Source organism: Paenibacillus sp. EKM212P (genome assembly GCF_011066115.1).
Lineage (GTDB): Bacteria > Bacillota > Bacilli > Paenibacillales > Paenibacillaceae > Paenibacillus > Paenibacillus polymyxa_B.
The window spans coordinates 1-57,671 of record NZ_JAAMNR010000011.1; the positions used below are offsets into that span (position 1 = coordinate 1).

Annotated in this window: 61 protein-coding genes and 1 riboswitch (1 of these 62 running past the window's edge); of the genes, 58 read left to right on the forward strand and 3 right to left on the reverse strand. The window is 47.4% G+C overall.

Annotated elements, in window-relative coordinates; all coding sequences use genetic code 11:
• Positions 1-301: 301 nt before the first annotated feature.
• A complete protein-coding gene (locus G9G54_RS22855; protein WP_013308104.1) occupies positions 302-721 on the forward strand; it encodes a hypothetical protein in 420 nt (139 codons plus the stop codon).
• A gap of 373 nt (positions 722-1,094) precedes the next feature.
• On the opposite strand, the gene G9G54_RS22860 is transcribed toward G9G54_RS22855, so the two are convergent.
• Complete coding sequence (locus tag G9G54_RS22860) at positions 1,095-1,622, reverse strand: hypothetical protein (protein ID WP_061831832.1); 528 nt, start codon at positions 1,620-1,622, stop codon at positions 1,095-1,097.
• 400 nt (positions 1,623-2,022) lie between these two features.
• On the opposite strand from G9G54_RS22860, the gene G9G54_RS22865 reads away from it, so the two are divergent.
• The 10 genes from G9G54_RS22865 to rsmI all read left to right on the forward strand — a co-directional run bounded on the left by G9G54_RS22865 (position 2,023) and on the right by rsmI (position 9,954).
• Positions 2,023-2,208: a sigma factor G inhibitor Gin gene (locus G9G54_RS22865; protein ID WP_023986422.1), complete on the forward strand. Its 186-nt coding sequence runs from the start codon at positions 2,023-2,025 to the stop codon at positions 2,206-2,208.
• 144 nt (positions 2,209-2,352) lie between these two features.
• Positions 2,353-3,936, forward strand: coding sequence for an aminotransferase class I/II-fold pyridoxal phosphate-dependent enzyme (locus G9G54_RS22870; protein WP_165179744.1), 1,584 nt, complete (start codon positions 2,353-2,355; stop codon positions 3,934-3,936).
• 103 nt (positions 3,937-4,039) lie between these two features.
• Positions 4,040-4,687 carry a dTMP kinase gene (tmk, locus tag G9G54_RS22875; RefSeq protein WP_165179745.1) on the forward strand — a complete coding sequence of 216 codons (648 nt, stop codon included), beginning with the start codon at positions 4,040-4,042 and terminating at the stop codon, positions 4,685-4,687.
• 74 nt (positions 4,688-4,761) lie between these two features.
• Positions 4,762-5,091 (forward strand): cyclic-di-AMP receptor, encoded by a 330-nt coding sequence (locus G9G54_RS22880; RefSeq protein ID WP_007427998.1) that lies wholly within the window; start codon positions 4,762-4,764, stop codon positions 5,089-5,091.
• Between the two features lie 197 nt (positions 5,092-5,288).
• Positions 5,289-5,732: a YaaR family protein gene (locus G9G54_RS22885; RefSeq protein WP_165179746.1), complete on the forward strand. Its 444-nt coding sequence runs from the start codon at positions 5,289-5,291 to the stop codon at positions 5,730-5,732.
• A gap of 161 nt (positions 5,733-5,893) precedes the next feature.
• Positions 5,894-6,889 carry a DNA polymerase III subunit delta' gene (holB, locus tag G9G54_RS22890; protein WP_013308109.1) on the forward strand — a complete coding sequence of 332 codons (996 nt, stop codon included), beginning with the start codon at positions 5,894-5,896 and terminating at the stop codon, positions 6,887-6,889.
• 138 nt (positions 6,890-7,027) lie between these two features.
• Positions 7,028-7,828, forward strand: a complete 801-nt coding sequence (locus G9G54_RS22895) for a PSP1 domain-containing protein (protein ID WP_013308110.1) — start codon at positions 7,028-7,030, stop codon at positions 7,826-7,828.
• A 27-nt stretch (positions 7,829-7,855) separates the two neighbouring features.
• The gene (yabA, locus tag G9G54_RS22900) at positions 7,856-8,230 is read left to right on the forward strand and encodes a DNA replication initiation control protein YabA (protein ID WP_025722558.1); all 375 of its coding nucleotides are present in this window, start codon (positions 7,856-7,858) and stop codon (positions 8,228-8,230) included.
• A 90-nt stretch (positions 8,231-8,320) separates the two neighbouring features.
• A complete protein-coding gene (locus tag G9G54_RS22905; RefSeq protein ID WP_165179747.1) occupies positions 8,321-9,076 on the forward strand; it encodes a tRNA1(Val) (adenine(37)-N6)-methyltransferase in 756 nt (251 codons plus the stop codon).
• Complete coding sequence (rsmI, locus tag G9G54_RS22910; protein ID WP_069290750.1) at positions 9,073-9,954, forward strand: 16S rRNA (cytidine(1402)-2'-O)-methyltransferase; 882 nt, start codon at positions 9,073-9,075, stop codon at positions 9,952-9,954. The genes G9G54_RS22905 and rsmI overlap by 4 nt, the downstream gene beginning before the upstream one ends.
• Positions 9,955-10,078: 124 nt before the next feature.
• Here the strand turns inward: rsmI and G9G54_RS22915 are convergent, their stop codons facing one another.
• On the reverse strand, positions 10,079-10,333 hold the full coding sequence (locus G9G54_RS22915; protein ID WP_007428005.1) for an AbrB/MazE/SpoVT family DNA-binding domain-containing protein: 255 nt from the start codon (positions 10,331-10,333) through the stop codon (positions 10,079-10,081).
• Between the two features lie 331 nt (positions 10,334-10,664).
• Between G9G54_RS22915 and G9G54_RS22920 the strand changes: the two genes are divergently transcribed.
• The 13 genes from G9G54_RS22920 (at position 10,665) to G9G54_RS22980 (ending at position 23,253) form a co-directional block, all read left to right on the forward strand.
• Positions 10,665-11,948 (forward strand): HD domain-containing protein, encoded by a 1,284-nt coding sequence (locus tag G9G54_RS22920; RefSeq protein ID WP_165179748.1) that lies wholly within the window; start codon positions 10,665-10,667, stop codon positions 11,946-11,948.
• A 42-nt stretch (positions 11,949-11,990) separates the two neighbouring features.
• The gene (locus tag G9G54_RS22925; protein WP_013308115.1) at positions 11,991-12,761 is read left to right on the forward strand and encodes a TatD family hydrolase; all 771 of its coding nucleotides are present in this window, start codon (positions 11,991-11,993) and stop codon (positions 12,759-12,761) included.
• A 201-nt stretch (positions 12,762-12,962) separates the two neighbouring features.
• A riboswitch (cyclic di-AMP (ydaO/yuaA leader) is annotated at positions 12,963-13,245 on the forward strand.
• Between the two features lie 271 nt (positions 13,246-13,516).
• Positions 13,517-14,665: a 3D domain-containing protein gene (locus tag G9G54_RS22930; RefSeq protein ID WP_023986430.1), complete on the forward strand. Its 1,149-nt coding sequence runs from the start codon at positions 13,517-13,519 to the stop codon at positions 14,663-14,665.
• A 146-nt stretch (positions 14,666-14,811) separates the two neighbouring features.
• Positions 14,812-15,357: a ribonuclease M5 gene (gene rnmV, locus G9G54_RS22935; RefSeq protein WP_013308117.1), complete on the forward strand. Its 546-nt coding sequence runs from the start codon at positions 14,812-14,814 to the stop codon at positions 15,355-15,357.
• 7 nt (positions 15,358-15,364) lie between these two features.
• Complete coding sequence (gene rsmA / locus G9G54_RS22940; protein ID WP_103049272.1) at positions 15,365-16,249, forward strand: 16S rRNA (adenine(1518)-N(6)/adenine(1519)-N(6))-dimethyltransferase RsmA; 885 nt, start codon at positions 15,365-15,367, stop codon at positions 16,247-16,249.
• A 55-nt stretch (positions 16,250-16,304) separates the two neighbouring features.
• Positions 16,305-17,201 carry a sporulation peptidase YabG gene (gene yabG / locus G9G54_RS22945; RefSeq protein WP_061831846.1) on the forward strand — a complete coding sequence of 299 codons (897 nt, stop codon included), beginning with the start codon at positions 16,305-16,307 and terminating at the stop codon, positions 17,199-17,201.
• A gap of 201 nt (positions 17,202-17,402) precedes the next feature.
• Positions 17,403-17,684, forward strand: a complete 282-nt coding sequence (veg, locus tag G9G54_RS22950) for a biofilm formation stimulator Veg (protein ID WP_013308120.1) — start codon at positions 17,403-17,405, stop codon at positions 17,682-17,684.
• 162 nt (positions 17,685-17,846) lie between these two features.
• Positions 17,847-18,026: a small, acid-soluble spore protein, alpha/beta type gene (locus G9G54_RS22955; protein WP_007428013.1), complete on the forward strand. Its 180-nt coding sequence runs from the start codon at positions 17,847-17,849 to the stop codon at positions 18,024-18,026.
• Between the two features lie 144 nt (positions 18,027-18,170).
• Positions 18,171-19,025, forward strand: a complete 855-nt coding sequence (ispE, locus tag G9G54_RS22960) for a 4-(cytidine 5'-diphospho)-2-C-methyl-D-erythritol kinase (protein ID WP_165179749.1) — start codon at positions 18,171-18,173, stop codon at positions 19,023-19,025.
• Positions 19,026-19,207: 182 nt separating this feature from the next.
• Positions 19,208-20,035, forward strand: a complete 828-nt coding sequence (purR, locus tag G9G54_RS22965) for a pur operon repressor (RefSeq protein WP_013308122.1) — start codon at positions 19,208-19,210, stop codon at positions 20,033-20,035.
• Between the two features lie 175 nt (positions 20,036-20,210).
• Positions 20,211-20,498, forward strand: coding sequence for a septation regulator SpoVG (gene spoVG / locus G9G54_RS22970; protein ID WP_007428016.1), 288 nt, complete (start codon positions 20,211-20,213; stop codon positions 20,496-20,498).
• Between the two features lie 345 nt (positions 20,499-20,843).
• Positions 20,844-22,241 (forward strand): bifunctional UDP-N-acetylglucosamine diphosphorylase/glucosamine-1-phosphate N-acetyltransferase GlmU, encoded by a 1,398-nt coding sequence (gene glmU / locus G9G54_RS22975; RefSeq protein ID WP_081330709.1) that lies wholly within the window; start codon positions 20,844-20,846, stop codon positions 22,239-22,241.
• Between the two features lie 58 nt (positions 22,242-22,299).
• Complete coding sequence (locus G9G54_RS22980) at positions 22,300-23,253, forward strand: ribose-phosphate diphosphokinase (protein ID WP_013308125.1); 954 nt, start codon at positions 22,300-22,302, stop codon at positions 23,251-23,253.
• Between the two features lie 68 nt (positions 23,254-23,321).
• Here the strand turns inward: G9G54_RS22980 and G9G54_RS26165 are convergent, their stop codons facing one another.
• Positions 23,322-23,522 (reverse strand): hypothetical protein, encoded by a 201-nt coding sequence (locus G9G54_RS26165; RefSeq protein WP_023986434.1) that lies wholly within the window; start codon positions 23,520-23,522, stop codon positions 23,322-23,324.
• Between the two features lie 74 nt (positions 23,523-23,596).
• On the opposite strand from G9G54_RS26165, the gene pth reads away from it, so the two are divergent.
• From pth to dusB, 34 genes are all read left to right on the forward strand, one after another.
• Positions 23,597-24,157 carry an aminoacyl-tRNA hydrolase gene (gene pth, locus G9G54_RS22990; RefSeq protein ID WP_165179750.1) on the forward strand — a complete coding sequence of 187 codons (561 nt, stop codon included), beginning with the start codon at positions 23,597-23,599 and terminating at the stop codon, positions 24,155-24,157.
• An 86-nt stretch (positions 24,158-24,243) separates the two neighbouring features.
• Positions 24,244-24,474: an anti-sigma-F factor Fin family protein gene (locus tag G9G54_RS22995; protein ID WP_013308128.1), complete on the forward strand. Its 231-nt coding sequence runs from the start codon at positions 24,244-24,246 to the stop codon at positions 24,472-24,474.
• 134 nt (positions 24,475-24,608) lie between these two features.
• The gene (gene mfd / locus G9G54_RS23000; protein ID WP_165179751.1) at positions 24,609-28,136 is read left to right on the forward strand and encodes a transcription-repair coupling factor; all 3,528 of its coding nucleotides are present in this window, start codon (positions 24,609-24,611) and stop codon (positions 28,134-28,136) included.
• Positions 28,120-29,238, forward strand: a complete 1,119-nt coding sequence (locus G9G54_RS23005) for a peptidylprolyl isomerase (protein WP_165179752.1) — start codon at positions 28,120-28,122, stop codon at positions 29,236-29,238. The genes mfd and G9G54_RS23005 overlap by 17 nt, the downstream gene beginning before the upstream one ends.
• Before the next feature lie 167 nt (positions 29,239-29,405).
• On the forward strand, positions 29,406-29,948 hold the full coding sequence (spoVT, locus tag G9G54_RS23010) for a stage V sporulation protein T (protein ID WP_023986438.1): 543 nt from the start codon (positions 29,406-29,408) through the stop codon (positions 29,946-29,948).
• Positions 29,949-30,088: 140 nt separating this feature from the next.
• The gene (locus G9G54_RS23015; protein ID WP_165179753.1) at positions 30,089-31,747 is read left to right on the forward strand and encodes a putative polysaccharide biosynthesis protein; all 1,659 of its coding nucleotides are present in this window, start codon (positions 30,089-30,091) and stop codon (positions 31,745-31,747) included.
• 158 nt (positions 31,748-31,905) lie between these two features.
• Complete coding sequence (mazG, locus tag G9G54_RS23020) at positions 31,906-33,405, forward strand: nucleoside triphosphate pyrophosphohydrolase (RefSeq protein ID WP_165179754.1); 1,500 nt, start codon at positions 31,906-31,908, stop codon at positions 33,403-33,405.
• 333 nt (positions 33,406-33,738) lie between these two features.
• Complete coding sequence (locus G9G54_RS23025; protein ID WP_007428028.1) at positions 33,739-34,011, forward strand: HU family DNA-binding protein; 273 nt, start codon at positions 33,739-33,741, stop codon at positions 34,009-34,011.
• Positions 34,011-34,289 (forward strand): RNA-binding S4 domain-containing protein, encoded by a 279-nt coding sequence (locus G9G54_RS23030; protein WP_165179755.1) that lies wholly within the window; start codon positions 34,011-34,013, stop codon positions 34,287-34,289. Before G9G54_RS23025 ends, G9G54_RS23030 begins: the two co-directional genes overlap by 1 nt.
• Before the next feature lie 179 nt (positions 34,290-34,468).
• A complete protein-coding gene (gene yabP / locus G9G54_RS23035; RefSeq protein WP_025721693.1) occupies positions 34,469-34,753 on the forward strand; it encodes a sporulation protein YabP in 285 nt (94 codons plus the stop codon).
• The gene (gene yabQ / locus G9G54_RS23040) at positions 34,750-35,328 is read left to right on the forward strand and encodes a spore cortex biosynthesis protein YabQ (protein ID WP_165179756.1); all 579 of its coding nucleotides are present in this window, start codon (positions 34,750-34,752) and stop codon (positions 35,326-35,328) included. Before yabP ends, yabQ begins: the two co-directional genes overlap by 4 nt.
• Positions 35,329-35,332: 4 nt before the next feature.
• The gene (locus G9G54_RS23045; RefSeq protein WP_165179757.1) at positions 35,333-35,662 is read left to right on the forward strand and encodes an FtsB family cell division protein; all 330 of its coding nucleotides are present in this window, start codon (positions 35,333-35,335) and stop codon (positions 35,660-35,662) included.
• A 121-nt stretch (positions 35,663-35,783) separates the two neighbouring features.
• Positions 35,784-36,308, forward strand: coding sequence for a S1 domain-containing RNA-binding protein (locus G9G54_RS23050; RefSeq protein WP_014279051.1), 525 nt, complete (start codon positions 35,784-35,786; stop codon positions 36,306-36,308).
• Positions 36,309-36,375: 67 nt separating this feature from the next.
• Positions 36,376-36,522 (forward strand): hypothetical protein, encoded by a 147-nt coding sequence (locus G9G54_RS25875; protein WP_155765239.1) that lies wholly within the window; start codon positions 36,376-36,378, stop codon positions 36,520-36,522.
• A gap of 292 nt (positions 36,523-36,814) precedes the next feature.
• A complete protein-coding gene (spoIIE, locus tag G9G54_RS23055) occupies positions 36,815-39,322 on the forward strand; it encodes a stage II sporulation protein E (RefSeq protein WP_165179758.1) in 2,508 nt (835 codons plus the stop codon).
• A gap of 126 nt (positions 39,323-39,448) precedes the next feature.
• Complete coding sequence (locus tag G9G54_RS23060) at positions 39,449-40,198, forward strand: VWA domain-containing protein (protein ID WP_165179759.1); 750 nt, start codon at positions 39,449-39,451, stop codon at positions 40,196-40,198.
• Complete coding sequence (locus G9G54_RS23065; protein WP_061831248.1) at positions 40,182-41,120, forward strand: protein kinase domain-containing protein; 939 nt, start codon at positions 40,182-40,184, stop codon at positions 41,118-41,120. The genes G9G54_RS23060 and G9G54_RS23065 overlap by 17 nt, the downstream gene beginning before the upstream one ends.
• Positions 41,121-41,186: 66 nt before the next feature.
• Complete coding sequence (gene tilS / locus G9G54_RS23070) at positions 41,187-42,635, forward strand: tRNA lysidine(34) synthetase TilS (protein WP_165179760.1); 1,449 nt, start codon at positions 41,187-41,189, stop codon at positions 42,633-42,635.
• A gap of 47 nt (positions 42,636-42,682) precedes the next feature.
• Positions 42,683-43,222, forward strand: coding sequence for a hypoxanthine phosphoribosyltransferase (gene hpt / locus G9G54_RS23075; protein WP_025721686.1), 540 nt, complete (start codon positions 42,683-42,685; stop codon positions 43,220-43,222).
• Between the two features lie 97 nt (positions 43,223-43,319).
• A complete protein-coding gene (gene ftsH, locus G9G54_RS23080) occupies positions 43,320-45,359 on the forward strand; it encodes an ATP-dependent zinc metalloprotease FtsH (RefSeq protein WP_165179761.1) in 2,040 nt (679 codons plus the stop codon).
• Between the two features lie 277 nt (positions 45,360-45,636).
• On the forward strand, positions 45,637-47,250 hold the full coding sequence (gene nadB / locus G9G54_RS23085) for an L-aspartate oxidase (RefSeq protein WP_165179762.1): 1,614 nt from the start codon (positions 45,637-45,639) through the stop codon (positions 47,248-47,250).
• Positions 47,240-48,130, forward strand: a complete 891-nt coding sequence (gene nadC, locus G9G54_RS23090; protein WP_061831244.1) for a carboxylating nicotinate-nucleotide diphosphorylase — start codon at positions 47,240-47,242, stop codon at positions 48,128-48,130. Before nadB ends, nadC begins: the two co-directional genes overlap by 11 nt.
• Before the next feature lie 6 nt (positions 48,131-48,136).
• A complete protein-coding gene (locus G9G54_RS23095) occupies positions 48,137-48,904 on the forward strand; it encodes a type III pantothenate kinase (protein ID WP_076294550.1) in 768 nt (255 codons plus the stop codon).
• Between the two features lie 219 nt (positions 48,905-49,123).
• Positions 49,124-50,008 (forward strand): Hsp33 family molecular chaperone HslO, encoded by an 885-nt coding sequence (hslO, locus tag G9G54_RS23100; RefSeq protein WP_165179763.1) that lies wholly within the window; start codon positions 49,124-49,126, stop codon positions 50,006-50,008.
• Positions 50,009-50,028: 20 nt separating this feature from the next.
• Positions 50,029-50,961 carry a peptidyl-prolyl cis-trans isomerase gene (locus G9G54_RS23105; RefSeq protein ID WP_165179764.1) on the forward strand — a complete coding sequence of 311 codons (933 nt, stop codon included), beginning with the start codon at positions 50,029-50,031 and terminating at the stop codon, positions 50,959-50,961.
• Positions 50,962-51,211: 250 nt separating this feature from the next.
• Positions 51,212-52,150 carry a cysteine synthase A gene (gene cysK / locus G9G54_RS23110; RefSeq protein WP_061831241.1) on the forward strand — a complete coding sequence of 313 codons (939 nt, stop codon included), beginning with the start codon at positions 51,212-51,214 and terminating at the stop codon, positions 52,148-52,150.
• A gap of 126 nt (positions 52,151-52,276) precedes the next feature.
• Positions 52,277-53,899: an anthranilate synthase component I family protein gene (locus G9G54_RS23115; RefSeq protein ID WP_165179765.1), complete on the forward strand. Its 1,623-nt coding sequence runs from the start codon at positions 52,277-52,279 to the stop codon at positions 53,897-53,899.
• A gap of 5 nt (positions 53,900-53,904) precedes the next feature.
• Positions 53,905-54,480, forward strand: coding sequence for an aminodeoxychorismate/anthranilate synthase component II (gene pabA, locus G9G54_RS23120; RefSeq protein WP_013308153.1), 576 nt, complete (start codon positions 53,905-53,907; stop codon positions 54,478-54,480).
• A gap of 3 nt (positions 54,481-54,483) precedes the next feature.
• Positions 54,484-55,380, forward strand: a complete 897-nt coding sequence (locus tag G9G54_RS23125; protein ID WP_165179766.1) for an aminotransferase class IV — start codon at positions 54,484-54,486, stop codon at positions 55,378-55,380.
• The gene (gene folP, locus G9G54_RS23130; RefSeq protein ID WP_165179767.1) at positions 55,377-56,243 is read left to right on the forward strand and encodes a dihydropteroate synthase; all 867 of its coding nucleotides are present in this window, start codon (positions 55,377-55,379) and stop codon (positions 56,241-56,243) included. Before G9G54_RS23125 ends, folP begins: the two co-directional genes overlap by 4 nt.
• Positions 56,244-56,456: 213 nt before the next feature.
• Positions 56,457-56,819: a dihydroneopterin aldolase gene (gene folB / locus G9G54_RS23135; protein ID WP_023986457.1), complete on the forward strand. Its 363-nt coding sequence runs from the start codon at positions 56,457-56,459 to the stop codon at positions 56,817-56,819.
• Positions 56,820-56,828: 9 nt separating this feature from the next.
• On the forward strand, positions 56,829-57,377 hold the full coding sequence (gene folK / locus G9G54_RS23140; RefSeq protein ID WP_165179768.1) for a 2-amino-4-hydroxy-6-hydroxymethyldihydropteridine diphosphokinase: 549 nt from the start codon (positions 56,829-56,831) through the stop codon (positions 57,375-57,377).
• Positions 57,329-57,529: a helix-turn-helix domain-containing protein gene (locus tag G9G54_RS23145; protein WP_185156326.1), complete on the forward strand. Its 201-nt coding sequence runs from the start codon at positions 57,329-57,331 to the stop codon at positions 57,527-57,529. Before folK ends, G9G54_RS23145 begins: the two co-directional genes overlap by 49 nt.
• Before the next feature lie 45 nt (positions 57,530-57,574).
• A protein-coding gene (gene dusB / locus G9G54_RS23150; protein ID WP_165179769.1) for a tRNA dihydrouridine synthase DusB crosses the window boundary here: on the forward strand, positions 57,575-57,671 show its beginning. It continues 932 nt past the right edge of the window; the window shows 97 of its 1,029 coding nt (coding positions 1-97); it begins with the start codon at positions 57,575-57,577; its stop codon lies off the right edge, out of view.

Consider the following 57,671-nt stretch of genomic DNA (forward strand, 5'->3'; position numbering starts at 1 on the left):
CGTTAAGCCCTCCAGCGCCGATGGTACTTGGACCGCAGGGTCCTGGGAGAGTAGGACGTCGCCAAGCAACAAGTAAAGAGAATCATGATCTCGTTGAGATTATGATTCTTTTTTTGCATATACGTATATTTTAGAAATATCCTTACAAAAGGAAGGTAACATTTTTGTTACGGAATGTAGGAGTAAACCCTGTATAATATAGGTATTGAATCCCATACACACACGCTGCATTATTGCAGAATTATGCAAACTCCATCATAGGATTTTGTATAGTCAATCAGGCTGGTAAGGAGGGAAGATCATGCGGCGAAATAAATGGCTTGCTCTATTGGTGCTATTCAGTGTCGCTGTCGCGATTCTTACCGGGTGCGTGGAAGAGGAGCCTTCTTGGACATCGTTTGAGGGTGCTGCCAACGAGAAGACGTTTCCGGTTCCTAAAGAAGCTAGTAAAACCGATCGGGCCAGCAGTAATTCGGACATGGACTATGTTCGCTATGCACTGCCAGCGTTGAAGGAAAGTGATAGTCTACCTGCTCCTTATTTAGAAGAGATTGCAGCTTGGGGCTGGACTGAGGAACCGAATTTATCCACCTCGAATCAGAAGGTGTTTCAGAAAAATAAGCATATGGTGCATTTATCTGTGCATGATGGTTCTTTTACTGTATTGGTTCCAAAAGACAGAAAGGCTGTTGTGAAGAGCAAAAGCGTGGATCTTAATTAGGGACACGGTTTTCAACCGAGTAAGTAGCATAGGATTTATTGTAGATTATATTTATAGTAAACTCAGCATATTGTATGCTGTGTATCATGATGAATGAAGAGATCGGATATGGGGAAGCACTCAGAACTGCCGTTGAGTAGGGAGTGGCTTCCTTTTATATATTTGCATGTTGATCAAATGCTCTACATGAATAACGAGGATAACGATGAGGAAAAGTTTACTTGATAAGAGAATAAAGCGATTTTAATTGTTAAGTCACAAAAAAAAGGAGTAACCGTTTGAGGTTGCTCCTTTTTTATTGCTTCAGTCTAGATCGTTGGTAGGTTAGTTCAGACCTGAGTTTTCTATCTGTACGGATAATGAGTGGTTAAATTTACTGTTGATAATATGAGGCATCTTCATCGGTAAACTTCAACATGCCATCTTTTCTCTCGCCGGTAAGCCGACTGAGGATGTATAGACGCGGTGCAATAAGCCAAAGATGCCAGAAGAGTAAGGATACAGTAAAGGCTGGTGGAGACCAGAGAATGAATACGGCTGATAAGCAGATACCGATCCAGAGGGTATGTATGTGTACACGACGAAAGATGCTATAGCCTATGTACTGGTCTGTCATATAGCCTAGCCAAGGTAATTTACGGTGGAATGCCCAGCGTTTGCGGAAGGATGTTCCGCCACCGATGTATAGGACAGATCGTGAGATTACGAAGTGTACCCATAAGGTCAGGAAAAAGGCAAGAGCAAACAAAAACACGCTAGTCCAGGAAAAGGCAAGAAGCAGAAAGAGAAGCATAATAACAGGCAGTGTGATATGACTCCATATTAGTTGACGCGGTATACTGATTTTTTTAATGAGCTTGTAGTGATAGTAGGTAGCTTTGGTTCCGGTTTCCTCTGTCATGCGAACAGTCCTTTCATTAATCTACTGCATCACAAGTGGCTTCCCGTCCACAGCCGGAAAAAGGGACGGTACTTCGCTCATGCCGCTTTAAATAAGCATTTAATCGTTTTTGTAGAAATACAGAATGATCGACATCCGGTGTTAGCTAGCCTACTCTATAATTACTGGAAAAGCTATCACTGATGAAGTGTTCAAGGGCTCCGATAAAAGGGTATCCATACATAAGAGCTTTTCTTATTATATCGGCATAGACGGCTGTTTTTTAAACATACGGGGTACAAACACCATAATGGCCCAGATGGAATATATATAGAGTATATCGTCGAACTGGGCTATGAAAAGGTTTAAAATAGTAGAAAGTGCCCCATACTAATAGTAAAAGAAACAAGGTGGGATGGATATGCATGATCAAGGCGGCCACCGCTGTATTATATGCGGGCAGCACAAGCATGAAGGCATTTTTATCGTTTCCGAGTTTATCTGTGATACGTGTGAAGCTGAAATGGTGCACACGGATGCAACTGATGCCAAATATCATTTTTTTATTGATCAACTAAAGCAAATCTGGGTACAGAAAAATGCATAATATCCTTTGCTAATTAGTCTTTGAAGGATTGGCATTCCAAGGTCTGTCGATACGGGCCTTTTTTTCTGTGAGTAAAAGTAGGATTCCGCTTGATTTTACGATAAAATAAGGTAGATATAAAGCTTTGTTTGGAAGGATTGCAGAATGATGGGGAAAAAGGCGGTACATGCACCATTAATGGAAGCTCTAATACGTTACCGGACTCAGGGCAATGCTTCTTTCCATGTACCCGGTCATAAAAATGGACAAGTATATGAGCATGAAAATATTGCATCTCTGTTGCAAGAAGTGATGTCTATTGATGCGACAGAAATTACTGGACTGGATGATTTGCATCACCCAGAAGATGTGATTCGTGAAGGGCAAGAGCTGGCTGCAAAGTGCTTTGGTGCTGAAGAGAGCTTTTGGCTAATTGGAGGAAGCACGGTCGGTAATTTGGCTATGATTTTAACTGTATGTACGGAGCCGGGAGATCTACTGCTGGTACAGAGAAATGTACACAAATCTGTCCTGAACGGTCTCATGCTGTCAGGGGCTAATGCGGTATTCCTAGATCCGGAAATAGATACACTAAGCGGGCTAGCGGTTGCCCCAACGACGGATACAATAAAAGCTGCACTGAAGGCCTATCCTTCGGCTAAAGGGGTGTTACTTACACTACCTAATTACTATGGGATGGGGCATGACCTGAAGGCAACGGCTAAGGCCTGTCATGCAGCCCATGTGCCGCTATTGATAGATGAGGCACACGGTGCCCATTATGGGCTGCATCCTCGTTTGCCAGCCTCGGCGCTATCCTGCGGGGCTGATGTAGTCGTCCAGTCGACACATAAAATGCTTCCAGCCATGACCATGGGGGCTATGTTACATGTGCAGGGAGAGAGAATCCGTCGGGAACTGCTTCGTCAGCGTTTGGCGATGGTGCAGAGCTCTAGCCCTTCTTATCCGTTAATGGCTTCACTGGATTTGGCAAGATGGTATATAGAGGCGTATGGAACAGATGCTTTTACAGTGGGCTTAGCGGCGGCAGATGCTTTTAGAAAGGGCCTGGAGCAGCTCCCACGCTTTCGCTTGCTAGAACCTACACAGCAGGCACTAGAAGGAGAATACGCTCACAGGGGAATCTCTGAGGTCCTAGAAAGGGCTGATGAGGGAATAAGCGGATATTCAACCCAGGATCCTTTTAAATTGGTGCTGTATGATACATGGGGTATACTGGATGGATTTGGACTCAAGCATGAGTTGGAGACTTACGGATGTGTTCCAGAGATGAGCGACGAAAAACATGTTGTTTTATTGTTTACGTTAGGCTCTACGGCTAAGGATGCGAGTCACCTGTTGCAGGCTCTTGTGCATATAAATAATGATATAAGATTTAAGGAGACGGCTGGTGAGCCGGGGGCAACGGAAAAAGAGCAGCAAAGATTCGAATTAGATTTTTCCACGTGGAACAATGATAGAATGAAGGGATACTCTAGTCCGGTGTCGTTTGGGCTTCGACCGATTAGCCCGGATCAGATGGAGACCGTGCCTGTAGACGAATCCGCTGGCAGGGTAGCGGCTGAAATGATTATCCCGTATCCTCCAGGTATTCCACTGCTATATGCAGGAGAAACGATTACAGAAGCGATTGCATTGCGGATGAGTCGTCTACGTGAGCTGGGAGCCAAGTGGCACGGGGTAGCAGATGAAAGTATGCTTACAATTCGGGTATTCCGTTTACAATAAAGATTAGATACTAGAGACTTAACAAATACAGAAGACTGAATAAAAGAAGCATACGTAGCCTATGGGTGACTTTTATTTTTCAGGCAGGAAAGCAGGGAATAACATGAATCGCAAAGGCATTTTTATCACACTGGAGGGGGGAGACGGCTCCGGTAAAACAACTATGATTCAACGGCTGGCGAAGTTTATGGAGGAAGAAGGCTATCCATTCATCACGACGAGGGAGCCGGGTGGCATCGAAATTTCCGAAAAGATTCGTTCTATCATTTTGGACCCTGCTCATACCAGTATGGATGCTCGAACAGAAGCACTTTTATACGCGGCGGCGCGGCGTCAGCATTTGGTGGAGAAGGTAAAGCCGGCTATTGAACAGGGAGCTATCGTATTATGTGATCGTTTTGTGGATAGTAGCTTGGTCTATCAAGGATTTGCAAGAGGGATCGGAATTGAAGAGGTGGCTTCAATTAATCGCTTCGCGGTGGATGATTGGGAGCCGGATGCCACATTTTATCTGGATATTGAGCCCGAATTGGGATTGGCAAGAATTAATGCGTCACGAGGACCAGAAATGGACCGCCTCGACATGGAGAGTATATCGTTTCACCATAAGGTGCGAGAGGCATATTTGGAGTTGGCTCGCAAATTTCCAGAGCGAATTACAATTGTTGATGCATCTCCGGCGCCAGAGCAGGTGGAGCAAGTATTGAAGGATTTGCTGAAAAAGCGGTTTGTTCAGAATTTTAGCATATAATTGTCGAAGGATATACGGTAAAATTGAGCTAGGGACAAGGTTGTCTCTAATATGACTTGAAGGAGGAATACAGGATGAAGCTGATTATTGCGATTGTACAGGATAAGGACAGTAACAGATTATCCAGCGGACTGGTGAAAGCTAATTTCCGTGCTACTAAATTGGCGAGCACAGGAGGATTTCTGCGTGCTGGTAATACGACATTTATGATCGGTGTTGATGACAATCAGGTGGACTCATTAATGAACGTCATTCGCAGCAGTTGCAAGGTTCGTGAACAGCTGGTCACACCCGTTACCCCTATGAGCGGGACGACGGATTCCTATTTACCGTTGCCTGTTGAAGTCCAGGTGGGTGGAGCGACGGTATTCGTGATGCCTGTAGACCGTTTCGAGCATTTCTGAATCTACACAATAGGGCCTATTCTGCCGATATGATAGGGGAATCGCCTGTATCTTCTCACATGATGAGAGTGAGGGCAGATCCACTAAAACGGCAGCGCTACAGCGCAGTCCCCGGAAAGCCGAAGAAACCCTGAGTTCTAGATTGAACTGTTCATGAAGGGGGAAAGTGGAAGCATCCGGGGAGAAAGCAGGTTTATATGAAAATAAATCCGGGCTATCGCCCTTTACAAAGTACATTGTCTACAAATGAAATGAGTGCAAAGCCAATTCAGCCCAAGAGCTTCTCCGACGTTATGCAGCAAAATGGGGAGCAAGCTTCGCAGGAGGAATTGAGTCGGCGCTTTAAGGAAATACAAATGCAGGGAGATCGTCTTGCACGTTCAATGACGATTCGTGAGCTGAAGGCCTATAAGATGCTGGTTAAACGGTTTTTGGAAGATACCGTTCGGCGAGGCGTGTCCATGAAGGACACGAAGGGCTGGGATCGCCGGGGACGCAGCAAACGTTATAAGCTGATAGATGAAGTGGATGAGCTGTTGCTCAAAATGGCGGATGAGCTGCTCGAAACCGAGCAAGGCAAGATTGAGCTTTTGCAAGGGGTCGGTGAGATCAGAGGATTGCTAATTAATCTCTCATTTTAATGCAGACTTATGTTATAAATGAATACAGACGGGCTGTTGCCACGAAGAAATAATCTGCTTGCTGATCATGCTGGCAGATTATTTTTGACTATGTACATGCCCGGAAGAACAACGATTTGCCGATGGATCACAGTTGTTTTCAGTGGAGAAAGTGAGGAAAAATGTCTTTTCAACATATAATGGGCCAGGATGTAGCCAAAAAAATGCTGCAAAGTGCACTACGGAATCATACGGTCAACCATGCCTATGTTTTTAGCGGGCCGCCGGGAAGCGGGCAGATGAACATGGCGCAGATCTTTGCTAAGGCTTTATTTTGTGAGCGACAGACGGATGATGCATGCGGGGAGTGTTTGTCATGCCGCAAGGTAGAGCACGGGAATCATCCAGATTTGCATATTGTAGAGCCGGATGGAGCTACGATTAAAATTGATCAGATTCGTGGGCTTCAACGTATATTTTCTTACAAATCTGAAAGCTCCAATCCGAAGGTATATATCATTCGGCAGGCGGATACCATGACAGTGCAAGCTGCTAATAGCCTACTTAAATTTCTGGAGGAGCCCCAGATTCCAGTGGTCGGCATACTCATTTCTGAAAATGGACAGGCGTTGCTGCCTACGATTCAATCACGGACGCAGCAGGTTCCTTTCCACGCTTTACAGCCGGAGGTGATGATGCAGGCATTAATTGGGGAAGGCTATACGGCAGGGCTTGTCCGGTCGGTCGTTCATATTGCTTCAGGACTGGAATCATGTAGAGAAATTCTCCAGCAGAATTGGTTTGCAGAAATTAGAAACGTAGTGTTACAATTAGTGAAGGAGTCCATGAGTCGGGGGAGCTCGTCTATTATTCTGGCTCAACAGAAGATTTTTAAAACTGGACTTTCTGAACACCTGGATATTCTGTTTCATCTGTTTCATTTGTGGTTTAAGGATATGCTTCATTTCCGTTACGGAAGGCACGAAAGCATTGTTTTCATAGATCATTTGGAGTCCGTCTCCAAATTGGCAATCACCCGCAGCACGGAACAATGGGTCTCTTATATGGATTTGGCCGCGAATTGCAGGAAGAAGCTCCGGTTTCACGTCAACGGGCAATTATGCGTGGAGCAGCTTCTGATTGGGTTGTCCGATACAAGCGGTTTTATCACCGGCTAACAGGAAGGCGCGCTTGTTCCACTCTGCACAATCCGCGACGCCAGGTTCCCGGTTTGTGCGACAGTGAGACTTCAATTGCGGCCATTCGTACAATGTCGGCTTCAAATGAGGTTTAGTGGCATACAAGGGGGTTAATTTTTGTATAGTGTAGTGGGTGTCCGTTTCAAGAAGGCGGGCAAGACTTATTATTTTGATCCGCTGGACCTTCCAGTGGAGAAAGAAAACTGCGTCATTGTAGAGACCGCGCGCGGTATTGAATATGGCAAGGTTGTAGTGGGCAAAAAAGAGGTAAATGATTCGGATGTTGTCCTGCCCTTAAAAAAAGTCATTCGCATTGCTGGGGATGATGACGCTCTTGTTGTAGAAGAGAATAAATTGGCGGCAAAGGATGCATTCGGCACGTGTTTAAATAAAATTAAAGACCATGGCCTTAAAATGAAGCTGGTAGATGTAGAATTTACATTTGACCGAAATAAGATCATTTTTTATTTTACGGCAGAGGGTCGGGTAGATTTTCGAGAGCTTGTAAAGGACTTGGCCAGTATTTTTCGTACACGGATCGAGCTGCGGCAGATCGGCGTACGGGATGAGGCTAAAATGCTTGGCGGAATCGGACCTTGTGGACGTATTCTGTGTTGCTCCTCATGGCTGGGGGATTTTGAGCCGGTATCTATTAAGATGGCGAAGGATCAGAGTTTGTCGCTGAATCCGACGAAGATTTCCGGGTTGTGCGGGAGATTGATGTGCTGTCTCAAGTTTGAACATGATAACTACGAAAGCATGCGAGAAGAGCTACCTCAGGTGGGTAAGATGGTTATCACCTCTTTGGGAGAAGGTAAAGTCGTAGGTGTGAATGCAGGTCATCGCACGGTGCATGTTCAACTGTTTGAGATCAGTAAGGTCAAGGAACTTCCAATGGACGATGTAGTCGTCAAGTAAACCATTAGGTTGCTTCGGGGTGGAAACTTGGATAAATTAAATGTTTTTGCGCGTATTCACGAAATGGAAACCCAAATGGGACAGTTGCATAGCGATCTGGGTGAATTGAAACTGGCAGTAAAAGAGCTGCTGGAGGAAAATCAACGACTAACGATTGAAAACGAACAGGTGCGCAAGATGCTCAAACGTGAAACCTCTGGAGAAGAAAAAACGGCAAACAAGCCGAAGCTTCCTCCTCCGATCGTCATTAAAGATGAAGGGCAAACGGGTGAGGTCGTGGGCGAAGGCTACGACAATCTAGCGAGGCTGTATCATGAAGGATTTCATATATGCAACGTGTATTACGGACATTTGCGAACGGAAGGCGATTGCCTCTTCTGTCTGTCATTTTTGAATAAATAAAAACAAGCCGTAGGAGCAAGATGCCTACGGCTTTTTTGTAAGGAAGTATGAGTGAAAAGCGATTTTGGTTATAAAAGATGGGAGAGCACTATGTACGAAAATGAAAAGAAGTCGGAACGAATTGATGATCTGCTTTCACATAATTTGCGCATTATCCAAAGTGATGAAGTATTCAGCTTCTCGATGGACGCGGTCTTGCTGGCACGTTTTGCCGGTATTCCGCAGCGCGGGAAGATTCTGGATTTGTGTACTGGCAATGGGGTTGTCCCGCTGTTGCTAACGACACGAACAAAAGCGTCTATTGAAGGAATTGAGATTCAACCACGTTTGGCAGATATGGCTAGACGTAGTGTCAGCTTGAATGGATTAGAAGCAGCAATTCAGATTCGGGAAGGGGACCTACGTGAGCTGGTTCACATCACGGGACATGGTGTTTATGATGCGATTACCGTGAATCCCCCCTATATGCCGCTAAATGGTAGCGATATCAAGCTGAATCCTCACCAGGCAATTGCCCGTCATGAAGTGAACTGCACACTGGAAGAAGTCATTCAGGCATCCACCCGGCTTGTACGTAATGGGGGAAAGGTATCTATGGTTCATCGCCCGCAGCGGCTGTGTGAGATTATAACCTTGATGCGTAAACATAGTTTGGAACCCAAACGAATACGTTTTGTTCACCCACGAGTTCATATGGAAGCCAATATGGTCTTGGTTGAAGCATTACGTGACGGTAAACCGGAGGTTCGTTTGTTGCCTCCGCTCATTGTATATCAGGAAAATGGGAATTATACTCAGGAAATAAGAGATATCTATGGAGAAGTAAGCAAGGGGGATTCTGTGTGAAAGCAGCTGTACAAAAAAGCTTCAGTACCAGCGAAGAAGAACGGGGAAAGTTGTATCTTGTTGCAACACCCATTGGGAATCTGGACGATATGACCTTTAGGGCGATTAACACCTTAAAGTCATGTAGTATTATCGCTGCCGAAGATACACGGCAGACACGCAAACTGCTCACCCATTTCGAAATTACACCGGATATGCTCTTCAGTTATCATGAACATAATAAGGCTGCCAGTGGGCCTGAACTGATACGATATATAATAGAAGGAAAAAATTTGGCACTGGTTAGCGATGCAGGTCTACCAGCCATTTCTGACCCTGGTTCGGATCTGGTCAAACTGGCACTGGAAGCGGAAATTAGCGTCATTCCTATCCCAGGAGCAAATGCGGCACTATCGGCTTTAATTGCCTCAGGACTGGATACAGAAAGGTTCACCTTCGCTGGCTTTCCACCACGGGAGAAAAAGGACCTAGAGAAGCTGTTGCTATCGTTTCAGGTATCTCACGGCACAATTATTTTTTATGAATCGCCTCATCGTATTGTGAAGACATTGATGGTGTTGAAGGAAACATTAGGTTCACGCAAAGTGGTGCTTGCGCGTGAGCTGACCAAGCTGCATGAGGAATGGGTGCGGGGAACCGTGGAGCAATGCCTTGCTAAACTAGAGGAGAATCCGCCGATTGGTGAATATTGTCTGGTGGTTGAAGGGAAAGACAAAGAGGAAGAGGAACAGGAACGTCAGGCATGGTGGCAGTCTTTATCTTTGGAGTCCCACGTCGCACATTATGAGGCAGAGGGACTCACACGCAAGGATGCAATGAAGCGTACAGCCACAGATCGTTCAATCTCCAAGAGAGATGTTTACAACGCACTCTTATGAATATCTGCCTAAACAAAAAAGGGCCTTCCAACGGTTGGGTTGAAACCGTGGAAGGCAACAAGGAGTATATATGAAAAAGGTTAGAATTAACAATATCTGATAAGTCTATTATATACTAAAATTCTCAGTTTGTCACAGGTGTTGGGATTTCAGAAATGCAATCTTGGCAAACAATTTTTCCTTTGAAGTAAATTACGTTCTCAGCATTGCCGCAGAAGATACAAGCTGGCTCGTATTTTTTAAGCATGATGCGTTCGCCATCAACATAAATTTCCAAAGCGTCTTTCTCTCCGATTCCCAGGGTACGGCGCAATTCGATTGGAATAACAACACGTCCGAGCTCGTCAACTTTTCTTACAATACCAGTGGATTTCATCATAATAAATCAGGCTCCTCTCGCCGTTTAAAATAATATAAGTGTCATGATTCGACAAAATTTTCTCTTTTCTGATATTTACTATACCAACGATTCCCAAAACAGTCAACCTTAAAAATGTAGTAACAGTCTGATTATGCAAAAGTATTTAGATTAAAGAGCTTTACTTGTGTGTATTGCCTTATCTTATTGATGATTTATTCAGTTTGTCGATTTGGAAATGTCGAAAAACTATAATTCGACATATTACGACAAATAATGTCGAATGAGGGAAACCATTTAGGATTTTATTGTATTTTAATCCATTATTCCGAATATTAAAGGAGCTGATATCTTGCACCAGCCACTCAGTGAAGAAAAAGTTTTTAAAGACCCGGTACATAATTACATCCATGTTCAGGATACTGTGATATGGCGGTTGATCAACACGCCGGAGTTCCAACGTTTACGGCGCATACGGCAGTTAGGCACGTCGTATCTTACGTTTCATGGAGCCGAGCATAGCCGGTTTTCACACTCATTGGGCGTATATGAGATTACGAGAAGTATTATTTCTCAATTTGAACGTGGAGATTTCCCGGATTGGCCGAAGGAGGAAAGGCTGGTTGCTCTGTGTGCAGCTCTATTGCATGATGTGGGGCATGGCCCATTTTCTCATTCAATTGAGGAAGCCTTTCATATGAACCATGAGGATTGGACATGCCGCATTGTACTGGGAGACACGAAGATCAACGCCGTGCTACGGCAAGTCGACGAGAAGCTTCCACAAAAGGTGGCTGCGGTTATAGCCAAAACGTATGATAAACCGATTGTTGTCAACCTGGTAACCAGTCCGCTAGATGCCGATCGTATGGATTATTTGTTGCGGGATGCTCACTCGACAGGCGTCAACTATGGCACGATTGATTTGGATCGTATTTTACGACTGCTGCGTCCTCATAATGGGAGAATTGTTGTGAAGGAATCAGGTATGCATGCAGTAGAAGATTATTTAATGTCACGCTACCAGATGTATTGGCAAATTTATTTTCATCCTGTAACACGCAGCTCGGAAATCCTTTTACGTAAAATTTTCAAGCGAGCAAAGGAATTGTTTAAAAACGGATATGAGTTTGGATTTCTGCTGGACCCGTTGCCGGATCTGTTGAAAGGAGATCTTACAGTAGAGCAATATCTGATGCTCGACGAGTCATTAATCCAGACCGTATTTAGCCAGTGGAAACGAGAAAAGGACGAGATTTTAAGTGATTTGAGCAGCCGGTTTATGGACCGTAGATTGTATAAATATGTAGAGATTGAAAATATGGATACAGATACCATTGACAGTATTCGAGAAGCTTTGAAAGAGGCTGGTTTGCACCCTGAATATGATTTTGAAATTGATTTTCCGACAGATCTTCCTTATGATGTGTTTCGGCAGGGTGGCTCGACGGACAACCAGATTTTACTGCTTGGACGTCAGGGCGAGGTGAGTGAAATATCCGAAGTTTCGGAAATTGTGCGCTCAATAAGTGGTATTCACCGAGGGAAATATCATATGTATTTTCCCCAGAATAAATTGAACGCGGTAAAAGACAGGCTTCCTGCCGAAATAAGGAATTATTTTGTCAAAGAATAGACAACTATATAGAAATGTAAGTAAAAAAAGGAGATGTAAACCTTGGATTTATTCGACACTCATACTCACTTGGATGCGCCACAATTTGACGAAGATCGTGAAGAAGTTATAGCACGTGCTGTCGAATCAGGAGTAACGCGGATGATCAATATCGGATTTAATCGTGAGACCATTCCATCCACCATGAAATTGGCCGAGACGTATGATTTTATTTATGCGGCAGTTGGATGGCACCCACAGGATGCTATTACAATGCAGGAGGGCGATCTAGAATGGATTGCATCGTTATGCAGTCATAAAAAGGTTGTAGCCATCGGAGAGATCGGTCTGGATTATTATTGGGATACATCACCGAAGGATGTGCAGCATCGGGTGTTTCGAAATCAAATTGGTCTGGCTCGTGAGCTCAAGATGCCTATTGTTATTCATAACCGGGATGCCCATGAAGATATTGTTAAGATTTTGCGCGAGGAAAAAGCGAGTGAGATTGGTGGAGTCATGCACTCCTTTTCGGGTAGCTGGGAGACAGCCAAAATGGTGCTGGATATGGGATTTCACCTTTCCTTCGGTGGTCCAATAACGTTCAAAAATGCCAAGCAGCCAAAAGAGGTGCTCGCACAGGTGCCGCTGGACCGTCTGCTCATTGAAACTGATGCTCCCTATCTGACGCCTCATCCGTTTCGTGGGAAGCGAAATGAGTCTGCACATGTGAGACTGGTAGCAGAGGCTGCAGCCCAAATCAAAGGGATTACAGTGGAGGAATTAGTGTCAATAACGACCCGAAATGCCCTGGAACGATTTGACATTCAGTGAAAAAGTGAAGAAATCGATCAAAATAAAGAGATAGACGAAGCTAATCATGAATTTGTTGCAGGAAACTCGAGAATATTACAATATTTTAACCGAATATTTTAAAAAATGTACTTGAAACCTGCTTTACAACATGCATAGAAACAGGATATCATCTTTTCAGTGAATTGTTGTTTGAATGTAAACATCAACAAGTCATTTCATGAACCAGTCTCGCTGAGTCCCTTTTACAGGGAACGGGGGAACCGATATGGCTTACAGTACGTCCGGCGTATGTGCAAGAAGGGAACGTCTCTTCCGCCAGCCGGCTCGACCTAAATTCTTTTCCCGGATGGGATTGAACAGGTGGAGGAGCCGTATTTCGATTTCTTTCTGGGTCTTTGGGGTGAATGTGAAGGCGACCGCCATGAGCGGTTGACCCAAGCTAGGGCGACTCTCTACGTCCGAACCCGACAGCTAACCCCGTAAGCGTAACAAGAGAGAAGCCATCTCGTGCATGAGTTTTCCCGCATATTCACACATGCCGGAAGCCACGAAAGAGCTCTCTAGTCTCTTTCTCTGGCTTTTTTTGTTGTGAATAAAAGAAAATCTGTCATCATACTGTGGTTAAACAGGGGAGGACAGCATGCCGCGAAGACGGGTACATGGTGCAGGACAGTCGTAGTTTGGGCTTGTCTTGTAGAAAATCTGTTATAGTCACGTCAAATCTCAACTATGTCTTACTCCAGACGGCGGGCTATGTAAGGAGGACGGAGGAAATGGGCATTTTCCAAAAAAAGGATACCCATGAGTCGCGCTCATCCAGCATGTCTTACGTATTGCGTTGGAAGCAAGAGAATGTGCGCCAGGCTGCTTTGGTTGCTATTTTTCTAATCGCGCTAACGATTATGATTTCAATTCTGATGTACACGCAATCTAAAAAACAAGTCTTTTTTGTCATCGATGGCAAGGCGTCTGCGGTAGAAACCCGGGAATCCAAGCTTCAAGATTTGCTGAGCGAGCATTCCATTTCACTTCAGCCGCATGATACAGTTTCCATGCCGCTAAATGGAGCAATACAGGATGGCGATCGCGTAGTCATTAAACGTGCCAATCAAGTCAAAGTATCTTCAGGCAATGAGACGAAAAAGCTGTACACAACAGAAAATACAGTAGAAGGTGCCATTCGTACCTCGGGCTATAAATTATCATCAACGGATAAAGTTTATCCTGCGTTGGATGCCTCTGTTTCGTCTAACATGGACATAAAAATCGTCCGTGTGAAGAAACAGCAGGTCGAACAGAAAAAACAGGTGCCTTATCAGGTCATCAAAACGGCCGATCCGAGTCTTTATAAAGGCGATAATCGGGTCATTCAAAGCGGCAAATCGGGTGTGGTCGTCCAGCACGTTCAAAAGGTATATCATGATGGAAAGTTGGTATCCAAACAGCTGGTTAACAAGGAAGTTGCACAGAACCGTGTGGATAAGGTCATTGCGGTAGGAACGAAGAAAAAACCGGTCGTTCTTGCTGCTTCCGTCGGTCCCAATGATGCGGTTAAGGCAACAACGGTTAGTTCGGGCAGTGCTGTCCGTAAAGCAGGCGTAAATTTTAAATATAGCAAAGTTTTACAAAATGTCTCCATGACGGCGTATTCCTCACAGGAGCCAGGTATCGGTACACGTACTGCATCCGGCGCACGTGTCACGGAAGGACGCACCATCGCGGTCGATCCGAGTGTAATTCCAATCGGCTGGTGGGTGTATATCGAAGGGGTGGGCTTCCGTCGTGCGGAGGATACCGGTGGCGCGATTAAAGGCCACAAAATCGATGTGTATTATGAGAGTTTGAGCCGAGCCAACCAATTTGGTCGTAAGCACGGTAAAACCGTATATGTTATCGGACCGGTAAAGCCTGAAATCAACTAAAACAGGTTGTGTATGTTGAGGGCAATGCGATAGTATTAACAACATAGTTATGCCATGCTAAGAAGAGGATATCCTCTTCTTATTTTGTTTTCAAAAGCAGGGAAAGATAAATATAGCTTGCTGTGTAGCAGTGGAGGGAAACGCAAATGATCAAGGAAGTGATCGTGGTAGAGGGCCGGGATGATACGGTGGCCATTCGCCGCGCTGTTGAAGCGGATACGATAGAAACTGGCGGCTCCGCTATTAATAAAATGACGCTGCGTAAAATTGCATTGGCGCAGGAGCGGCGGGGGGTCATCATTTTAACCGATCCCGATCATGCAGGGGAGCGCATCCGTAAGATTATCGCTTCCAAGGTACCCGGCTGCAAGCAGGCCTTTATACCCGAGGCAGAAGCGACGCGTAAAGGAGATATTGGCGTGGAGAATGCCTCACCAGAAGCGATCAGACACGCTCTTGCACGGGTCCATACGACAGTGGAAGGCGCCGACCCGCTGATTGAGTGGGCGGACCTGATTGATGCTGGACTCATCACCCATCCCAATGCTGCTGCACGCCGTATGGCCTTAGGGAATGTGCTGGGTATTGGTTATTGTAACGGAAAGCAGCTACATAAACGGCTCTCTGTATTTCAGATCAGCCGCGAGGAATTTGCCGGGGCGCTGGCACAAATTGAAAGTGAAGGATTGTGATGTCCGTATGACAGGGATTCAAGATATAGCAACACCGCGGCGTACGAAGGAAATTATTCAACGGCACGGTTTTTCGTTCAAAAAGAGTTTGGGACAAAATTTCCTGATTGATCAAAATATTCTCAATAAGATTGTAAATGCTGCTGGATTGGATGAGACGAAGGGTGCACTTGAGATCGGTCCTGGGATTGGCGCTTTGACCGAGAAGCTGGCTCAATCGGCCAAGGCAGTTACCGCTGTCGAGATTGACCAGCGGCTGCTGCCAATTCTCGAAGAGGTGTTGGCCCCTTACGAGCATGTGAAGGTACGTCATGGAGACGTGCTGAAGCTGGATTTGCGAGAGGTGTTCGCAGCCGATTTTGCAGACGTGAGTAAAGTAAGTGTCGTGGCTAATCTGCCGTACTATGTTACCACACCGATTCTGATGAGGCTGCTGGAGGACAAGCTCCCTCTGGAGAATATCGTCGTTATGATCCAAAAAGAAGTGGCTGAGCGCATGGCTGCGTCTCCTGGAACGAAGGATTACGGCAGTCTGAGCATTGCAGTGCAATATTACAGCGAACCTGAATTAGTCTGCACTGTGCCGAATACAGTATTTATTCCCCAGCCAAATGTGGAGTCTGCAGTCATCCGGCTGCGTGTACGGGAAGCCCCTCCGGTGGAAGTGGTGGATGAGAAGCACTTCTTTGAAGTGGTTCATGCTGCTTTTGCCCAGCGTCGTAAAACCATTTCCAATAACTTAAAAAGCCGTTTCTTCACCAAAGAGAACAGGGACACGCTGGAGCCGCTGTTGCAACAAGCTGGTATTGAACCCTCCCGTCGAGGAGAAACGCTAAGTATTGAGGAATTTGCGCGTCTCAGCGCTGTGCTGTTGGAGGCAGGTATATCCTAAGCTGGAACCAAACTGTGCATTCACCCATACGATATAGGAGGGGTGATACAGTGTGATGAGTTTAGGAGACTTGGTCGTTCGGAAATCGTACGGCGGAGATGTCACGTTTCGTGTTGAGGACATCCAGCGGGATAAAGCGATCATTAAGGGAATAGAATTTCGGCTGCTGGCCGATTCCCCGGTGAACGATCTGGTCAGAGTGCCTGCAGACCAGATTAGTGGTAAGACTCAGCAGGCCCACATTAAGGCTGGTGAGTCTCTTAATCTGTTGCAACGGGCACGCCAGCAGCAAGCTGCTCGTAGTCAGGCAGCTCTGGTAGGGGACTGGAGTGATCCGGTTGAGTCAACGTATTTTGAAATGCCGGGAAAGGTTCTTCACCTGGATGGAGATCCCAGCTATCTGAAAAAATGTCTCAGTTTATATGAACAGCTCCGTGTTCCTGCAGAGGGACATCACGTTCACGAATCGGCAATGGCAGACACGTTGTACCGACTGCTTCCTCGTATCCGTCCGGATATCGTAGTCATTACTGGACATGACGGTGTGCTGAAGCAGCCACAGCCTTACGATTTGTACAGCTTGAAAAGTTATAAAAATTCGCAAAATTTTGTGGCGGCAATTCAGGTAGCAAGACAATATGAACGTCATCTGGATTCGCTGACGATTGTAGCGGGAGCGTGCCAGTCCCATTTTGAGGCGCTGCTACGTGCGGGAGCGAACTTCGCCAGCTCACCAGGGCGTATCCTGATTCACGCGCTGGACCCCGTATACGTGGCTGCCAAGGCGGCCTTTACTTCGATCCGTGATACGGTCAACATGGGGGACCTGTTTCACCAGACAATCAGTGGCAGTCGTGGAGTGGGTGGAATTGAAACTAGGGGAAGCTATCGCATCGGCCTGCCGAAGCTTGAAAATTTATCAACGCTTAAAGTAACGCCTTCCGCAATCTAGGATTCAAATGTGCCAATAGGATTAACCTGAGCAAAAAGCCTCTGCTTTCAGAGGCTTTTTGTCATTTTTTATATAAATTATTCCTGTTCGCAAAAAATTAAATTGACAACTTATTTTTCGTGTTGTTATAATATTTAGCTTGATTTGACAATCCCTCTAAAATTCGTTATAATGGACAAGGAAAGAGGTGGTCGTTAGGCAATGGCTAAAAATACGCTGTTGGAAATCAAACGCAGTCTCGACGCACATGTAGGGCAAAAAATTTTGCTGCGGGCTAACGGCGGACGCCGTAAGACCGTCGAACGAACTGGTGTCTTGGAAGAAACGTACCCTTCTGTTTTTATCGTCAAGCTGGATCAGGAGCAACAGACGTTTAAACGTGTCTCCTACAGCTATGCTGACATTCTTACCGAGTCGGTAGAAGTCAGCGTATATGATCCCGACTCCCATACAAGTGTAGTCGAATATTTTGAAACACCTTAATTGATTTCGTGATTTATACCAGCTTTGCAGGTTTAACGACGGCTTCGTCATTTCAAATGACGGGGCCGTTTTGTATATACAGAGCAGGATGAAGCATGACATCTCTGCACATACTAAGCCGGGAATGATCTTCCTTATTCCATTGCCGAAGGAGGCGTATGTATGAGCCGAAGAAGACGGAGTGTCATGTCGGAGGAGCTAAAGTACGAGTTGGCCAAAGATCTTGGATTTTACGACACGGTCAAGGAAGAAGGCTGGGGAGGCATTAAAGCCAAGGATGCGGGCAATATGGTCAAGCGGGCTATCCAACTTGCCGAGCAGGCAGCTTCCCGCAAATCGTAGCTATCGGTGGTGCTGATGAAAAGCGGGGATATCCGGGATTAGACCGGGTCATCTCCGCTTTTTTGAACCTCATGACTTGACACGCTGAGTCTGATATAATATGTTAAGCTGTCTTGAGGGAAAAGTTGAAGGTGGGTGAACGCCTTGAAAATATATGAAAAAGCACCGGCGAAAATCAATTTAATGCTTGATGTTCTACGTAAGCGGGACGATGGTTATCACGAGGTCGAAATGATTATGACCATGGTCGATCTGTCTGACCGATTGACGATGTCTGAGTTACCGCGTGATACCATTATTATTTCAAGTCAAGCTGGGTACATACCATTGGATGAAAAGAACTTGGCTTTTCAGGCTGCTCGTCTGATCAAAGAACGTTATAACGTGTCTACGGGCGTCCACATTCATCTGGATAAGCATATCCCGGTGGCGGCAGGGTTGGCAGGTGGAAGTAGTGATGCTGCCGCAGCGCTGCGTGGATTGAACAAGCTATGGAAGCTTGGTATCTCGGATGCCGAATTAAGGGTGCTGGGTGCGGAACTGGGCTCAGATGTACCTTTCTGTATTACAGGGGGTACAGCTTTAGCAAGTGGACGCGGAGAACTGCTCAAGCCACTTCCGAATCCGCCACAATGCTGGGTGATCCTTGCGAAGCCGCCGATTAATGTATCGACGGCTGAAGTGTATGGTCGTGTCAAAGCAGATCAGATTGCGCACCACCCGTCTGCCCGCCAGATGGAGCATGCGATCCATAACGCTTCTTTTACCGATGTATGCGACGCGCTGGGGAATGTACTTGAGGATGTAACACTAAAGCTGTATCCAGAGGTAGAGCATCTTAAAAACTCCATGATCCGCTTAGGAGCAGACGGTGTGCTGATGTCAGGTAGCGGACCTACAGTGTTCGGACTGGTATCGAAGGAAGCCAAAGTGCCACGGATTTACAATGGACTAAGAGGGTTTTGTAAAGATGTGTATGCAGTACGACTTTTGACCTGATTTTAGATATTTCTTTCATATTATAGTGGTAATTGTTGTACAAATACGTACGAAGATGATATATTTACTATTAAATATTCGGATTTTACTATATCACTTACATTCCGCCAGCAACCGGCCAGTCCGCCGGTGCTTTTACTGTACAAAGCGGGCGGCAGGAGAATAGATCGCGAGGAATTGTTGTGAAAAAACTTAAAAGAAGCTCACGTTTGGTGGAAATGACGCAATTTTTGTTGTCACGGCCGCATACGCTGGTGCCTCTTACTCATTTTGCGGATCGCTACGGGGCAGCTAAGTCCTCCATAAGCGAGGATCTGGCCATCATCAAGGAAGTTTTTGAGGATGAGGGCACTGGCGAGCTTCTGACACTGGCGGGAGCGGCAGGGGGCGTGAAACTGATCCCGAGGCTTTCCAAGCAACATGCGCTTGCGTTTGCGAACGACCTGTGTGCGCAACTGGAGCAGCCTGACCGCATATTACCGGGAGGATACCTGTATTTGTCCGATTTGCTGGGCCAACCTGCGATGATGAACGAAGCTGGTAAAATATTCGCGACCGCTTTTGCCAATCGTCAGATTGATGTGGTTATGACGGTGGAGACCAAGGGTATTCCACTTGCCTATGCAACCGGAGCACAGCTGAATTTGCCAGTCGTCCTCGTACGGCGTGATCATCAGGTGACAGAAGGCTCGGCTGTAAGTATTAATTATGTTTCAGGATCACAAAAGAGCCTGCATACAATGTCTTTATCCAGACGTGCGATGCGTGAGAAATCGCGTGTGCTCATCGTAGATGATTTTATGAAGGCCGGTGGCACGATTCAGGGGATGGTCGACTTGCTGGCTGAGTTTGATGCTGAGGTGGCCGGTGTAGGTGTGCTGGTAGAATCGGGCGAGGTGGAGAACGAAGAGCGCCTGCTGCACGATTATATTTCACTGGCGAATCTGACCGCAGTCGATTCTCGAAGCAAGCAAATTACGGTCAAGCTGGGCAATTATTTTGATGAGTGAACAGGGCAGTAAATTGTCACAATCCATCATAAAATACCTAAATATGTCGAAAAGAAATCTTTTCAAAAAAATTACCTGAATTTAGGATACGAATTACCGAAAAAAAGAAGGATTTCGAACTGCTGTGTGGAATGTATACACCAAGTCCTATTTGGAAAAAGGTGGTGAAACACACATGCAGATTACGGATGTTAGACTCCGCCGAGTGAACTCAGAAGGAAGAATGAAGGCGATTGCATCCATTACGATTGATAACGAGTTTGTTGTTCATGACATCCGAGTTATCGACGGTAATAACGGGATGTTCGTAGCTATGCCAAGCAAACGAACTCCAGACGGAGAGTTTCGCGATATCGCTCACCCGATATCTTCAGGAACCCGTGAGAAGATCCAAGCTGCTGTATTAACTGAGTACGAACGTGCAGCTGTGGATGAAGAAGTTGCTATTGAAGAAGGCGCTTAATTCGCCTAAAGCAGGATTGGGGAACAAAAGAAAAAGAGAGCCACTAACTGTGGCTCTCTTTTCTTTTTGTCTGGAATGAGATATATTCTTTAGTGAGTTAACAGTCAGTTTTAAGGCAACTTGGAGCCATCCGGGCTGCCGAAGCGGCTTTTTCATAAGACAGGGACTAGGCAGCGATGCGTCCCGGGGATGAATGTCCAGCACAAGCTGGCCTGAAAAAATAGCCATTAACCAAAGGTTCGCCGTTATTTTTCAGGAGGATTGTGAAAAGTTAAGCAAAATCTGATCTGGGAATTAACGTTTTAGCCAAGGGGTAACTGTTATTTTCAGGATAGGAGGTTGGACTTGTTGGAAAGGTTGGCAGTCATTCTTGCCGCAGGGCAGGGAAAACGTATGAAATCCAAATTATATAAAGTTCTGCATCCGGTGTGCGGAAAACCGATGGTCGGGCATGTGCTCGACACGGTTCGGGAAATCGGTGTGTCCCGAAGTGTAGTCGTCGTGGGTCATGGAGCAGAGGCGGTACAGTCTTATTTGGGACCGTCAGCAGAATATGCGCTTCAGGCTGAGCAGTTGGGAACGGGCCATGCTGTCAAGCAAGCCAAGGACTTGCTCGGTCAGGAAAAAGGTACAACCATTGTCATTTGTGGGGATACTCCTTTGATCACAGCGGAAACGCTGGAGGGCTTGGTGCAACTGCACGAGAGCCGTGGGGCGGCTGCGACGATTCTGACCGCTGAGTTGGACGACCCGAAAGGATATGGACGAGTTATTCGTGATGCTTCCGGGGCCGTGCTCAAGATCGTGGAACAGAAAGATTGTTCACCTGAGGAAGATGCTGTCCGGGAGATCAATACGGGAACGTACTGCTTTGACAATGCCAAGCTGTTTGCAGCGCTGGACAAGGTAACGAACACCAATGCACAGCAGGAATATTACCTGACAGATGTCATTGGTATTTTGCATGGTGAAGGTGAGCAGGTTGAGGCGTATTTGACAGATGATGTGTCTGAATCCATCGGTGTTAACGACAGAGTGGCTTTGTCGATAGCTGAGGGCTATATGCGTGAGCGCATTGTTCGCAAGCATATGCTGAATGGTGTCACTGTCATTGATCCGTCTTCTACCTATATCGGGAGCGAGGTTGTTATTGGTTCCGATACGGTACTGTACCCGAACACATGGCTGCATGGTCAAACACAAATCGGAGAAGATTGTGTGATTGGTCCACAGGCTGAGATTCAGAATACGATTATCCATTCAGGCGCAACGGTAAAACATTCGGTGTTGAACGAAGCGGAAGTGGGAAGCAGTACATCTGTGGGGCCGTTTGCTTATCTGCGTCCAGGCGCGAAGCTTGGCGAACATGTGAAAATTGGTGATTTTGTTGAGGTGAAAAATGCGACCATTGGAGATCATTCCAAGGTGTCTCATTTGAGCTATGTCGGTGATGCCAAGGTGGGTACAAACGTAAATATTGGCTGCGGGGCAATAACGGTCAATTATGATGGATATAATAAATCCATTACAGAAATTGAAGACGATGCCTTTATTGGCAGCAACGTGAATCTGATCGCCCCGATTAAGATTGGAAAAGGTGCTTATGTTGTAGCAGGCTCCACTGTAACACATGCTGTCCCTGATAACGATCTGGCCATTGCCAGACCACGTCAAGAGAACAAAGCCGGATATGCGGACAAAATCCGCGCACGTGCCAAAGCGAAGAAGAAAAGATCGGAATGACCTAATCAGCAAGCTGTTGAATCTGTAATGAATGAACCAGCACGGAGGGTTTCTATTAATGACTTATTGCGATTCCAAACTCAAAATATTTACTTGTAACTCCAATCCGAAGTTAGCCCACCAGATTGCGGACTACATCGGCATCCCAATGGGGGAATCCCATACCACATCGTTTAGTGACGGTGAAATCCAGGTTAAGCTGTCGGAAAGCGTACGCGGCTGCCATGTGTATATTGTGCAGTCAACTTGTCTGCCGGTTAACGACAACTTGATGGAGTTATTGGTTATGATTGATGCACTTAAACGCGCTTCTGCCAAAAGTATCAATGTCGTTATGCCATATTACGGTTACGCTCGTCAGGATCGTAAAGCTCGTTCACGCGATCCGATTACAGCGAAACTTGTCGCTAACTTGATTGAAAAAGCGGGAGCTCACCGCGTAATCAGCATGGATTTGCATGCGATGCAGATTCAGGGATTCTTTGATATTCCAGTAGATCATATGTTGGGAGCGCCAATTCTGGCCCAATATTTCCGTTCCAAGCAAATTGAGAACCCGATTGTCGTTTCACCCGATCATGGCGGGGTTGTTCGTGCGCGTAAGCTGGCAGACTTCCTGAGTGCGCCGCTCGCTATTATTGATAAGCGTCGTCCAGAGCCAAATGTCAGTGAAGTGATGAACATCATCGGGAACATTGAGGGTAAAACGGCTATTTTAATTGATGATATCATTGATACAGCCGGAACGATTGTATTAGGTGCAAATGCGCTTAAAGAAGGCGGCGTAAAAGATGTGTATGCGTGTTGTACACATGCTGTGCTGTCCGGTCCTGCTATGGAAAGACTGGAGAATTCGCCATTAAAAGAGGTGGTTGTGACGGATACGATCCCGATCGTTCACCCGAATCCGACAAGCAAGCTGAAGGTATTGTCTGTGGCTCCATTAATGGGAGAAGCTATCATCCGTGTGCATGAAGAATTGTCGATCAGCAAACTGTTTGAAATCGAATAAGCGCTGGCTCATTAAAAAAGGGGTTGCCTTTTCCATATGGAAAAGGTAACCCCTATCAGCATGTCAGGCTAAAAGCCTGGGCGAGATATGAATGTGAAACGTTGACGATTGTATAGTGTGTCCTCTATTTCGACGAAATGCTCATTAAAACGCGCAACGATGCCAATCTGAATATGTACATTCCCGTCATATATCTGGACAGGAACGGAATGTTTTAAATGATATAGAAAATGGCTGTCATATAAGAGGATATCACCTTGATTGAGCATACCGGCACGCACCTTCCTATTCAATACAACTATTTTACCAAAAAATCAAGACTGCGAAAGAGGGTGTCAAAGTTATGAAGTGGATTGTAGGATTGGGCAACCCCGGTCCCCAATACGAGAAAACGAGACATAATGTCGGATTTATGGCATTGGATGCTCTTGCCTTGCGTCATAACATCCAGATTAACCAAAGCAAATGCAAGGCGTTAATTGGAGAGGGTCACATTGGTGGCGTAAAAACCGTACTGATTAAGCCAATGACCTATATGAATCTATCAGGCGAGTCTTTACGTGCTTATATGGACTATTATAAGGCCGATATGGAAGATCTGATTGTCGTGTACGATGATCTGGATACAGAAGTCGGTAAAATAAGATTGCGTTATCAAGGTAGCGCAGGCGGTCATAACGGCATTAAATCGATCATTCAGCATACCGGCACGCAGTCCTTCAATCGGATTCGTATGGGCATTTCCCGCCCGGAGCCTGGACATGCTATTGTCGATTATGTTCTGGGTACCTTTCCAAAGAAGGAAAAAGAATTACTGGCCGGAATGATCGAGGACACGTGCAACGCCTTAGAACACAGCTTGAGTCATCCGTTTGAACGGACGATGGCTGAATTCAACAAGTAAGTTCAGACGTAGGCAGACGGGCTTAAATGGAAGATTGTTGGACATACTGAAAGGTATAGAAAACTTTCAGGAGGCATATACATTACATGATTGTTAATTATGTATGCAGACATTGTCGAACTTTCTTGGGACGAATTGATTCCGCGGCAATAACCGAAGAAAGGTTGGGCTTCCATTCCTTGACCCCTGCCGAACGTAGAGATATAATAGCGTATAATTCGGGTGGTGAAGTGACTGTCAAAGTCATTTGCGAGCATTGCAGTCAGGCATTGGAGAATAATCCAGAGCTGAGTCTGCTCGTTAATCCGCTCCAATAACAGGTATTCAACTGGTAGGATGTACCAGCTTGAGAGGTGAAGCGGCAATTCCGCTTATGGAGCCTTGGCAGCATTGCTGAGGCTTCTTTTTCGGTTTACATGTAACTATTTATAAGCATAAAGGGGTGCCTTTTTTGTTACAAGCACTTATTCAGGCTTTTACGAAGGATGCTGATTATGCATCCATTGCAGCAGGTATTTCATCAGGGATGAAGGAACAACTGATATCAGGTTTATCAGGCTCTTCCCGACAGGTACTGATGGCCGCGCTTGCCGAAGATACCGGACGACCGTTAATGGTCATGACGCACAATATGTTTGCCGCTCAAAAAATAGCAGATGACTTACAGGAAGCGCTTTCTCCTGATCAGGTTTTATTGTATCCTGCTAATGAGCTGGTAGCTGCTGAAGCTGCAATATCCAGTCCAGAGACATTGTCCCAACGAATTGATGTATTGATACGCTGCGCCCAGGGTTTTCGTGGGATTGTTGTCGTGCCGTTTTCTGGTGTCCGACGTTTACTGCCAATCCCGGAAACATGGCGTGAGGCTCGTATTGAGCTGAAAGAAGGCGAGACGCTTCAGCTGGAAGCGTTTTTGCTACATATGGTCGAGATGGGCTACCAGCGTGTAGAGCGTGTGGAATCACGTGGAGAGATGAGCGTACGCGGAGGAATTATTGATTTTTATCCAATGACAACCCGTTGGGGTTATCGTGTGGAGCTGTTTGACGATGAAATTGATTCGATCCGTAAGTTTGATCCGCAAGATCAGCGTTCGGTGGAAAAGGTTCAGAACGTTACCGTAACACCGTGTAAGGAAGTTATTGCGAATAACCAGCGTATGGACCAGGCGGCGGATGCCGCTGCGATTTTGTTGGAGGAGCAGCTGGGCAAAATGACGGATCGTCAAGCTAAGCAGCACCTGAAAGAAGAGATCCATCGTGAAATTGAGTTGCTGCGAGAGCATGTGTATTTTGACGAAATCTATAAATATATCTCCCTGCTGTATCCTGAACGTAAAACCCTAGCAGACTATATGCCGGAAGATACGATTCTGATTATTGACGAACCGGCACGTATGCTGGAAACAGCCAAGCAACTGGAACGGGATGAGTCAGAATGGAATCTGCATTTGCTTCAAAACAGTAAAACGTTACCGCAGCTAGAACTGTCAGATGACGCGGACAATCTCCTGTACAACCGGAGATTTCAGACGTTGTTCCTGTCGATTTTTCTTCGTCAGGTTCCTCATACCCAGCCACAAAATATTTTGAATTTCATCTGCCGAGGAATGCAGGATTTCCATGGCCAAATGAATGTGCTCAAGGCGGAGATGGATCGTTGGCGCAAAGCCGGCACACAGGTTATGATGCTGGCAAGTGGAGATGAACGTCTGGACCGGATGCGCCGAGTGCTTGAAGATTACGGTATTGATGAACCGACGATGGCTATCGGCAATCTGCAAAGTGGTTTTGAAATGCCGTCTATTCATCTGGCAGTCATTACCGAGGGCGAGATGTTTTCCCAGAAGCAGCGGAAAGCTCGTAAGCAGGGCCGGCATGTGGACAATGCAGAACGGATTAAGAGCTATAGCGAGCTGAAGGTGGGCGACTACGTCGTACACCAAAATCACGGGATCGGGAAGTACATGGGGATCGGCACGCTGGAGGTTGGCGGTATCCATAAGGATTACATGCATGTCCTCTACGCGGGTGGAGATAAGCTGTCTGTGCCGATTGAACAAATTGATCTGATTCAGAAATATGTCGGCTCAGAGGACAAGGAACCCAAGATTTATAAACTGGGTGGCAATGAGTGGACACGGGTTAAAAGTAAGGTGCGCAGCTCGGTTCAGGATATTGCGGATGACTTGATCAAGCTATATGCAGAACGACAGTCGGCACCAGGGTTTGCTTTTGAAAAGGATTCACCGGAGCAACAAGAGTTTGAAGATATGTTCCCGTATGATGAGACACGTGACCAGATCCGGGCCATTGAAGAGATTAAGAAAGACATGGAGCAGAGTCGCCCGATGGATCGTTTGCTATGTGGTGATGTAGGTTACGGCAAAACTGAAGTTGCCATTCGTGCTGCTTTTAAGTCTGCTATTGAAGGTAAACAAGTAGCGGTGCTGGTACCGACGACGATTTTGGCGCAGCAACACTATGAGACGTTCCGTGAACGTTTTTCAGGGTATCCGTTCAATATTCAGGTATTGAGCCGTTTCCGCTCGCGCAAAGAGCAGAATGAGACGATTAAAGGAGTTCGGCAAGGCACGGTCGATATTGTCATTGGTACCCATCGTCTGTTGTCGCAGGATCTGGTGTTTAAGGACCTCGGAATGCTGATTGTCGATGAAGAACAGCGATTTGGCGTAACTCACAAGGAAAAGCTGAAGAAGCTGAAAACGAACGTAGATGTGCTGACGTTAACGGCAACACCTATTCCGCGTACGTTGCATATGTCCATGCTGGGTGTACGTGACTTGTCAGTCATTGAGACGCCACCGGAAAACCGTTTTCCAGTGCAAACCTATGTGGTTGAGCACAGCCAAACTCTAGTTCGTGAGGCCATTGAACGCGAGATGGCACGCGGTGGACAGGTGTACTACCTGTATAATCGCGTGCAGGGCATTCAGGAGATGGCTGCAGAGATCAATGCGCTCGTACCGGAGGCCAAGGTGGGCGTGGGTCACGGACAGATGTCCGAAACCGAACTGGAGAAAACGATTTTGGATTTCCTGGATGGCGAATATGATGTGCTGGTCAGCACCAGCATTATTGAAACCGGCGTGGATATTCCAAATGTGAATACACTCATTGTGCATGATGCCGATAAAATGGGGCTATCCCAGCTTTATCAGCTGCGTGGGCGTGTAGGTCGTTCCAATCGGATTGCCTATGCTTATTTCACGTACCAGCGGGATAAGGTGCTCACGGAAGTGGCGGAGAAGCGCCTTCAGTCGATTAAAGAATTTACGGAGCTGGGGTCCGGGTTCAAGATTGCAATGCGCGATTTGTCCATCCGCGGAGCGGGTAACTTGCTTGGCGCTGAGCAGCATGGATTCATCGCATCCGTCGGTTTTGATCTCTACTCGCAGATGCTGGCTGAGGAAATTAATAAACGTAAAGTCAGCGTACTTGGAGAAGAGGATCAGTCCAATCGGAATTGGAGTACGTCGATTGATTTAGGCGTCGATGCTTACTTGCCGGGAGACTATATTTATGACAGTATCCAGAAGATTGAGATTTATAAAAAGGTTGCAGCGGTCAGCACCTTTGACGAGGCTTCCGAACTGGAGGATGAACTGGTCGACCGATTTGGTGATCTGCCAGAGGCTGTGCGTCATTTGCTAGCCGTGGCTCGCCTCAAGGTATATGGGCGCATGTATGGCATCGAGTCCATGGTGCAACGGGATGACAATATAGTGCTGAAATTCCATGAAGGGCGCCAGCAGGCGGTACAGACCGCCAAACTTGCCGAGATTGGTAATCGCTTTGAAAGACGTGTACAATTTGAACAGGGCACTTCTATGAGCGCACGCATAAAGGGCAAAGGTCTAAGTGATCCACAGTTGCTAGAACTGCTGGAACAATTTTTGAGTGCATTGAAAGAAGCATTCACATTGAAGGAGGAACTGCAAAATGCCACAACTAAATAAAAGAAAACCTTGGAGAATGCTCTCCTTGGGAATGGCAGCGCTGCTAGCTATATCCGTGCTGGCAGCATGTACGAAGCAAGCGGATGAGAACAAGGTCAAGGATGAACCGAAGGACAACAGCAAGGTTGTCGTGACCTATAAGGGTGGAACGATTACCGAAAATGAGTTCAACCAAGAAATCAGCATGATGAAATTCCTTTACCCGGAATATGAGGCTGCGTTAGCTTCGGATCAGGTACGGGAGCAAATTGTAAAGCAGGAAGTGGTGTACAAGCTTCTGGCGGCCAAAGCGGACGACAAAGCCAAGGAGCAGGGTGCCAAAGAAGGGAACGAACAGCTGGAGCAGTATAAAAAGTCAGTCGGAGAAGATAAGTTCAAGACATTTCTGAGTGATAAAAAACTGACCGAACAAGGTGTGAAAGATTACTTCACGCGTGTAATGACGGTAATCAACAGCGAAACCAACAAAGTAACAGATGATCAGCTAAAACAGGAATTTGAGAAAAATAAAGATCAATTCACGACAGCAACCGTGCGCCATGTATTGATTAACTTCGAAGATCCTAAAACGAAGAAACAGCGCAAAAAAGAGGATACCCTCAAGCTGGCCAAAGAAGTGAAGGCGAAGCTGGACGGAGGAGCCGATTTTGCGACGATTGCCAAGAAATATTCAGAAGACCCAGGTTCAGCGTCTAACGGAGGTCTGTATGAGAATGCATCCGTAGCGCAATGGGTACCTGCTTTTAAAGAGGCCGCTGAGACTCAACCGATTAACAAAATTGGTGAGCCAGTGGAAACGGAATACGGATATCACGTGATCAAAGTGGAGTCCCGCAATGAGCCAACGTTTGATAAATTGAAAGACAACGAAAAGGCAGCCCTGAAAAATAAATTGGCCGGGGAAAGTATCCAAAACTTTACCGAAAATGATTTGACGAAGCTTGATTTGAAAATCAATCTGCCGAAGGTACCAGCTACGCAAGAGAAAAGTGGTGCAACTTCCGGTGCCGGTAGCACAACTACACCGGGCGCAACAACAAACGGTACGGGCGATACCAACGCAGGAACAGCCAAAGATGGAGCTACAAACGAAGGTAAATAACTGAACATGCATAAGGAATTGGGAACAGATGAATACTATGGTCAGATATCACCATAAACACCATGACCGTGACGTTCTTCGTGACCGCTTCTGGGGGAGTGGAAGCGTCTTTCGATACCGTCAGTAGTTTACTAAATTCTTCTTGAGAAAGTGGGGCAACATGTGAAATGAAAGCTACTGGTATAGTTCGCCGTATTGATGACCTTGGGCGGGTAGTTATTCCAAAGGAAATTCGCCGCACCTTGAGAATTCGTGAAGGAGATCCGCTTGAGATTTTTGTGGATCGTGACGGAGAAGTCATTTTGAAAAAGTATTCACCTATTGGTGAACTTGGTGATTTCGCCAAAGAATATGCTGAGTCCCTGTTTGAAAGCACGGGCCATATTACAATGATTACCGATCGGGACACCATTATTACGGTGGCTGGAGGCTCTAAAAAAGAGTTTCTGGACAAGCCAATCGGTAGCATTATCGAAGGTAGTATGGATAATCGCAAAACTGTGCTGGAGACAGCCAGCGGCTCCTATGAGCTAACGCGAGACCACGAAGAAACACTCTCGTCCTTTGTGGCGGCTCCCATTGTTTCCGGTGGTGATCCCATTGGTTCCGTTGTATTGTTGAACAAGGACGAAAATGTAAAAATGTCCGAAATGGAGATCAAAATGGCTGAAACAGCCGCTGGCTTCCTGGGCAAACAAATGGAACAGTAACATCCCGTTTCACCCCTGTATGACGTACAGAATGGCGAAAGCCGTCCTACGTTGTACAGGGTTTTTTTCTTTCCGGGAGAAGAGGCGGTATAATAGGACTCGTGAAAGATGCATATTTCAGGTGGGAGTGAAGACGGAGAATGCAGGAAAATCGCGCCGCTTCGCGGCTGCTACGGGGTGCTGTCATTTTGACACTGGCAGCGGTAGTGAGCAAGCTGATCGGCACAGTGCAAAAAATCCCGCTGCAGAATATCGGCGGCGACGGCGTGTTTGGCATTTATAATACGGTTTATCCTTTTTATACGCTGTTCATTACCATTGCAGCTGCTGGATTTCCGGCTGCAATATCCAAATTTGTAGCTGAATTTGAGGCAGTGGGAAACCGGGCAGCGGGGCAACGTGTTGCTCGGCTATCTTCGCTTGTCTTGGGAGTGTTTGGATTGATCCTGGGCGTGCTGATGTATACGTGTGCGCCGCTCATTGGTCAATGGATCGACAATGCTCACGTCATTCCGTCGGTGAGGGCGGCGGCGTTTGCCTTTTTGTTCGTGCCGGTTATGGCGGGATTGAGAGGATATTTTCAAGGTTTGCAAAATATGCTTCCGACTGCTATCTCCCAAGTGACGGAGCAGGCGATACGGGTAAGCGTGATGATTATGCTGTTGCTGCTCATGCTGTCACAAGGAGCGGGGGCGGATATGATTGCCTCCGGAGCAGTGTTTGGTTCAGCAGCAGGCGGAGCAGCGGGCTTGGTCGTCATGTTGCTATATTGGCGAAATCACAGGAAGAGGCTTAGAAGGCAAGGGACGGTCATGGCGACAGTGCAAGCACAAACTGGAGAGCTACACCCGGCGGAAAGCAACGGTACCTTGCTAAAGGCGCTGCTGCGTTATGCCTTGCCTGTTTGCCTTGGAGCGCTAGCTGTTCCGTTAATTAGCCTGGTAGACACATTTACCGTACCTCGCTTGTTAAAGCAGGAGGGTTTGGACGATACTGCGGTTATGGTGGCCTTTGGCGTGTATAACCGAGGTCTGCCGCTGGTACAGCTAGTCATGATGTTTGCCACTACACTGTCGGCATTATTCATTCCATCGCTGGCCGAGGCGCGGGTGACCGGCGGTACGGAGCTGGCACGTCGCCAGTGCGAGCAATCGCTGCGCTGGTTTTGGTTGCTGGGACTAGCCGCTGCGACAGGCTTGATCGTGCTGGCTGTGCCCGTCAATGTGATGCTGTATGCGGACGACACCGGCAGCGGGGTTATGCGCTGGATGGCGCTAACCGCCGTAGGCGGCACGCTCAGCATCATCTCGGCTGCGCTGCTGCAAGGGCTTGGCGCGGTTCGCGCGCCGGCTCTGGCGATGCTCGCGGCCGCAGTAGCCAAGGCGCTGCTAAACTGGCTGCTCGTGCCGCAGCTAGGCACGGCTGGAGCCGCCATTGCGGGGGCTGTCGCCTATCTGCTGGCGGCGGTGATCAACATCGTGCTGCTGGCTCGCTTGGTAGGCCTGCGTGGGAGCTGGTCCGCCAGCGTGCTCAAGCCGGCGGCACTGCTTATCGCCCTGGCTGGTGCGGCCGGGGCGGCGATGTGGGGCACCAGCGCTGTGCTGGGTGCCTTGGGGTGGGCTGCCGGAGGTCGTGCCACGGCAGCCGCGGAGAGCCTGCTGGGCGTAGCCGCAGGCGCCGTAGTGTTCGTGATCGGCCTCGCACGCTTGAGGCTGATCACGGAAGCCGAGCTTGTGGCGGTGCCCAAGCTCGGACGCCCGCTGGCAGCCGTGCTGCGCAGGCTGCGTGTACTGACTTAGCCCAGGCATAGGGCTTAGGGCATGAAAGCGGCACAGCCATTTTATGAGCGTATACAACTTTGTGGTATAGTAAATGCCAAAGCAAAGGAAGCGGAAGCGGGTTAGGCCGTGTATTTTTTCGAGCATGAACCTTGTTTCTGCGAAACGGAGGATTGAATATGAGCGTAACATTAACGGTCGTAGGTCTGGGCTCGGGAGATCCGGATCAGCTTACGATAGGGATATTGAACAAAATGCGGGGCGCTTCAGCGCTCTATCTGCGGACCAAGGAGCATCCTGCGGTTCAAGTGCTGAATGAGTTTGAAGTGGCTTTTGAGTCGTTTGACAAGGTATATGAGACAAAGGAGTCCTTTCCAGAGGTATACGAGGAAATTACCAGCCAATTAATTACGACGGCTGCTAAGGCGGCAGACGGAAGCGAAATCGTCTATGCGGTTCCCGGTCACCCGATGGTGGCAGAAGCAGCGGTGCAGTTGCTTAAGGAGCGTTGTCCTGCGCAAGGGATTGAACTGAACATTCTGGGCGGCGAAAGTTTCCTGGATGAAGCTTTTGTGCGTCTTGGTTTTGATCCGATTGAGGGTTTCCAGCTGTTGGACGCAGGTACACTGGATGCCAGCTGGCTCCAGCCTCAGCTGCATACGCTGATCGGACAGGTGTATGACACCTTCACGGCATCTGATGTGAAGCTGTGCCTGATGGAGCGATATCCTGACGATTATGAGGTGTATGTCGGTCACGCTCTTGGGGTGGAAGGTGAGGAAGCGGTGCACAAGGTGCCGCTGTACGAGCTGGATCGAGTAGAGGGCTACGGGAACCTATCCTTGGTATACATACCTCGCAGTGAGGATGAGGCGCTGAAACGGCGTTCTTTTGACCGTCTACACGAGATTGTCGATATTTTGCGCAGCCCGGAGGGCTGTCCATGGGATCGTGAACAGACACATCAGTCGATTCGCAAAAATCTGATCGAAGAAACGTATGAAGTCATCGAAACGATAGATGAGGACGACCCTGAGCATATGAAGGAAGAGCTGGGTGATCTGTTGTTGCAAATTTTGCTGCATGCCCAAATGGAAGAGGAAGTCGGAACCTTCAATGTGTATGATGTAATCCAAGGGCTGAATGATAAGCTTATTTTCCGTCATCCACATGTATTTGGTGACAACCAAGCGAATGATGCGGAAGAGGCATTGCAAAACTGGGAACAAATGAAGGCCGAGGAAAAACGGCTTAAAGGTACAGCAGAAGCATACCCTTCCGTACTGGATGGAGTTCCGCGTGATCTGCCTGCTCTTATGAAATCGTACAAGCTCCAGAAGAAAGCAGCTAAAGTAGGCTTTAACTGGGATAGCATTGAGGGCGTATTCGATAAATTGGACGAAGAAGTGGCTGAGCTGAAGGAAGCGGTTCGTGAAGGGCATGCTGTGGAAGCCCAGTTGCTGGAGTTAGGCGATGTGTTATTTGTTGCCGTGAATGCAGCCCGATTCATGGGAGTAGATCCGGAAGAGGCATTGTCCGCCACCAATCGCAAATTTGTAGACCGTTTCCAGTATATTGAGCAGAAATTACGCGAGCAGGGGCGTCGTCCCGAAGAAAGCAGCGTAGATGAAATGGAGACTTACTGGCAGGAAGCGAAAAAGCTCCTTGGCAAAGCGTGATTCCACATATTCGCTTTTGGCTGCACAGAACAGTAAAATGAGATATATGCAGGGTTGAAAGAAGGCCCAGTTTGAGAAGACTTGCCAATGGACAGAGTTTTGTAGTAGGATGTTGGCTTAACTGGGGTCGAATAAAAAAACGCCTGTCATTGCAGGATTTTTATGGACAAGCCAGAATAACTTGTAGTAATTCTGAAAATAACCGTAGCTTATAGTTAAGCGTGTTACAGTGACATTCAGGAGGGCTTCGGCCACAGTTGGACCTCACGTCTGCTCCATAAATGGACATGCAGCGTGATGATTATTTTTTGACATTTGGGAGGCTTTTATCTTATGAACAAGACAGATCTGATCAACAATATTTCCAGCAAAAGCGGTTTGAGCAAACGTGACGTTGAAGCTGTATTGAATGGCGTTCTTGGTGAAATTACAGATGCACTCGCTAGCGGCGACAAAGTGCAACTGATCGGCTTTGGTACTTTCGAAACACGCAAGCGTTCCAGCCGTACAGGCCGCAATCCACAAACCGGTAACACGATTGAAATTCCAGAATCGACCGTTCCTGCTTTTAAAGCCGGTAATAAGCTTAAAGAAGCCGTTAACTAATGCGTCTTGATAAATTCTTGAAAGTCTCGCGGCTGATTAAGCGGCGTACGGTAGCCAAGGACGTCTCCGAACAAGGGAGAGTGCTGGTGAACGGACGCGAAGCCAAGCCGAGCAGTGCGGTCAAAGTAGGCGATGAAATTACCGTCCAGTTTGGCCAGAAGCTGGTGACCGTGCGAGTGGAACGGCTCGCCGACACTACACGCAAGGACGAGGCTGCAAGTATGTACACTTTGGTAAAGGAAGAGCCTATTGCCAGGGAAAATGGTTTGAACTGGTAAGCAGACATCTGATTTTCTCACAACTGTACATGAAAGCATTCCTTCATTAACTTTATGAAGGAATGCTTTTTTTCTTTAGATGGCGAGTTTTCATTCATCATATGCTGATTAACAGCAAAAACGGTTCTAAATCATACGGCCCCCTTCATAAGCTAAGAACAGAAGGAGGGGTACATGCCATGATTGAACAAGGGAAGTCCAAGCACCATGATCTGCGCATGCAAAGCCGCAAGCAACTCGATATTTCAGGCGTCAGCAATGTGGAGAGCTTTGACAGTGAAGAATTTTTGCTTCAGACCGAGCTGGGCCATCTCACCATTCGCGGACAACATTTACATATCAAAAACCTCAGTCTAGAAGAGGGGCTGTTGTCCATTGAAGGTCTGATTACTTCCCTCGTCTACCTGGAGCCCGGGGCCCCGGCCAAAAACGGAAAAAGCCTATTCGGCAAGATCTTCAAATGAACCCTTACACGCAATGGCTGACGTTGACGTGGATGCTGTTGTCGGGCATAGCCATGGGAGTGGTGTTTGACAGTTACCGGGTGCTGTCCATCCGCTTTCATTTTGCCCGCTGGAGCGTTCATATGATGGACGTGCTGTATTGGGTGGCCTCGGCTTTGTTTATTTTCCGTGTGCTATACGCGAGTAATCGCGGTGAGCTGCGGTTTTATGTCTTTTTAGGACTACTTTTGGGGGTTTGGCTCTATTTTTGGGCCTTTAGTGTTACAACCCAACGTTTTGTGGTAATGTTATTAGAGATAGTTCGCAGACTGACGTTGATCGTGAACAGCATACTGCGCATCCTGATTGTTCTTCCGGTGTTAGCGCTGTATCGGCTGTTACGCAAGCTGGTCGGATGGACATGGGCACTTATTGTGTTCCTGGGAAGGATGCTGATATACATCTTGATGCCGGTTTGGAAGCCGATCCTATGGCTGATCGGTCCGCTTAAAGTGCGCTGGAAGACTCCAGAGTCGCTCGTAAAGCTGGGTATCAGACTGAAAAACACAGCGAAAAGATGGTTTGGAGGGAGGTAGTATCATGCGTAATTCGTCTGTAGATCGCCATTCATCTTCTACGTCCAAGTCCAACGCGGGCGGGCGCAGGCGAATCATGATTTGGTTGCTATCGCTTGCCGCCTTTGGTAGTTGGGCAATTTTCACCTTTTTTTCTCAAGGTATGATTATGGCCGATCGAAATGAACAGCTCACCCAGAAGGAAAAGCAGAAGCAAGCTGCTACACAAACGGAACAACAGCTTCAAACCGAAGTGAATCGTCTCAAGGACCCTGAGTACATTGGCGAGATTGCCAGAAGCAAGTACGGTCTTTACAAACCGGAAGAGACGCCGATCATCGGAGATCAGAAATAGGAGCATTAGGGCCAATGCTTAGTTGACCTTGGTTCCGCCATTTTGTATAATCAAATCACCACAGCGGGATTTTTTTGCAAAAAAATCGGTTGTATATTTTAAGGGAGGATCATTTTATTCTATGGCAATTGAAGTGGGCACCAAGTTAGAGGGCAAAGTGACAGGCATCACGCATTTTGGAGCATTTGTGGATTTGTCTGGAGGTGTCACGGGTCTCGTTCACATCTCGGAAATCGCCGATAACTATGTTAAGGATGTTAACGACCACCTGAAGATTAATGATGTTGTGACGGTGAAAGTCATTAATGTTGACAAAGATGGCAAAATCGGACTTTCCATTAAGCAAACGATTGACAAGCCGGCAAGTGAAGCCCGTCCCCCAAGAGCTCCAAGACCGGAGCGTACAGGAGGACCAGGCGGAGGCGACCGTTTCGGCGGTGGAGGTTCAGGTCCAAGTCAAGGACGCGGTGGTGGTGGCGGTGGTTTCAACCGCGATCGTGGAGGCCGTTCTTTCAAGCCTGCACCGGGTAAACCTTCATTTGAGGATAAAATGTCACGCTTCCTGAAAGATAGTGAGGAACGCATTTCGTCGCTGAAAAAGAACACCGAAGGTAAACGCGGAGGACGCGGCGCGAAGCGTGTTTAATTCACTTTGACAACCGTATCAATCATACACGGAAAACCGTACAGTCGAGAGACTGCTACGGTTTTTTTTGCGTTCTACCGACAACGGATGCGATAAGCAGCGATTGTTGGCGCTGAATCCAGTGGTTAGTCGTACGGGCATTTATGAGATTCGCAATTTTGATGAAGAAGAAAAGAGCTTCGATGCTGGAAAGCGGATGTTTTTTTTGTCGTGAGGACATAATCGTCCGACAAACTCCAACGGTTTTCCGTCTATCTTCTGTGCAAATCGCTAGATTGGACATCAGGATGAACGACATCGAGAGGTCATATAAGGAGTAGCGGGACGTTTCTTCCATCGGCTTCCATACGGGCGTAGCTTGATGTTCAGAGTGATGCTCTGTCCTTTCGCGCAGAACGTTTTTTTGTCGGAAATTTCTTGGAATAAGACGTGGGGTTCTGACAAACTTTCTCAGTCGTTCCGGTTTAAGATAGGAACATCAAATTGATGAATGGGGTGCCTGACGCATGATGGAGAAATGGAACGTGGTACATTTTCCGGGGTTAAAATCTAGAAAGTCCAAATCCAAAGAGCGTACGGAAGGGTGGTCTTCCAGACTCAAGAAACGGCTGGATTCACATAAAGTGGTGCAATGGGTAACGGCGCAAAGATGGATGCTGCTATTGTCAGCTATGGGAGTTCTACTGGGACGCGCCACTATTTTGGACGAGCTTTCTCCGTTTGCCCTCGCTTATTTTGCGGTCATAACGTTTCTTCGGCGTGATCTGATGCTGCCTGTAGCTGTATCCGTTGTGTTAGGCAGCCTGTTAGCTCCTTACCCATCGTTATTTATGATTGGTGGCGAGCTACTGGTATTTTATCTCCTGTATCGCGGACTACGAACCTTCGACCGTCTGGAATTATCCTATGCCCCGCTTATGGTTTTCTTGTCGGTGTTTATGGTCAATTTATTTAACGCCGTGATGGCTCCAACTTTTACATGGTATGAGCTTATCGTTGTGGGAACGGATGCGGTTCTCAGTTTTATGCTCACGCTGGTGTTCACGCAGGCCATACCGTTGTTTACGTACCGCAAGAAGACAAGCCAGCTCAAGAATGAGGAAATTTTATGTCTTATTATTTTATTAGCCTCTGTGATGACGGGAGCAGTAGGCTGGACTGTTCATTCATTGTCTGTCGATCATGTACTATCGCGATATTTGGTCTTGGTGTTTGCTCTGGTGGGAGGTGCCTCGCTGGGCGCATCGGTCGGTGTAATTACCGGTTTAATTTTAAGCTTGGCCAATATGTCTGCAATTGTGCAGATGAGTTTACTCGCTTTTGCAGGTTTGCTGGCAGGGATGCTGCGTGAAGGGAAAAAGGGTGCTGTTGCGCTTGGGATGCTGCTAGGCTCCTCAATTCTGACGATCTATTTGGACGGAACCGGAGACGTGCTGACGTCAACTTGGGAGAGTTGTGCGGCGATTCTATTATTCTTAATGACCCCAAAAAGTTTCTTTAAAGCGGTTTCTACCTATGTTCCCGGTACGCAGGACCACGCCAAATCTCAGCATGAATATGCCAAAAGGGTCCGCGATCTCACCGCAGAGCGGGTAACGAAGTTTTCCCGTGTATTCAGTCAGCTATCCCGCAGCTTTCACCAGATATCTGCGAGTGAGAGCACGAAGTCGGACGGAGAAATCGAACACTTTATGAATGCGGTGGCAGAAGGGACATGTGCCTCCTGCTTCAAGTGTGAGCAGTGCTGGGACGGCAAGTTTATGCAAACCCATCAGTATATGACGGAAATGATGAGCGCCATTGAGGATAACCCGGATTTGGAGCCGGAGCAGATCCCCCCGCAATGGAGCAAGGCATGTGCTAAAACGGGCGCTGTCCTGCAAGTGATGAAGCAGCAGTATAGCCTCTACCAACATAATATGCAGTGGAAGCGCCAAGTATACGATAGTCGTCAGCTTGTTGCTGACCAGCTATCGGGTGTATCACAAATTATGGAGGATTTAGCGCGAGAAATTCAGCGGGAAGGGCAGACCATGCATCGGCAGGAGGAGCAAATACGAGAGGCTCTTGATAGACTGGGCTTGTCCATCCAATCCATCGAGATTATTAACCTGGATGCAGGTCAGGTAGAAATTGAGATTGTCCATGCCTATACAAGGGGATTTGATGAATGTCGGAAAATCATTGCTCCACTTCTGTCGGACATACTGGACGAGCATATAGCTGTGATGCGCGAAACGGAGGCAGATCGCCGCCAAGGCTTGGCTACAGTCATGTTCGGCTCCGCTAAAACGTATGAGATTGCTACAGGGGTAGCTAGTGCCGCCAAAGGAGGCGATTTTTTCTCAGGAGACAGCTACAGCATGATGGAGCTAGGGAACGGGACTTTTGCAGTCTCATTAAGTGATGGTATGGGGAACGGAGAGCGCGCGCAGCAAGAAAGCAGTGCAGCACTTAACATTTTGGAGGAATTACTACAATCGGGTATGGACGAAAAGTTGGCGATCAAGTCGGTTAACTCTGTCCTGATGCTGCGATCACCTGAAGAAATGTATGCTACGGTCGATATGGCGCTGATTGATCAGTACACGGCCCAGACAACTTTTATGAAGATTGGGTCTACGCCGAGCTTTATTAAAAGAGGGGAGGAGGTCATCCCTGTATCTGCCAGCAACTTGCCGATTGGCATTATACAGGATATTGAAATTGATTTGGTATCATTGCAGCTCCAGCCGGGCGATATTCTCATTATGATTACAGACGGTATATACGACTCACCGGGTTACGCGGTTAATAAGGAAATATGGATGAAACGCATGATTCAGGAAATTGAAAGCGAAGATCCTCAGCAGTTGGCCGACTGTTTGCTAGAACGGGTTATTCGATACCAGCAAAATCAAATCTATGATGATATGACTGTAGTTGTTAGTAAAATCGACCACTTCCGCCCAGAGTGGGCAACTCTCCATGTACCTGGCATGAGGTGGTTGGAACGTCCACGGACGGTGAGCTAAGCCGACATTGCCCGGGAAATTCCTTACCCATTTTTAAAAATCCGCATCCTTCGTTTGAATCGTTCCGGATTAGGCAAAGATAGAATCTATCGGGATAGATTAAGAGGAAGCGGAGGTCAAAAAACGATGAAGCAAATTTTGATCATTACAGACGGATGCTCAAATGTAGGTGTTAGTCCAGTCATGGCGGCTGCCCAGGCTTTACGGGAAGGTATTACAGTGAACGTCGCCGGAGTCATAGATTATGGAACTATTGGCGAGCTTGGCAGTGCGGAGATTCAAGAAATTGCTAAAGCAGGGGGAGGGTTTAGCCAAATCGTAGGGACGAAGCAGTTGGCGCAGACCATGCAGATGATGACGCGCAAGACGGTGGTTCAAACCATTCAGCAGGCGGTTAATAGAGAGTTAACGCACATTCTGGGTGAGGGTGGCGCCAAACATATCGGTGAACTTCCTCCGGCCAAACGAGCCCAAGTGGTTGAGGTGATGGATGAACTGACAGAAACAAGCACCCTGGAGATTGCTTTGCTCATTGATGCAAGTGCGAGCATGAAGCCCAAGCTGCCTGCTGTAGAGGACAGCATCCGTGATTTGCTGCTCAGTTTACAGTCCAGAAGCGGACACAGCCGTATATCTGTATTTCATTTTCCGGGCGGTAAAATGGGAGAAGACGCAGTCATGGATATCGGTTGGACCTCTGAGCTCAACCAGATCAAATCGATATTTGGACGCTTGCGGATGAAAGGGGCAACACCGACAGGTCCTGCCATTTTACAAGTGATTGATTATTACCGATATGTTACACTAGGAGAACAGAAAGATATGGAAGAATCCTATGGCAAAGGAGAAGGGATGCTCGGTGACTACGTCGTCTGATCCCGTTCTTGCACCCGGAACGGTCATCAAGGGCAAGTGGAAGCGGAGCAGCTATGTCATCCAGCGCTTGCTGGGCCGGGGAGCAAACGGAACTGTATATTTGGTAAAAGAAGCACAGGCCGATCGGCAATTTGCTCTGAAAATGGGGAAGAACACGCTTGATCTGCAATCGGAGATTAATGTGCTGACCACATTGCAGTCTCAGGGGACTCAGGCCGCCCTTCAGCGAAATGGAAATCCTTCCTTTTTGTTTGAGGTGGATGATGTAGTGTTACGCAGCGGAGAAATCCCCTTTTATGTTATGCGATATGTTAAGGGTGATCCGCTTCATCGCTTTGTGGCAGCCAAAGGGCCGGAATGGTATGGTGTGGCTGGAACTGGTATACTGAATCGTCTGGCGGATCTCCATCAGGCAGGATGGGTGTTTGGCGACCTGAAGCCGCAGAATATTTTGGTCAATGCCTATGGAGAGGCTGAATTAATTGACTATGGTGGAGTGTCCCTTGCTGGTCGGAGTGTTAAACAATTCACAGAGTGGTATGACAGGGGATTCTGGAATGCTGGCAGCCGAAATGCCGATTCCCAGTATGACCTGTTTGCCTTCGCTCTTCTAACGATTCATATATTGGAGAGCGAATCATTAAAGACCGCTGCGAGTAGGCTGCCACAACTGCGGAATACGGCAGAATTGACGGTCATCATTCGCCGTAGCCGTGTATTGCGCCCCTATGCCGAATGGCTGCTGGGTGCAGTGCGTGGAGAATATTCCGATACTCGTGCAGCGGCCCGATCTTGGTCACGTTTGGCTTCCGCACATGTCAGGCAATCGTCGGTCAAAAAAGGGAACCCACGCTGGCTGGGATATGCTTTCACGGTATCGCTTTTGCTGCTTGCCGGAGCGCTCTGGATTGCGTTAAGGTAGCAGCATGACTTACATAAGATAACAGATGATCATCATTTTTACGGTCGGGAGAAAAGAGGGTCGTAAATGGGAACAACAAAACCGACCGGTGTTGTACAGGAAGTGCTCGCCTTGGCGCGAGATCATTCACTGTGGAGCCCCGGAGACCGCATTGTGGTTGCTGTATCCGGTGGGCCGGATTCGGTGGCCCTTTTGCACATTTTACATGAAATATCCGTTATACATATGCCTTTACAACTCGTCTGCGCTCACGTTCATCATGGCTTCAGACCAGAGGAATCGGATGCGGAGGCTGAAGAGGTACGCAATATTGCCCGAAAGCTCGAACTACCATTTGAAATGACTCGGGTGGATGTACCCGCTTATATGAAGGAGAGCGGGAAGGGACCACAGGAAGCAGCTCGCGAGCTGCGCTACAGCTTTTTACATGATATGGCTACAAAGTGGGAAGCACAGCATATTGCAATGGCTCACCACGGCGACGATCAAGCCGAGACGGTTCTCTTGCACTTGCTGCGGGGTAGCGGCCCAGCAGGTTTGGCGGGTATGCGTTTGGCGCGCAGGGAAAAAAATGTGCAACTCATTCGCCCGCTGCTACGTATGTACAAGGCTGACCTGATTGAGTTTTGTAACTTTTATGGTCTTTCCTATGTGATAGACAGCACTAATTTATCATCCAAATACCGTCGTAACGCCATTCGCATGGATGTGCTTCCTTTTTTGGGGCAATATAATGAGCGACTGACACCGTCCCTAAACCGGCTGGCCGAAACGATGGCTGACGAAAATGACTTTATGGAGGCATCCACGCTGTCGGCATACGAGAAAATGGTACGCTTGGATAATGGCAGGTACATGTTTCCCATCGCTTCATACCGTAAGCTATCCGTTGCTTTACAACGGAGGTTGATTAAACTAATATTAAATTATCTGCCTTCGGACAGTGAAAATTTTGATTTTCGTAAAATTGAGACCGTTCGACTAAGACTTCTCCAAGAGGCATCGTCTACATGGAGTTTGGATTTGGGAGGCGGTGCGGTTGGAGTCCGCGAATATGACCAGGCGGTTTTGTTTGACCGTACGCAAGTCGTTATGGGCGAATGGTGCTATGGACTAAGTGTATTGCCTATTTCCGGTGAGCTAGAGTTGCCTGAGGCAGGAGGTATACTGCGGTGGCGAAGGGCTTCCTATTCGGATGCGGACCATCCGGCGAATAAGGAGGAAGCGTGGTTCGACGCAGATCAATTGAGTCTGCCTTTGACTGTACGCTCGCGATTACCTGGAGATACCATGTATGTAATGGGATTAAACGGAAGAAAAAAGGTTAAAGATATTTTTATTGATGAAAAAATACCTCCTTCAATGCGTTCCGTTACTCCCATCGTTTGCGACCACTCTGGGGCTATTCTCTGGATTCCGGGCGTACGACGTTCTGTACATGCCGCGGTGCAAAAGCACACGTCTTCGGTTATATATATGTCATGGCAAAGACGAGAGAGTCCGGGGCACCGGTAATTGCGCAGGAACGGCTTTCATAGTATAAACTTAGGAGGTTTACACCGTTGCAAAATGATATTCAGGAAATATTGATCAGCGAAGAAGAAATTCAGAGTAAAATTAAGGAATTGGGTGCACAGCTCAGCGTGAAATATGAAGGTAAAAATCCATTGGTGATTTGCGTACTGAAAGGTGCGTTTATCTTTATGGCTGATTTGGTTAAAACCATTACAGTGCCGTTGGAGCTTGATTTCATGGCTGTATCAAGTTATGGAGCATCCACAAAATCCTCAGGTATCATCAAAATCATTAAGGATTTGGACGCATCTGTGGAAGGACGCGACGTTCTGATTGTCGAAGATATTATCGACAGCGGCCTGACGCTGACGCATTTGATTGAATTGCTTAAAAACCGTAATGCCAATTCGGTATGTGTCGTAACCTTGTTCGACAAGCCTGCACGCCGGACAGTTAATCTTGAAGCAGATTATACTGGATTTACGCTTCCAGATGCGTTTGTTGTCGGCTATGGTCTGGACTATGCCGAGCACTACCGGAACCTCCCATACATAGGGATTTTGAAGCCGGAAATCTACACCAGCTAATCTCAGCCTCCAGTCCTAGGACTAAATAAGGCCCTTTGTTGAGAAGGACTTACAGGCTATGGTAAAATAACTTAAGTGTCTCGAGAGGAGGTAGGGGATGAATCGGTTCATCCGGAATTCTGGTTTTTATTTGATTCTTTTTTTAGTTGTGGTGGGTATCGTTCAGTTTGTTAGCAACAGTAACGAAGCCTCCGATCTCCCTAGATATGACCAATTACGGCAAGAGGTTAAAGCTAATAACATCTCTAAAGTAACGGTCCAATTTGACGGTTACGCCTATCTTGTAACCGGTGCATATAAGAAGCAGCCGGCTAATGCTAAATCGACCAATTTTTCCGTATATGTTCCACCAACGGATCAAGCACTAAGTGAACTGGTGAATGCCAGCGAAACGAACGGGTTTGAATACGTGCAGAAGAAAATGGAAGGCGAAAGCATTTGGCTGACGTTTTTGACTTCTATTATTCCTTTGGTGATCATGTTCCTGTTGTTCTTCTTCCTGTTTAATCAGGCACAGGGCGGTGGCGGCAAAGTTATGAACTTCGGCAAGAGCAAAGCCCGTCTGTATAACGAAGAGAAGAAGAAGGTTACATTCGAGGACGTGGCAGGGGCTGACGAAGAGAAGCAAGAGCTTGTCGAAGTCGTAGAATTCTTGAAGGACCCACGCAAGTTTGCAGCTGTGGGTGCTCGTATTCCAAAAGGTGTTCTGTTAGTGGGCCCTCCAGGTACGGGTAAAACACTCTTGGCGAGAGCTGTTGCAGGCGAGGCCGGAGTACCGTTTTTCAGCATCTCGGGTTCTGATTTTGTAGAAATGTTCGTCGGGGTCGGAGCTTCCCGTGTTCGCGATTTGTTCGAGAATGCGAAGAAGAACGCACCTTGTATCATTTTCATTGATGAAATTGATGCCGTTGGACGTCAACGTGGCGCTGGATTGGGTGGCGGACATGATGAACGTGAGCAGACGCTCAATCAATTGCTCGTAGAGATGGATGGATTCGGCGCAAACGAAGGTATCATCATCGTAGCCGCTACAAACCGTCCGGATATTCTAGACCCTGCGTTGCTACGTCCAGGACGTTTTGACCGTCAAATTACGGTTGACCGTCCAGATGTTAAAGGCCGCGAAGCAGTATTGTATGTACATGCACGCAACAAGCCATTAACAAAGGATGTTAAAATGGACGTAATTGCGAAACGTACAACAGGCTTTACGGGCGCTGATTTGGAAAACCTGCTGAACGAAGCTGCCTTGTTAGCAGCTCGTCGTAACCGCAGAGATATTTCGATGCGGGAAGTAGATGAAGCCATCGACCGTGTTATCGTAGGTACCGAAAAACGCAGCCGCGTAATCAGTGACCGCGAGAAACGAATTGTTGCTTATCATGAAGCAGGGCATACGATTATTGGTTTCTTCTTGGAAAATGCCGACATGGTTCACAAGGTAACGATTATCCCACGTGGACGTGCAGGCGGATATGTCATCATGCTTCCGAAGGAAGACCGCATGCTGACAACCAAGCAGGAATTGCTGGACAAAATCACTGGATTGTTGGGTGGACGCGTATCCGAGGAACTGTTTATTGGTGAGATCGGAACGGGGGCCTATAGCGACTTCCAGCAAGCAACAAGCATTGCACGTAGCATGATCGTAGAATACGGTATGAGTGAGAGGCTCGGTCCGATGCAGTTCGGTACTTCACAAGGCCAAGTATTCCTTGGACGCGATATCGGTCATGAGCAGAACTACAGTGATCAGATCGCTTATCAGATTGACCAGGAGATGAATCGCTTCATCACTGAGTCTTATGAGCGTGCTAGAGAACTCCTGACCAAGTATTCCAAAGAGGTTCATCTGATTGCTCAAACCTTGCTGGTAGAGGAAACTCTGGAACTTGAACAAATCAAACGTTTGATCGAGACAGGTTCTTTGGATGGTGGCACGACTGAGGGAGAAGGAACACCGGAAAAGGGTGAGCCTGTGATCGACAACATTGGCGATGTCCGTGTACGTATTCAAGGTAAGGATGACGAGCCTAAGAATACAACGGATCAACCCAATGATATCCCTAATCTGAAAAAGCCAGAGGATGATAACAATTCGGGCAACTCCGGTGGTACTCCACCGACAACAACCTAATCATCCGATGGATAGTTGAATAAACGTATAGGTAAGCTCCGGGGAACCAGGTATTATTGGTTTTCCGGAGTTTTTTAAATGGAAGATTATTGCTAACGTGATTTGACAGACATCGGAACGTTGTGTACATTTATTGTTAAATAAACGGCTGTCGTCTTCTTAGCTTATAAAAGCCAACAGTCGCTGCAATCGACTCTCTATCATTTTGAACATATACGTGAGCGCATACTGTAGAGCCTATGGTGTGCGCTATTCTTCTGTGAAATCAGGTGAAGGCATGATTCCAAGATATCTAGTTGATTTTGATGTAGCGGAATTGACCCGATTGGAGGCCGACGTATTAATTATCGGCTCAGGCATTGCGGGCTTATATACGGCGATTAAGGCTGCGGAGAATCGGAAAGTGTTGCTGATTACCAAGAAGACTTTGATGGAAAGCAACACGCGTTATGCTCAAGGCGGCATTGCTGCTGTCACATCGGACGAGGATACACCAGCTTATCATATGGAAGATACTCTGATTGCTGGTGCAGGTCTGTGTGAATCTGAGGCAGTCAGTACCCTTGTTCATGAAGGTCCAGTTGGTATTCAAGAGTTAATACGTATGGGAACGGCCTTTGATCGTGTGGATGGTAAACTAGCGTTGACACGGGAAGGAGCGCATAGTCATCGGCGTATTTTGCATGCAAATGGAGATGCTACGGGTTATGAAATTGTTCGTGCGTTGTCAAAGCAGGTTGCTGCCCATCCCAGTATCGAAGTGTGGGAAGAGTGCATGGTAATTGATCTGCTGACGGAGCATGGTGAGTGTATTGGAGCCCTCGTCCAAAAGCCAGGTGGGGAAAGGTCGTATATCACTGCTAATGCAACGATTTTGTGCTCAGGAGGTAGCGGGCAATTATACCGTTATACGACCAACCCAGATATTGCAACCGGGGATGGTATCGCTATGGCATATCGTGCGGGGGCGATTGTACGGGATATGGAATTCATACAGTTTCATCCTACGGCGTTGTGCCATCCGGGCGCTCCAAGGTTTCTAATTTCCGAAGCTGTACGGGGAGAAGGAGCCGTATTACGCAATATTCACGGAGAACGCTTCATGGACAAGTATGATTCCCGGCAGGAGCTTGCACCCAGAGATATCGTAGCTCGTGCTATCATTCATGAGATGGAACGCACCCAAGCTGCGTTTGTATACCTGGATATTACGCATGAGCCACCTGAGCGGGTGAAGCAACGTTTTCCAACCATTTATCGGACATGTCTGTCATTTGGTTTGGATATGACGACAGACTCGATCCCCATTGCGCCTGCTGCCCATTATATGATGGGTGGTGTTCAGACTAATCTACACGGGGAAAGCTCCATTGCGCGTTTGTTCGCCTGCGGGGAAACCTCTTCTACAGGTGTTCACGGAGCTAATCGTCTGGCGAGCAATTCGTTATCTGAAGCTATTGTATTCGCCAGCAGGATTATTGAGCGACTGCATTCATTGCCACCGCTAGTCGGCCATACGTTGATATCTTATAGCGATAACCGTACAGAGTTCCCGGCTTCATCCGTCGCGGAGCAGCGGCATAGGCTGCAAGAAGCAATGGTTCGTTATGCTGGAGTTCGTCGGCACGGCGAAGGGCTGCAAGCAGCATTAGATGAGTTGCAAGGGCTAATGCCTATTTTTGAGGCTGTGATCGCTAGCCGGGAAGAGATCGAATTTGCCAATTTGCTCACCTGTGCTTTATTAGTAACAGATGGTGCGCTGCTACGTGAGGAGAGCCGGGGAGCGCATTATCGCGAGGATTTTCCTGAGACAGATGATAGCGTCTGGCGAAAGCATGTTCAGCAACGACGTGAGCAAGGGATAACGGAGGAGTACGTTCATGACATCTAACAGCGAGCTTTATGGAGAGTTTAGTGGATATCAGGAAGAACTGACGGCACAAATTCGCAGCTGGCTGCGAGAAGATACGGGTTCTGGCGATGTGACTACGCGCTGGACAATTGAGCAGGGCCACCAATCCAAGGCTGTCATTCATGCCAAGGAGAGCGGCGTGGTTGCGGGGTTACCCGTGGCTGCCCTTGTATTTCAGGTAGTGGACCCTTCCTTGTCGTTCACTCCGCTGGTAGTCGATGGACAGTGGATTGAAAAGGGGAGCGTTTTGGCAGAAGTAACGGGGAGTACCCATGCAATCCTGACCGGGGAGCGATTGGCGTTAAATCTGCTCCAACGGATGTCTGGTATTGCCACGCGGACTCGGGCTTTTATAGATCAATTGCATGGTCTGTCCACTCGCTTGGTGGATACACGTAAAACAACACCGGGACATCGACTGCTGGAGAAGTATGCTGTTCGTGTAGGCGGTGGCTCGAATCATCGCTTTGGCCTGTACGATGCTGTTATGATTAAGGATAATCATATTAAGGGCGCAGGTGGGATTGAACAAGCTGTGAGTCGAGCGCGCGCTAATATACCGCATACGATGACGATTGAAGTAGAGACGGAAAACATGAAACAAGTTCAGGAAGCCCTGGAAGCTGGGGCGGATATCATTATGCTGGATAACATGTCTGCCCCAGATATGAAGGAAGCCGTTCGGTTCATTCGGGAACGGGCACCACATGTCAAAACAGAAGCCTCGGGCAATGTATCGCTGGATACAGTGCGTGAGATGGCTGAGAGTGGCGTAGATGTGATTTCTGTAGGCAGGCTGACATACTCTTTTCATAACCTGGATATCAGCCTTGACCTTAACGCAAAGAAAGATAGGTGACACCCATTGATTCTTGTAGTGGATGTAGGTAATACCAATATTGTTCTGGGGATATACGAAGGGCGGGAGCTGCTGCACCATTACCGGATCAGTACCTCCAGACAGGCAACCGCAGATGAATACGGCGTACTCATACATAATCTTTTTAGTATGGGGGGCGTATTAAAGGATGACATCCAGGGAGTGATTATTTCCTCTGTCGTTCCGCCATTGGTCCGTGTATTAGAAGAAATGTGCGATAAATACATAGGCAAAACGCCGTTAATCGTCGGGCCGGGGATCAAGACTGGTCTTAACCTGCGTTATGAGAATCCTCGTGAAGTAGGTGCGGATCGGATCGTGAACGCTGTTGCGGCTGTCGAACGGTTCGGCGGGCCGCTGGTTGTGGTGGACTTTGGAACAGCGACGACGTTTGATTGTATTGACGATAAGGGAAACTACTTGGGCGGTGTCATTGTGCCGGGGATCGGGATTTCGACGGAGGCACTGTATCAACGGGCTTCCAAGCTGCCCCGCATCGAGTTGGAGAAACCCAAAAAGGTTATTGGTCGTAATACGGTCCATGCCATGCAAGCTGGGATTATCTTCGGTTATGCTGGGCAAGTGGATGGCATTGTGAGGCGCATTAAGGAAGAAATGCAGGCTGAGCCTACGGTTATTGCTACCGGAGGTCTTGCAGAGCTAATCGCATCAGAGACAGAGAGCATTCAGAAGGTGTTGCCGATGTTGACGCTCGAAGGATTACGCATCATTTACCAACGTAACGCCGAATAAAAAAGTGGATATAAGCTGCCGCTGAGTCCAACCGAATGATCTTATCGGTTTGGATTAGCGGCGTTTTTCGTCTATACTGAAATATGTTACGTTTTTGAACAATTCGCGTGATCTGTAGATGCAGGTTGTTTATATAGTAGGAAATTATGCTTCAATGATGAGCAATACTAACGAAAATAAGCAGCATAGCTGTCCTGGTGAATAGGGGAGGATATCAATATGGAAAATAAGCAGGATCGACTTATTCGTGGCACAGCCATGGATGGAAGGGTTAGAGCTTTTGCTGTTCGGACAACTCAATTGGTAGAGGAATTGCGGAGAAGGCATGATACTCATCCTACGGCAACCGCTGCTTTGGGGCGAACCCTCACAGCAGGTGCTATTATGGGTTCTATGCTAAAAGGCAAAGAGCGATTGACCATCCAAGTTAAAGGTGATGGACCGATTGGGCAAATCGTCGTTGATGCCAATGCTTTAGGGGAAGTGCGAGGTTATGTTACTGAACCGCATGTGCATTTGCCGAGCAATAGTATGGGCAAACTGGATGTAGCGGGTGCCGTAGGTACAGAGGGGTTCATTCATATCATCAAGGATTTGGGGTTAAAAGAACCGTATCGCGGCAGTACTCCGATTATTTCCGGTGAACTGGGTGAGGACTTTACCTATTATTTTGCCAAATCGGAACAGACCCCGTCAGCGGTGGGCTTGGGTGTGCTGGTAGATACTGATAACTCGGTTATTGTGGCCGGTGGATTTATTATTCAGTTGCTTCCAGGCTTGAATGATGATGAGATTACTGCGATCGAAAATGCAGTCAGCTCCATTCCACCCGTTACTGCTTTGCTGGATCAAGGGTTGGAACTTGATGAAATGCTGCGCTGGATGCTGCCGGACGTTCGGATTCTCGATGAATTGGATATTCATTTTCAATGTGAGTGTTCACGTGAGCGCGTGGAAAAAACATTGATCAGTTTGGGAGAAAGCGAATTAGAACAGTTAATTGAGGAAGAAGGACAGGCTGAGGTCGTATGCCACTTTTGTAATGAGGCTTATCAATTTAATAAAGATGAATTGCAAAATCTGTTAGATCAAGCCAAAGCCTAACCGGATGGGCGGTGCAAGCGATGACTACACGGGAAAAAGGATTATGGACAGCTGTCATTATTCTGACCGTTAGCGTCGTCGCCTTGGGTGGTCTTATCATGCTTCGGGGGCTGTCAAAGCCGGGTGATGTAAGCAAGGATGACGGCGATCATACTGTGGCGGAGATGGGTCAGGAAGGCATATCGGAGGAACAGTGGGTAGCGGAACTGAAAAAGCGATATGGAACCAATACGCTGTTGCAAATGTTGAATCGTAAAGCCGTGCAGGCTGAAACCAAGCGTCTCGGTATCAAGGTCACCCAAGAGGATCTACAGCAGGTGCTGGAGCAGGATAGTAAAGGGTATGACTCAGATCATGCCTATTTTGATGAAATGCAGCGACAGTTTGGCTTAGGTCCGGTTGATTTGCGGAATGAAGCGGAATACCGGATTGGTTTGGAGAAAATAGCCACGCAGGGTATTCAGGTTCAGGAAGCGGAGATTGACGAGTATTGGGAGCAGCATCCTGAGGAATTTGCCGTCGATAAGCAGATCCAATTGGCAGCTCTTTATGTAGATAATGCGGAGGAAGCAGAAGCGTTGCTAGATCGGGTTAAGCAGGGGGAGAGCTTCGATGTGCTGATTCAAGAGCATGCGGGTAAGCCTTTCGACAAAGGTAGCAGTGGACAGCTGGGATGGGTGGATGAATATGATCCATTGCAACCGGAGGCGATCATGAAGGCGGCGAGAGAGCTAAGCTCTGGGGATGTTGCAGGTCCGATCTCTGTTAACGATGGCTATGCTGTCATTTATGTACAGGATGTCCGGTTCAAGAATTCTCCGGATAAGCAGCAGATCCGACAGCAAATTCGCCGATCTCTTGCGCTTGCACAAGCCGCTCCTTTGGAAGAGGTCGAGAAGGGTCTGCGTGATAAATATGGAGCGCGTATTTTATCTGGAAAGAATGCATCCTAAGCTTCTCTGTAACGTAGTGAAAGAATATTGGTTTGAAGGAAGCCCGATGCTGATAACGCGAGTTGACAGCATCGCGGCTTATTCACTCGTATTGACATTGGAATTGAAGATTGTTATGATTAGCGTATAAAACCAACTATTTTTATCGGAAATTAATGAACGGCACTAAATTAAAGTAATTGACTAAGAATCATCTACAATATGATTTCGCAATTTTTAATATATCATCTACAGTCAGGGAGGAATTATCATGGCTAAAGTTGTTAATAACATTACCGAACTTATCGGAGAAACACCCCTCGTTCGCCTCAACCGGATCGTACCGGAAGATAGCGCCGAAATCTATTTGAAACTGGAATATCAGAACCCAGGCTCCAGTGTAAAAGATCGTATTGCGATTAGCATGGTAGAAGAAGCTGAACGTGAAGGTCTGCTTAAGCCAGGCGGTACCATTATTGAAGCAACAAGCGGTAATACAGGAATCGGCTTGGCTATGGTAGCTGCTGCGAAGGGCTATAAGGCAGTCATCGTTATGCCAGAAACGATGAGCATAGAGCGTCGTAATTTGTTGCGTGCTTATGGAGCCGAGCTTGTGTTAACACCAGGATCAGAAGGCATGAATGGGTCCGTTAAGAAAATGGAAGAATTGCTGAGTGAAAATCCGGATTATTTTGCTGCTGAGCAGTTCAAGAACAAAGCTAATATCAAAATTCACCGTGAAACGACCGGTCCTGAGATTGTGGAAGCCATTCGTTCCATTGGCGGAACTCTGGATGCTTTTATAGCGGGAATAGGCACTGGCGGAACCATTTCTGGTGCTGGAGAAGTGCTTAAGAAAGAATTCCCTGATATCAAAGTGGTGGCTGTAGAGCCCGCCTCTTCCCCGCTGTTAGCAGGCGGTAAGCCAGGACCCCACAAGATCCAAGGGCTAGGTGCCAACTTTATTCCTGAAATTTTAAACCGTGATATCTATGATGAAATTATTCATGTAGAAAACGATGAAGCTTTCGAGGTAGCACGTAGAGTGGCCAAGGAAGAGGGCATTTTGTCCGGTATTTCATCTGGCGCGGCTGTTCATGCGGCTTTGAAACTTGCTAAGCAATTGGGCAAGGGTAAACGGATCGTTGTCATTGTTCCAAGTAATGGAGAACGTTACCTGAGTACGCCACTATACAATTTCGAGCTGTAATTATGTCGTAATTGTGTATACTATACGTAAGGATTCCCTCATTTCCCTGTTGCAGGGGGGTGGGGGTTTCTTTTTAAGGAGAGAATGTAGACTTTTTGAAAAGTAGGGAAGGGGAAGCACACACGGATGAAATCGACAGCTAGAGTGACGGAGGCGCAGTGGCAGGTTTGGCAGGAGGAAGGCTGGAGCATACTTCCCTATATCGCTGAGTACCCATTACCCGTGGGAGGGCTACCGTCATCGTGGCGGAAGGCTTGGGAGGATTCGTCGCCATATGCCTTTTTGCTGGAGAGCGCTAAAGGTGGGCGGTACACCTATCTGGCCTTAAATCCGGTTGCTATATTGGAAGGCAAGGGAGAACATGCAGTTTGGACTGATTTGCAGAGTGGGAAACATGGAGATATACATGGTCAACCTTTGAACGTCATGAACAACTGGATCGCTCCTTACCGTGCACCGCGTGTACCTGGCATGCCTTTTTTCTCTGGGGGATTTGCGGGTTATCTTGGCTACGATGTAGCTCGCTCGTTGGAGCGTTTGCCATCTCAAGCTGCAGACGATACGGGCATACCTGATTATGTATGGATGAGGGTGAATGAGTTATGGATTTATGATCACGAAAAATCCTGCATATATTGTGCTGTTCATATTCCTGTTCCTGCGCATTCCGATAAAGTCAGCCGTGATACCGATTTGACCAATCCCGTTATACTGGATGGGCCCAATCCCATACTTTGCGAGCATTATGCGGAAGCTGCCCAACGTGCAGAACGTATGCTGACTCAGTGGAATAACATCATAAATGCAGGAGAGATTGATCCTGCGTACCCTCGTCGTTGTGCTAGGCTTGCCGAAGAGGGGTTAGAGGCTGCTCAACAAGAATCTGATGGTTGGACAGCGGCATTCAACCAACAAGATTTTGAACATGCCGTAAGACGTGTGCAGGAATACATTGCCCAAGGGGATGTATTCCAGGTTAACTTGTCGATTCGTCAGCAACGTGCGCTTACAGCCCTCCCTGAAAATATATATGAATGGCTTCGTCTGCTGAATCCTTCCCCTTATATGGGTATGCTGCGTATGCCAGGTTTACGGATCGTCAGTGGCTCGCCAGAATTGTTGGTGAAGCTGGAGGATGGACGTGTGAGCGCCCGACCTATTGCAGGTACGAGAAGAAGGGGGCTAACACCGGATGAAGATGCTGCTATGGCAGCAGAGCTTCTATCAAGCGAAAAAGAACGCGCCGAGCATATTATGCTCGTCGATCTGGAGCGTAACGATATCGGACGGATTGCTGAATACGGATCGGTGCATGTGCCTGAACTGCTGACTGTCGAATACTATTCGCACGTTATGCATCTGGTATCTCAGGTCGAGGGAAAATTAGCCCAGGGTCGTACAGCTATAGATGTAATTGCTGCTACCTTTCCAGGCGGAACCATTACCGGGGCACCCAAGGTGCGTACCATGGAAATTATTGAAGAATTAGAGCCCGTTCGTCGGGGTCCTTATACAGGGTCACTTGGATGGATTGACTATAACGGCAATATGGAATTAAATATTATAATAAGAACACTAGCTGTTAAAGGCAGCACTGCCTATTTACAGACAGGTGCGGGGATCGTCATTGATTCAGACCCGTACAGGGAATATCGGGAATGTCGGAACAAGGCCAGAGCTGTCATGAAGGCGGTACAATGTGGTGAAGAAGAAGCTGCTTTGAGCAGAAGCGGTATCACAGGAGGGTGAGTCGTATGATTTTGGTGATTGATAATTATGATTCGTTTACGTACAATCTTGTTCAATATTTGGGTGAACTTGGCGAAGAAGTAACCGTAAAACGGAACGATGAGATTGATGTGAAAGGCATAGAAGAGCTGGCACCAGAGCATATTTTGATCTCGCCGGGTCCATGCACGCCGAATGAGGCGGGGATATCACTGGATGTGATCAGCCATTTTAAAGGTCGCATTCCGATTTTTGGCGTTTGCCTCGGCCACCAGGCCATCGGACAGGCTTTTGGCGGTAAAGTTATCCGGGCTGAACGACTCATGCACGGTAAAACATCACCGATTCTTCATCACAATACATCGGTATTTGAAGGCTTGCCTTCTCCGTTCACAGCAACCCGGTATCACTCATTGCTGGTGGAGCGCGAGAGTCTGCCTGAGTGTCTAGAGATTACCGCAGAAACCGCGGAAGGTGAAATTATGGGTTTGCGGCATAAAGAATTTGCCGTAGAAGGAGTTCAGTTCCATCCAGAATCCATTATTACGGATTACGGGCATCAACTATTACGTAATTTCCTAAAACGCAAGGTAGGCGTCTGATTCATGAAATATATTGGAGTCAACGGCGTCCTCACGGAAGCCGCAAAAGCCGTGATTCACGTAAGTGATCACGGCTTTTTATACGGAATGGGCTTGTTTGAAACATTCCGCACCTACAAGGGTGTCCCATTCTTGCTGGATCGGCATCTGCATCGACTGCAGGAAGGTTGCCGAATGCTCGGCATTCCTTTTCAACCGGATGAGGAGCAGCTTACGAGACACATCCAACATCTGATGGTGGGGAATGGACTGGATGAAGCCTATGTTCGTTACACCGTATCAGCGGGCGAAGAGGTGCTAGGATTGCCGACGGGGGACTATACGCGCCCCAACCATATTTTGTTTGCGAAACCGTTGCCCTCTACCAATACACAAACCGGGCAATCCATTTCCCCATCGGCGCTTCAGTTGTTGCGAACCCGCAGAAACACTCCAGAGGGTGAGGTTCGTTTAAAGTCGCTCCATTATATGAATAATATTCTTGCGAAGCGGGAACTTCAGCAGTATGCCGAGGCTGTCCGTTATAAGGCTGAAGGAATGATGCTTACGGCGGATGGTTTTCTGGCGGAGGGAATGGTCAGCAATCTGTTTTTTGTGCGGAATAATACGCTGTATACCCCTGACTTGTCTACAGGAATTCTGCCAGGCATTACGCGTGAATTCATTTTGGAGCTGGCGCATCTGCGAGACATTCCTTGTGAGCAAGGTTTGTACCGCTGGGACGAGCTGAAACAGGCTGATGAAATTTTTATGACCAACTCTATACAAGAAATACGGCCCGTGGATTTGTTGTTGGAGCCGGGTGGAGCAACGAACCATGTATCGGTTCCCTTGACGCAACCCAGGTCCATAACAGCTTTGCTGTTGCACGATTATAGACAGAAAGCAGGGATCAAGTGAACATACCGACCCTTTATCAACGTAGTTACCGAATGGGGGATGCCGAGCTTACGCTCGGACATTCCACACAGATCATGGGTATACTGAATGTGACCCCGGATTCATTTTCCGATGGAGGATTACATTATAGTCCCGAGATTGCTGTTTTACATGCATTGAAGCTGGTGGAAGATGGAGCCGATATCATTGACATTGGTGGGGAGTCTACCCGTCCGGGTCATGATCCGGTAGGTGTGGAAGAGGAGCTGGCACGGGTCATTCCGGTCATCCAGGCCATTCATCGTATCGCACCGCACATTCCGTTATCTATAGATACTTACAAAGCCGAAGTAGCCAGGCAGGCGCTTGAAGCTGGTGCACATATCATTAATGATGTGTGGGGGTTTAAGGCAGACCCCGATATGGCACGTGTAGCTGCGGAATTCGATTGTCCGGTCATTTTGATGCATAATCGTCATGATCGTAATTATAGTGATTTGGTTTCTGATATGCTGTCTGATTTGAAAGAGAGTATCCGATTAGCGCTGGATGCGGGGGTACGTGAGGAACAGATCATTTTAGACCCAGGCATCGGTTTTGCCAAGGATTATGATGAAAATATCCATGCCATGACTTCTCTCGATACATTGAGTCAGCTAGGCTTTCCACTGTTATTGGCTACGTCACGCAAAAGATTTATTCGTACAGCACTGGATTTGCCTGTGAATGATGTAGTGGAGGGCACGGCGGCTACTGTTGCTTTTGGCATTGCTCAAGGGTGCCAGATTGTGCGTGTACACGATGTGGCACAAATCAAGCGCACCGTACGTATGTGTGATGCGATGGTGTACGGGTCTAAAAATGCACTGAGTTATGGCGGGTAAAGCCCGCTTTACGAATCCTTTGATCCTACGATCGCTGTTGCAACAGGATTCTTTGAATTGGTAAAACATATGACTGTAGGAATCCCGTTGCAAAGGCGAGCGCTCCGCTTCTTCGGATTCAAATGATTCGCTCCGCTACCACCAGCATAAAGTCACTGTATTTTTAGGGAGTTATTTATTAAAAAAATTAAAAAAACAGGGGGTCTACCCACGATGGATAAAATGGTTTTGCATCGTATGGAATATTACGGATATCATGGCGTTTTTCCAGAGGAGCGCAAGCTGGGGCAGCGTTTCTATATTGATTTGGAACTGGAGCTTGATCTGCGTGAAGCGGGTGAGCAGGATGCTTTGGACAAAACGGTTAATTACGCCGAGGTACATTACACCGTTAAAGATATTGTAGAAAAGGAATCTTACCAATTGATTGAAGCTTTGGGCGAACGTATTGCATCTTCCCTACTGGACACTTATACTAGTGTCAATGCACTGACTGTCAAAGTCACGAAGCCGCATCCGCCGTTTGATATTCATTTTCAAGGCGTGACGGTTGAGCTTTATCGCGCAAGAAAGTAGGAACGATACATGAATTCACATTCGACCTCTGAGGGATCAGAGGCTTATATTGCTTTAGGGGCTAATTTGGGGGAGCGCGAGCATACCCTGTATGAAGCCATTACGGCGCTGGACGAACATCCGGGTATACGGGTGCTGCGGTGCTCCAGCCTGTACGAAACAGAGCCTGTTGGGTATCTGGATCAACCTTCTTTTTTGAACATGACGGTAGCCGTATCTACAACACTTGCTCCAGAGGAGCTTCTGGTATATATGCTGGAGGTGGAGAGTCGTCTGGGGAGAGTAAGACATATTCCTAATGGTCCACGAACCATTGATCTGGACTTGTTATGGATGGGAGCGGCGCAACTGGCTACACCGGATTTGGAGCTTCCTCACCCTCGTATGTTGGAGCGTGCTTTTGTGCTGGTTCCTTTGGCTGACATCGTTCCGAACCAAGATCCGTCCGGTCTGTACAGTATCGTGCATACTGCATTGAATTCTGTGGATGGAAAGGACGGCATACAGCTTTGGAAAACATGCAGCTGGCGCAACGACTCCGCGCCTTTCGGAAGCTAAAAGGGTTCACACAGCAGGAGTTGGCAGAACGTACTGGTATATCTTTGACTGTATTAGGTGCTGTGGAGCGAGGTAATCGTGCAGTAGACCCAGACATGCTGAACATCATCGCCCAAACGCTAGAAATTGAAGTCCGGGAATTGACGGATTGACGATAAGTATACGATATAAAAGAAGGAATAAAGGGGTGAACAGATATGTTGAAAATCGGCGATATTGAAATGAAAAACCAAGTCGTTCTGGCTCCGATGGCAGGCGTGTGCAATCCTGCTTTTCGCTTGATCGCCAAGGAAT

Coding starts and splice junctions, on each gene's coding strand:
- G9G54_RS22865 (WP_023986422.1), top strand. CDS start 2,023: ATGCATGATCAAGGCGGCCACCGCTGTATTATATGCGGGCAGCACAAG.
- G9G54_RS22955 (WP_007428013.1), top strand. CDS start 17,847: ATGAGCCGAAGAAGACGGAGTGTCATGTCGGAGGAGCTAAAGTACGAG.
- G9G54_RS22885 (WP_165179746.1), top strand. CDS start 5,289: ATGAAAATAAATCCGGGCTATCGCCCTTTACAAAGTACATTGTCTACA.
- tilS (WP_165179760.1), top strand. CDS start 41,187: ATGGGAACAACAAAACCGACCGGTGTTGTACAGGAAGTGCTCGCCTTG.
- rsmA (WP_103049272.1), top strand. CDS start 15,365: ATGACAGGGATTCAAGATATAGCAACACCGCGGCGTACGAAGGAAATT.
- yabG (WP_061831846.1), top strand. CDS start 16,305: ATGAGTTTAGGAGACTTGGTCGTTCGGAAATCGTACGGCGGAGATGTC.
- G9G54_RS22855 (WP_013308104.1), top strand. CDS start 302: ATGCGGCGAAATAAATGGCTTGCTCTATTGGTGCTATTCAGTGTCGCT.
- G9G54_RS26165 (WP_023986434.1), bottom strand. CDS start 23,522: ATGCTCAATCAAGGTGATATCCTCTTATATGACAGCCATTTTCTATAT.
- G9G54_RS22915 (WP_007428005.1), bottom strand. CDS start 10,333: ATGATGAAATCCACTGGTATTGTAAGAAAAGTTGACGAGCTCGGACGT.
- G9G54_RS23115 (WP_165179765.1), top strand. CDS start 52,277: ATGAAATCGACAGCTAGAGTGACGGAGGCGCAGTGGCAGGTTTGGCAG.
- holB (WP_013308109.1), top strand. CDS start 5,894: ATGTCTTTTCAACATATAATGGGCCAGGATGTAGCCAAAAAAATGCTG.
- G9G54_RS23030 (WP_165179755.1), top strand. CDS start 34,011: ATGCGTCTTGATAAATTCTTGAAAGTCTCGCGGCTGATTAAGCGGCGT.
- G9G54_RS22880 (WP_007427998.1), top strand. CDS start 4,762: ATGAAGCTGATTATTGCGATTGTACAGGATAAGGACAGTAACAGATTA.
- G9G54_RS22980 (WP_013308125.1), top strand. CDS start 22,300: ATGACTTATTGCGATTCCAAACTCAAAATATTTACTTGTAACTCCAAT.
- G9G54_RS22930 (WP_023986430.1), top strand. CDS start 13,517: ATGGGCATTTTCCAAAAAAAGGATACCCATGAGTCGCGCTCATCCAGC.
- ftsH (WP_165179761.1), top strand. CDS start 43,320: ATGAATCGGTTCATCCGGAATTCTGGTTTTTATTTGATTCTTTTTTTA.
- G9G54_RS23105 (WP_165179764.1), top strand. CDS start 50,029: ATGACTACACGGGAAAAAGGATTATGGACAGCTGTCATTATTCTGACC.
- tmk (WP_165179745.1), top strand. CDS start 4,040: ATGAATCGCAAAGGCATTTTTATCACACTGGAGGGGGGAGACGGCTCC.
- pth (WP_165179750.1), top strand. CDS start 23,597: ATGAAGTGGATTGTAGGATTGGGCAACCCCGGTCCCCAATACGAGAAA.
- pabA (WP_013308153.1), top strand. CDS start 53,905: ATGATTTTGGTGATTGATAATTATGATTCGTTTACGTACAATCTTGTT.
- G9G54_RS23005 (WP_165179752.1), top strand. CDS start 28,120: ATGCCACAACTAAATAAAAGAAAACCTTGGAGAATGCTCTCCTTGGGA.
- yabQ (WP_165179756.1), top strand. CDS start 34,750: ATGAACCCTTACACGCAATGGCTGACGTTGACGTGGATGCTGTTGTCG.
- G9G54_RS23050 (WP_014279051.1), top strand. CDS start 35,784: ATGGCAATTGAAGTGGGCACCAAGTTAGAGGGCAAAGTGACAGGCATC.
- spoVG (WP_007428016.1), top strand. CDS start 20,211: ATGCAGATTACGGATGTTAGACTCCGCCGAGTGAACTCAGAAGGAAGA.
- mazG (WP_165179754.1), top strand. CDS start 31,906: ATGAGCGTAACATTAACGGTCGTAGGTCTGGGCTCGGGAGATCCGGAT.
- veg (WP_013308120.1), top strand. CDS start 17,403: ATGGCTAAAAATACGCTGTTGGAAATCAAACGCAGTCTCGACGCACAT.
- G9G54_RS23125 (WP_165179766.1), top strand. CDS start 54,484: ATGAAATATATTGGAGTCAACGGCGTCCTCACGGAAGCCGCAAAAGCC.
- G9G54_RS22995 (WP_013308128.1), top strand. CDS start 24,244: ATGATTGTTAATTATGTATGCAGACATTGTCGAACTTTCTTGGGACGA.
- G9G54_RS22870 (WP_165179744.1), top strand. CDS start 2,353: ATGATGGGGAAAAAGGCGGTACATGCACCATTAATGGAAGCTCTAATA.
- spoVT (WP_023986438.1), top strand. CDS start 29,406: ATGAAAGCTACTGGTATAGTTCGCCGTATTGATGACCTTGGGCGGGTA.
- cysK (WP_061831241.1), top strand. CDS start 51,212: ATGGCTAAAGTTGTTAATAACATTACCGAACTTATCGGAGAAACACCC.
- spoIIE (WP_165179758.1), top strand. CDS start 36,815: ATGATGGAGAAATGGAACGTGGTACATTTTCCGGGGTTAAAATCTAGA.
- G9G54_RS23025 (WP_007428028.1), top strand. CDS start 33,739: ATGAACAAGACAGATCTGATCAACAATATTTCCAGCAAAAGCGGTTTG.
- rnmV (WP_013308117.1), top strand. CDS start 14,812: ATGATCAAGGAAGTGATCGTGGTAGAGGGCCGGGATGATACGGTGGCC.
- G9G54_RS22905 (WP_165179747.1), top strand. CDS start 8,321: ATGTACGAAAATGAAAAGAAGTCGGAACGAATTGATGATCTGCTTTCA.
- folB (WP_023986457.1), top strand. CDS start 56,457: ATGGATAAAATGGTTTTGCATCGTATGGAATATTACGGATATCATGGC.
- G9G54_RS23060 (WP_165179759.1), top strand. CDS start 39,449: ATGAAGCAAATTTTGATCATTACAGACGGATGCTCAAATGTAGGTGTT.
- nadB (WP_165179762.1), top strand. CDS start 45,637: ATGATTCCAAGATATCTAGTTGATTTTGATGTAGCGGAATTGACCCGA.
- nadC (WP_061831244.1), top strand. CDS start 47,240: ATGACATCTAACAGCGAGCTTTATGGAGAGTTTAGTGGATATCAGGAA.
- G9G54_RS23015 (WP_165179753.1), top strand. CDS start 30,089: ATGCAGGAAAATCGCGCCGCTTCGCGGCTGCTACGGGGTGCTGTCATT.
- hslO (WP_165179763.1), top strand. CDS start 49,124: ATGGAAAATAAGCAGGATCGACTTATTCGTGGCACAGCCATGGATGGA.
- G9G54_RS22860 (WP_061831832.1), bottom strand. CDS start 1,622: ATGACAGAGGAAACCGGAACCAAAGCTACCTACTATCACTACAAGCTC.
- G9G54_RS23045 (WP_165179757.1), top strand. CDS start 35,333: ATGCGTAATTCGTCTGTAGATCGCCATTCATCTTCTACGTCCAAGTCC.
- yabP (WP_025721693.1), top strand. CDS start 34,469: ATGATTGAACAAGGGAAGTCCAAGCACCATGATCTGCGCATGCAAAGC.
- folK (WP_165179768.1), top strand. CDS start 56,829: ATGAATTCACATTCGACCTCTGAGGGATCAGAGGCTTATATTGCTTTA.